This is a genomic window from Bdellovibrio reynosensis, from assembly GCF_022814725.1.
Lineage (GTDB): Bacteria > Bdellovibrionota > Bdellovibrionia > Bdellovibrionales > Bdellovibrionaceae > Bdellovibrio > Bdellovibrio reynosensis.
This window is the reverse complement of the sequence record NZ_CP093442.1, coordinates 2,128,284-2,185,954: the sequence shown is the minus strand read 5'-3', so window position 1 is coordinate 2,185,954 and position 57,671 is coordinate 2,128,284. Positions and strand designations below refer to the sequence as shown.

At 43.3% G+C, this 57,671-nt stretch carries 52 protein-coding genes (2 of these 52 cut by a window edge); 26 read left to right on the top strand and 26 right to left on the bottom strand.

The genetic code is table 11. The features are described from left to right. Nucleotides 1-506, bottom strand: partial view of an agmatinase family protein gene (locus tag MNR06_RS10245; protein ID WP_243535701.1) — the 5' portion only. The gene continues 550 nt to the left of window position 1, outside the view; only the first 506 of its 1,056 coding nucleotides appear in the window; its start codon is at nt 504-506; the stop codon falls past the left edge of the window. 146 nt (nt 507-652) lie between these two features. Between MNR06_RS10245 and MNR06_RS10240 the strand changes: the two genes are divergently transcribed. The 3 genes from MNR06_RS10240 (at nt 653) to MNR06_RS10230 (ending at nt 4,432) form a co-directional block, all read left to right on the top strand. Continuing rightward, complete coding sequence (locus tag MNR06_RS10240; protein WP_243535699.1) at nt 653-2,278, top strand: peptide-binding protein; 1,626 nt, start codon at nt 653-655, stop codon at nt 2,276-2,278. A 94-nt stretch (nt 2,279-2,372) separates the two neighbouring features. Further along, nucleotides 2,373-3,407, top strand: coding sequence for an ABC transporter permease subunit (locus tag MNR06_RS10235; RefSeq protein ID WP_243535697.1), 1,035 nt, complete (start codon nt 2,373-2,375; stop codon nt 3,405-3,407). Continuing rightward, nucleotides 3,404-4,432 (top strand): ABC transporter permease subunit, encoded by a 1,029-nt coding sequence (locus MNR06_RS10230; RefSeq protein WP_243535695.1) that lies wholly within the window; start codon nt 3,404-3,406, stop codon nt 4,430-4,432. The genes MNR06_RS10235 and MNR06_RS10230 overlap by 4 nt, the downstream gene beginning before the upstream one ends. 497 nt (nt 4,433-4,929) lie before the next feature. On the opposite strand, the gene speA is transcribed toward MNR06_RS10230, so the two are convergent. After that, nucleotides 4,930-6,834, bottom strand: coding sequence for a biosynthetic arginine decarboxylase (speA, locus tag MNR06_RS10225; RefSeq protein ID WP_243535693.1), 1,905 nt, complete (start codon nt 6,832-6,834; stop codon nt 4,930-4,932). Between the two features lie 148 nt (nt 6,835-6,982). Then, a complete protein-coding gene (leuS, locus tag MNR06_RS10220) occupies nt 6,983-9,379 on the bottom strand; it encodes a leucine--tRNA ligase (protein ID WP_243535691.1) in 2,397 nt (798 codons plus the stop codon). 203 nt (nt 9,380-9,582) lie between these two features. On the opposite strand from leuS, the gene MNR06_RS10215 reads away from it, so the two are divergent. From MNR06_RS10215 to MNR06_RS10200, 4 genes are all read left to right on the top strand, one after another. Further along, nucleotides 9,583-10,584, top strand: a complete 1,002-nt coding sequence (locus MNR06_RS10215) for a GGDEF domain-containing response regulator (RefSeq protein ID WP_243535689.1) — start codon at nt 9,583-9,585, stop codon at nt 10,582-10,584. A gap of 45 nt (nt 10,585-10,629) precedes the next feature. Continuing rightward, nucleotides 10,630-11,670 (top strand): cation diffusion facilitator family transporter, encoded by a 1,041-nt coding sequence (locus tag MNR06_RS10210; RefSeq protein WP_243535687.1) that lies wholly within the window; start codon nt 10,630-10,632, stop codon nt 11,668-11,670. Further along, nucleotides 11,639-12,337, top strand: a complete 699-nt coding sequence (trmB, locus tag MNR06_RS10205) for a tRNA (guanosine(46)-N7)-methyltransferase TrmB (RefSeq protein ID WP_243535685.1) — start codon at nt 11,639-11,641, stop codon at nt 12,335-12,337. The genes MNR06_RS10210 and trmB overlap by 32 nt, the downstream gene beginning before the upstream one ends. 75 nt (nt 12,338-12,412) lie before the next feature. Then, nucleotides 12,413-12,712 carry a hypothetical protein gene (locus tag MNR06_RS10200; protein WP_243535683.1) on the top strand — a complete coding sequence of 100 codons (300 nt, stop codon included), beginning with the start codon at nt 12,413-12,415 and terminating at the stop codon, nt 12,710-12,712. Here MNR06_RS10200 and MNR06_RS10195 read toward each other — a convergent pair whose 3' ends face one another. Next, entirely contained in the window at nt 12,713-13,000 is a 288-nt protein-coding gene (locus MNR06_RS10195) for a 2Fe-2S iron-sulfur cluster-binding protein (protein WP_407933219.1), read from the bottom strand. Nucleotides 13,001-13,096: 96 nt separating this feature from the next. Between MNR06_RS10195 and trxB the strand changes: the two genes are divergently transcribed. The 4 genes from trxB (at nt 13,097) to MNR06_RS10175 (ending at nt 17,084) form a co-directional block, all read left to right on the top strand. After that, nucleotides 13,097-14,041: a thioredoxin-disulfide reductase gene (gene trxB / locus MNR06_RS10190; protein ID WP_243535679.1), complete on the top strand. Its 945-nt coding sequence runs from the start codon at nt 13,097-13,099 to the stop codon at nt 14,039-14,041. Between the two features lie 7 nt (nt 14,042-14,048). Continuing rightward, complete coding sequence (locus MNR06_RS10185; RefSeq protein WP_243535677.1) at nt 14,049-14,546, top strand: response regulator; 498 nt, start codon at nt 14,049-14,051, stop codon at nt 14,544-14,546. 134 nt (nt 14,547-14,680) lie between these two features. Further along, the gene (locus tag MNR06_RS10180; RefSeq protein WP_243535675.1) at nt 14,681-15,391 is read left to right on the top strand and encodes a hypothetical protein; all 711 of its coding nucleotides are present in this window, start codon (nt 14,681-14,683) and stop codon (nt 15,389-15,391) included. Further along, complete coding sequence (locus MNR06_RS10175) at nt 15,378-17,084, top strand: S8 family peptidase (protein ID WP_243535673.1); 1,707 nt, start codon at nt 15,378-15,380, stop codon at nt 17,082-17,084. The genes MNR06_RS10180 and MNR06_RS10175 overlap by 14 nt, the downstream gene beginning before the upstream one ends. Here the strand turns inward: MNR06_RS10175 and MNR06_RS10170 are convergent, their stop codons facing one another. The 7 genes from MNR06_RS10170 to MNR06_RS10140 form a co-directional block, all read right to left on the bottom strand. After that, a complete protein-coding gene (locus MNR06_RS10170; RefSeq protein WP_243535671.1) occupies nt 17,085-17,552 on the bottom strand; it encodes a GNAT family N-acetyltransferase in 468 nt (155 codons plus the stop codon). 96 nt (nt 17,553-17,648) lie between these two features. Further along, complete coding sequence (locus MNR06_RS10165) at nt 17,649-18,797, bottom strand: lactonase family protein (protein WP_243535669.1); 1,149 nt, start codon at nt 18,795-18,797, stop codon at nt 17,649-17,651. Between the two features lie 191 nt (nt 18,798-18,988). Further along, complete coding sequence (locus MNR06_RS10160) at nt 18,989-19,810, bottom strand: PilZ domain-containing protein (protein WP_243535667.1); 822 nt, start codon at nt 19,808-19,810, stop codon at nt 18,989-18,991. 84 nt (nt 19,811-19,894) lie between these two features. Then, nucleotides 19,895-20,863 carry an ABC transporter ATP-binding protein gene (locus MNR06_RS10155; RefSeq protein ID WP_243535665.1) on the bottom strand — a complete coding sequence of 323 codons (969 nt, stop codon included), beginning with the start codon at nt 20,861-20,863 and terminating at the stop codon, nt 19,895-19,897. After that, nucleotides 20,863-21,855: an ABC transporter ATP-binding protein gene (locus MNR06_RS10150; RefSeq protein ID WP_243535663.1), complete on the bottom strand. Its 993-nt coding sequence runs from the start codon at nt 21,853-21,855 to the stop codon at nt 20,863-20,865. The genes MNR06_RS10155 and MNR06_RS10150 overlap by 1 nt, the downstream gene beginning before the upstream one ends. 198 nt (nt 21,856-22,053) lie before the next feature. Further along, nucleotides 22,054-22,713, bottom strand: a complete 660-nt coding sequence (locus MNR06_RS10145; RefSeq protein WP_243535661.1) for an HAD family hydrolase — start codon at nt 22,711-22,713, stop codon at nt 22,054-22,056. A 25-nt stretch (nt 22,714-22,738) separates the two neighbouring features. Further along, nucleotides 22,739-23,251, bottom strand: coding sequence for an OmpA family protein (locus tag MNR06_RS10140; protein WP_243535660.1), 513 nt, complete (start codon nt 23,249-23,251; stop codon nt 22,739-22,741). Between the two features lie 108 nt (nt 23,252-23,359). On the opposite strand from MNR06_RS10140, the gene MNR06_RS10135 reads away from it, so the two are divergent. Continuing rightward, nucleotides 23,360-24,019: an O-methyltransferase gene (locus MNR06_RS10135; protein ID WP_243535658.1), complete on the top strand. Its 660-nt coding sequence runs from the start codon at nt 23,360-23,362 to the stop codon at nt 24,017-24,019. A gap of 44 nt (nt 24,020-24,063) precedes the next feature. Here MNR06_RS10135 and MNR06_RS10130 read toward each other — a convergent pair whose 3' ends face one another. Both MNR06_RS10130 and MNR06_RS10125 read right to left on the bottom strand, forming a co-directional pair. Then, complete coding sequence (locus MNR06_RS10130; protein WP_243535656.1) at nt 24,064-24,444, bottom strand: hypothetical protein; 381 nt, start codon at nt 24,442-24,444, stop codon at nt 24,064-24,066. A 104-nt stretch (nt 24,445-24,548) separates the two neighbouring features. Then, a complete protein-coding gene (locus MNR06_RS10125; RefSeq protein WP_243535654.1) occupies nt 24,549-25,343 on the bottom strand; it encodes a hypothetical protein in 795 nt (264 codons plus the stop codon). 199 nt (nt 25,344-25,542) lie between these two features. Between MNR06_RS10125 and MNR06_RS10120 the strand changes: the two genes are divergently transcribed. Beyond that, nucleotides 25,543-26,886 (top strand): ATP-binding cassette domain-containing protein, encoded by a 1,344-nt coding sequence (locus tag MNR06_RS10120; RefSeq protein WP_243535652.1) that lies wholly within the window; start codon nt 25,543-25,545, stop codon nt 26,884-26,886. Between the two features lies 1 nt (nt 26,887). On the opposite strand, the gene MNR06_RS10115 is transcribed toward MNR06_RS10120, so the two are convergent. The 4 genes from MNR06_RS10115 to MNR06_RS10100 all read right to left on the bottom strand — a co-directional run bounded on the left by MNR06_RS10115 (nt 26,888) and on the right by MNR06_RS10100 (nt 33,296). Further along, entirely contained in the window at nt 26,888-30,100 is a 3,213-nt protein-coding gene (locus tag MNR06_RS10115) for a DNA polymerase III subunit alpha (RefSeq protein ID WP_243535650.1), read from the bottom strand. Nucleotides 30,101-30,244: 144 nt separating this feature from the next. Continuing rightward, on the bottom strand, nt 30,245-31,567 hold the full coding sequence (locus MNR06_RS10110; RefSeq protein WP_243535648.1) for a hypothetical protein: 1,323 nt from the start codon (nt 31,565-31,567) through the stop codon (nt 30,245-30,247). Beyond that, the gene (locus MNR06_RS10105) at nt 31,515-32,174 is read right to left on the bottom strand and encodes a RecA family protein (RefSeq protein WP_243535646.1); all 660 of its coding nucleotides are present in this window, start codon (nt 32,172-32,174) and stop codon (nt 31,515-31,517) included. The genes MNR06_RS10110 and MNR06_RS10105 overlap by 53 nt, the downstream gene beginning before the upstream one ends. A 177-nt stretch (nt 32,175-32,351) precedes the next feature. Beyond that, nucleotides 32,352-33,296: a MerR family transcriptional regulator gene (locus MNR06_RS10100; RefSeq protein WP_243535644.1), complete on the bottom strand. Its 945-nt coding sequence runs from the start codon at nt 33,294-33,296 to the stop codon at nt 32,352-32,354. A 110-nt stretch (nt 33,297-33,406) separates the two neighbouring features. On the opposite strand from MNR06_RS10100, the gene crtY reads away from it, so the two are divergent. From crtY to MNR06_RS10070, 6 genes are all read left to right on the top strand, one after another. Beyond that, complete coding sequence (gene crtY / locus MNR06_RS10095) at nt 33,407-34,558, top strand: lycopene beta-cyclase CrtY (protein WP_243535642.1); 1,152 nt, start codon at nt 33,407-33,409, stop codon at nt 34,556-34,558. Beyond that, on the top strand, nt 34,555-35,556 hold the full coding sequence (locus tag MNR06_RS10090; protein ID WP_243535640.1) for a polyprenyl synthetase family protein: 1,002 nt from the start codon (nt 34,555-34,557) through the stop codon (nt 35,554-35,556). The genes crtY and MNR06_RS10090 overlap by 4 nt, the downstream gene beginning before the upstream one ends. Further along, nucleotides 35,549-37,036 (top strand): phytoene desaturase, encoded by a 1,488-nt coding sequence (locus MNR06_RS10085; RefSeq protein ID WP_243535638.1) that lies wholly within the window; start codon nt 35,549-35,551, stop codon nt 37,034-37,036. Before MNR06_RS10090 ends, MNR06_RS10085 begins: the two co-directional genes overlap by 8 nt. Then, the gene (locus MNR06_RS10080; RefSeq protein ID WP_243535636.1) at nt 37,023-37,853 is read left to right on the top strand and encodes a phytoene/squalene synthase family protein; all 831 of its coding nucleotides are present in this window, start codon (nt 37,023-37,025) and stop codon (nt 37,851-37,853) included. The genes MNR06_RS10085 and MNR06_RS10080 overlap by 14 nt, the downstream gene beginning before the upstream one ends. Then, nucleotides 37,850-38,443, top strand: a complete 594-nt coding sequence (locus MNR06_RS10075) for a hypothetical protein (protein ID WP_243535634.1) — start codon at nt 37,850-37,852, stop codon at nt 38,441-38,443. Before MNR06_RS10080 ends, MNR06_RS10075 begins: the two co-directional genes overlap by 4 nt. A gap of 104 nt (nt 38,444-38,547) precedes the next feature. After that, nucleotides 38,548-39,498: a glycosyltransferase gene (locus MNR06_RS10070; RefSeq protein WP_243535632.1), complete on the top strand. Its 951-nt coding sequence runs from the start codon at nt 38,548-38,550 to the stop codon at nt 39,496-39,498. 2 nt (nt 39,499-39,500) lie between these two features. On the opposite strand, the gene MNR06_RS16725 is transcribed toward MNR06_RS10070, so the two are convergent. The 6 genes from MNR06_RS16725 to MNR06_RS10040 all read right to left on the bottom strand — a co-directional run bounded on the left by MNR06_RS16725 (nt 39,501) and on the right by MNR06_RS10040 (nt 45,884). Then, nucleotides 39,501-39,998, bottom strand: a complete 498-nt coding sequence (locus tag MNR06_RS16725; protein WP_330220888.1) for a methylated-DNA--[protein]-cysteine S-methyltransferase — start codon at nt 39,996-39,998, stop codon at nt 39,501-39,503. Nucleotides 39,999-40,044: 46 nt separating this feature from the next. Then, nucleotides 40,045-40,464: a hypothetical protein gene (locus MNR06_RS10060; RefSeq protein WP_243535630.1), complete on the bottom strand. Its 420-nt coding sequence runs from the start codon at nt 40,462-40,464 to the stop codon at nt 40,045-40,047. Between the two features lie 64 nt (nt 40,465-40,528). Then, nucleotides 40,529-41,521 carry a hypothetical protein gene (locus MNR06_RS10055; protein ID WP_243535628.1) on the bottom strand — a complete coding sequence of 331 codons (993 nt, stop codon included), beginning with the start codon at nt 41,519-41,521 and terminating at the stop codon, nt 40,529-40,531. Between the two features lie 93 nt (nt 41,522-41,614). After that, nucleotides 41,615-42,271, bottom strand: coding sequence for a class I SAM-dependent methyltransferase (locus MNR06_RS10050; protein WP_243535626.1), 657 nt, complete (start codon nt 42,269-42,271; stop codon nt 41,615-41,617). Next, nucleotides 42,268-43,035 (bottom strand): hypothetical protein, encoded by a 768-nt coding sequence (locus tag MNR06_RS10045; protein WP_243535624.1) that lies wholly within the window; start codon nt 43,033-43,035, stop codon nt 42,268-42,270. The genes MNR06_RS10050 and MNR06_RS10045 overlap by 4 nt, the downstream gene beginning before the upstream one ends. A 35-nt stretch (nt 43,036-43,070) precedes the next feature. Next, nucleotides 43,071-45,884 (bottom strand): pyruvate dehydrogenase, encoded by a 2,814-nt coding sequence (locus tag MNR06_RS10040; protein ID WP_243535622.1) that lies wholly within the window; start codon nt 45,882-45,884, stop codon nt 43,071-43,073. Nucleotides 45,885-46,149: 265 nt separating this feature from the next. Here MNR06_RS10040 and MNR06_RS10035 point away from each other — a divergent pair, with 265 nt between their 5' ends. Next, nucleotides 46,150-48,786: an adenylate/guanylate cyclase domain-containing protein gene (locus MNR06_RS10035; RefSeq protein WP_243535619.1), complete on the top strand. Its 2,637-nt coding sequence runs from the start codon at nt 46,150-46,152 to the stop codon at nt 48,784-48,786. Between the two features lie 46 nt (nt 48,787-48,832). Here MNR06_RS10035 and MNR06_RS10030 read toward each other — a convergent pair whose 3' ends face one another. After that, nucleotides 48,833-49,783 (bottom strand): energy transducer TonB family protein, encoded by a 951-nt coding sequence (locus MNR06_RS10030; RefSeq protein WP_243535617.1) that lies wholly within the window; start codon nt 49,781-49,783, stop codon nt 48,833-48,835. Between the two features lie 135 nt (nt 49,784-49,918). Here MNR06_RS10030 and MNR06_RS10025 point away from each other — a divergent pair, with 135 nt between their 5' ends. The 3 genes from MNR06_RS10025 (at nt 49,919) to MNR06_RS10015 (ending at nt 52,356) form a co-directional block, all read left to right on the top strand. Beyond that, nucleotides 49,919-50,644, top strand: a complete 726-nt coding sequence (locus tag MNR06_RS10025) for a Stp1/IreP family PP2C-type Ser/Thr phosphatase (protein WP_243535615.1) — start codon at nt 49,919-49,921, stop codon at nt 50,642-50,644. 30 nt (nt 50,645-50,674) lie between these two features. Further along, complete coding sequence (locus MNR06_RS10020) at nt 50,675-51,679, top strand: M23 family metallopeptidase (RefSeq protein ID WP_243535613.1); 1,005 nt, start codon at nt 50,675-50,677, stop codon at nt 51,677-51,679. Between the two features lie 77 nt (nt 51,680-51,756). Continuing rightward, nucleotides 51,757-52,356, top strand: a complete 600-nt coding sequence (locus tag MNR06_RS10015) for a hypothetical protein (protein WP_243535611.1) — start codon at nt 51,757-51,759, stop codon at nt 52,354-52,356. Between the two features lie 56 nt (nt 52,357-52,412). Here the strand turns inward: MNR06_RS10015 and MNR06_RS10010 are convergent, their stop codons facing one another. Further along, nucleotides 52,413-54,596, bottom strand: coding sequence for a hypothetical protein (locus MNR06_RS10010; protein ID WP_243535609.1), 2,184 nt, complete (start codon nt 54,594-54,596; stop codon nt 52,413-52,415). Between the two features lie 340 nt (nt 54,597-54,936). Here MNR06_RS10010 and MNR06_RS10005 point away from each other — a divergent pair, with 340 nt between their 5' ends. From MNR06_RS10005 to MNR06_RS09995, 3 genes are all read left to right on the top strand, one after another. Further along, a complete protein-coding gene (locus MNR06_RS10005; RefSeq protein WP_243535607.1) occupies nt 54,937-55,482 on the top strand; it encodes a hypothetical protein in 546 nt (181 codons plus the stop codon). Nucleotides 55,483-55,562: 80 nt separating this feature from the next. Beyond that, nucleotides 55,563-56,744, top strand: a complete 1,182-nt coding sequence (locus tag MNR06_RS10000) for an acetyl-CoA C-acetyltransferase (protein WP_243535605.1) — start codon at nt 55,563-55,565, stop codon at nt 56,742-56,744. Between the two features lie 18 nt (nt 56,745-56,762). Next, a complete protein-coding gene (locus MNR06_RS09995) occupies nt 56,763-57,521 on the top strand; it encodes an SDR family oxidoreductase (protein ID WP_243535603.1) in 759 nt (252 codons plus the stop codon). On the opposite strand, the gene MNR06_RS09990 is transcribed toward MNR06_RS09995, so the two are convergent. Beyond that, a protein-coding gene (locus MNR06_RS09990; protein ID WP_243535601.1) for an HD domain-containing protein crosses the window boundary here: on the bottom strand, nt 57,513-57,671 show its final stretch. Its footprint extends 1,161 nt past the window's final position; only the last 159 of its 1,320 coding nucleotides appear in the window; the start codon falls outside the window, past its right edge — the gene reads right to left on this strand; the stop codon is at nt 57,513-57,515. The two genes, MNR06_RS09995 and MNR06_RS09990, sit on opposite strands and share 9 nt — an antisense overlap.

Sequence of the window (57,671 nt, the reverse complement as noted above, 5' to 3'; positions counted from 1 at the left end):
TTGTACTTTTCACTTACTGCGCGGATGGCGCCAAGCGGGGTCGAGTGGTCGCCACCAACCAGGCCTAAAAGTTTGCCTTTTTTAAGTACATCAGAACATTGGTCATAAACCCATTGAGTCATTTCTTCACAAGCTTCGTTCACTTGAGCAGACAAGGTTTTCATCTTGGCTTCGTCTTCGCTCAAATTAGTTTTCATTTCGATAATTTCTTGCGCAACTGCTTTGTATTTATCGTTCATGCGCTTAAGGTCTTCTGGGAAGTCGCGCATATGGTAGCCGACTTCGTAGGCCTTACCAACTTCGATATCAAAAAGGTCAATCTGTTCACTGGCTTGGCGGATGATCTGAGGACCATTCGAAGCGCCCTCGCCGTAAGAAGTTGTAACCTCCCAAGGAACAGGCACAAGAACCACTTTTGATTCTTCTTCAGACATGGGAATGCCGAAGATCCCGTACTCGGCAGAAATGGTTGTTGTGGGATCGAATTTCACCGTCTTTTCAGACATAGTTTTCTCCTTGAAAAGCCTAGGGTATATATCATTTAAGCGTGGCGTCAATCGAGCAATAACTTGATTATTTTTCAACCATAACCGATTTTAACCCCACTTTGGGAACTACTTAAATTCCCAGCGAAATTCTTTGGAGGATAACAATGAATATGAAGGGAATCCTGGCTCTACTCTTGAGCTCAGCTTTGACCGCTCCCGCTTTTGCAACTGCACCAAATGCGTCTGCACCTAAAGGCGGAAATTTCGTAATCAACTTAGGTGGCGAGCCACCGACAGTTCATCCGATCACAAGCACAGATGCTTACAGCCGTGACGTACAAAACTACGTGTGCGAAGGCTTAGTAACTCGTGACTCTGAGACCTACGATTGGAAGCCACGTTTGGCTGAAAAATGGGAAATCTCCAAAGACAACAAAACTTTCACATTCTTCCTTCGTAAAAATGCTGTTTTCCATGACGGCAAACCTGTAACTGCTGAAGACGTTAAATTCTCTTTTGACGCTATCTTTGAACCAAAATACGAAGCTGCTCACCTTCGTCCATATTACGAAGGTTTGGCTAAAGCGGAAGTTATCGACGCTCACACTATCAAATTCACAGCTAAAGATTTGTATTTCAAAAACTTCGAATCTGCTGCGACTTTGACTGTAATTCCAAAACACGTTTACAGCGATGTTGAAAAATCTAAAAAAATGAACAGACAGCTTATCTGTTCTGGTCCTTACGTTTTGCAAAAATTCGATCGTGGTCAATTAATCACATTGAAGAAAAACGACAAATGGTGGGGTAACAACGACGCCGTTTACAAAGGGACTTACAACTTTGATTCAATCACTATGCGTTTCTATAAAGATGAAAACGTTCAGCTTGAGCGCGCTAAAAAAGGTGAATTGGATTACATCGATCTACGTATCGAAGCTTTCATGAAGAAAACTGAAGGCGCTCCTTGGGGCAAAACAGTTCTTAAACACAAAGTTCAAAACAGCGCTCCGAAGTCTTACGGTTTCATCGGCTGGAACTTCCGTAAAGAACTTTTCCAGGACAAAAACGTACGTGTTGCTTTGGCGCACTTACTAAACCGCGAAGAGATGAACAAAAAGTTCCGTTACGGCATGTCTGATCTTGCTAACGGTGCTGTTTACATCCGTTCTGAATTCAATCCTGGTAATAAGGCTTTAGAATTCAATCCGAAAAAAGCTCAAGAGCTTTTGGGTAAAGCTGGTTGGACTGACACTGATAAAAATGGTGTTCTAGAAAAAACTGCTGGCGGCAAAAAACAAGAATTCAAGTTCACATTGATCTACCCAAATAAAGACGTAGAGAAATATTGGACTATGTACCGCGAAGACTTGAAAAAAGCCGGTATCGACATGGAACTTAAGTATCTAGAGTGGAATTCATTCTTGAAACTTGTTGATGAAGGTAACTTCGACGCTGTGACTATGGCGTGGGGTGGCGGTTCTGTTGAACCAGATCCAAAACAAATCTGGCACTCTTCTGGTGCGGTAGCTGGTGGATCTAACTTCATCGCTTACAAAAACCCAGAAGTAGACAAACTTATCGACGACGCTCGCGTTGAGCCGAACAAAGCTAAACGTATCGCGAAACTGAAAGAAGTTTACAAAAAGATCGCTGAAGACGCTCCATATGCATTCCTATTCAACGACAGGTATGTATTCTATGCAAATTCTTCACGCATCGGAACTCCTGGCGAGACATTTAAGTACGAAATTGGTACAGACTACTGGTGGATGAAACCAGCTCAATAGTGAGTGCCTCTTTTACTGTTCAAAACAGCCGGGCACCCGGCTGTTTTGCGTTTCAGGATAGTGTCTCAGTTTTTTGTTATTGGGAGATAAGGCTTTGATCGTTTATTTGATTCGCCGACTGCTATTAATGATCCCCACTTTCTTCGGGATCACCCTTGTTACCTTTGTGCTTATTAACCTAGCTCCAGGAAGCCCTATCGAGCAAAAGCTGCAAGCCATCCGATTTGGTTCTGCAGGCGGTGGCGGCGGTGGGGGAGCGGCCGGTGTGAACAGCCGTGGTGATACCTCTGTAAATGAAGAAGTTATCGAAGCTTTAAAAAAGCAATATGGCTTTGATAAACCACTTCATGAGCGTTACTTCATCTGGTTAAAAAACCTAAGCCGTTTGGATTTTGGTGAATCTTTCACTTACCAAGAACCGGTTATTGACGTAATCAAAAGTAAATTCCCAGTCTCTTTGCAATTCGGTATTGCTTCGTTACTTTTGACTTACCTGGTTTGTATCCCGCTTGGGGTGCAAAAAGCGATCAAGGCGGGTGGCGCTTATGATCGTATTACTACATTAATTCTGAACTTCACTTATTCAATCCCGCCATTGATTTTAGGTATCTTCCTAATCGTTGTGCTTGCGGGTAAATTGAATCTTTTCCCACTGGGTGGTTTGCAATCTGATGATTATGAATCCTTCACAACCTGGGGAAAAATCACAGACCGTTTGCATCACTTCGTACTGCCTTTGATCTGTTATATGATCGGTGGTTTCACAGAGCTTTCTGTTCTTATGAGAAACTCTATGTTGGACGTGATTAAGTCTGACTTCGTTCGCACTGCACGCGCGAAGGGTTTATCTGAAAGAATCGTTATCTTTAAACATGCTCTTCGTAATGCTTTGATTCCGATCGCTACTGGTTTGGGCGGCTTCTTCGGTGCCTTCCTAGCGGGTTCTTTGATTATCGAGCAAATGTTTAACTTGGATGGTATCGGCTTACTTGGTTACCAATCAGTTCTTTCCCGCGATTATAACGTGATCATGGGTCTGACATTTATTTCTTCAATGCTTTTGATGTTCGGCCGTATTTTCAGCGACATCATTTACGTTCTTATTGATCCAAGGATTGATTTCAAATGATGGATCCAATTCAAAAATACCTTATTAAAAATGAACTTACCCTTAAGCGTTACCGCCGCTTCAAAAGAGACCGCGCAGCAGTTATCTCTGTATGGGTATTATTGGTTATGTTCTTCTTTAGCTTCACCGCTGAATTATGGGCGAACAACCATCCGCACGTATTAAAATACAAAGGGGAGTTGTACTTCCCTCTAGTTAAAGATTATCACCCGACTGATTTCGGTCGCGATGATATCTACGTGATGGATTATCGTGAGCTTGAGTTGGGCGAAGATGACTGGGCTATCTGGCCAGTGATTCAATGGGACGCTTACGAAAGCAATAAAACCGTTGAAACTTATCCGTCTCCGCCAACGAAGCAAAACTGGATCGGTACAGATGAAAGTGGTCGTGACGTTATGACCCGTCTTCTTTACGGATTCCGTTACACAATGCTTTTTGCATTGGGTGCGTGGTTACTAGCTTACGCTATCGGTATCATGCTTGGTTCTTTGATGGGTTACTTGGGTGGTAAAACGGACCTTGTTGGGCAACGTATCGTAGAGATCGTTGAAAGTACGCCAATCATGTTCGTATTGATCACTATGATTTCGATCTTTACTCCGTCATTACCAATGCTAGTTGCATTCTATGCGTGTTTTGCTTGGACAGGGATTTCTGCTTACATGCGTGCGCAGTTCCTTTCTTTGCGTAAACGTGAATACGTGGAAGCGGCGAAAGCCATCGGTGCTGATCACAAACGTATTATCGCTAAGCATATCTTGCCGAATGGTTTAACTCCGATCATCACGTTCTCTCCGTTCGTAATCTCTGGAAACGTGTACACGCTTTCTATGCTTGATTACTTGGGTCTTGGTTTAACACCTCCGACTCCGTCATGGGGTGAATTGATGTCCCAAGCTCAGAAATGGTTCACCATCGCTGAGTGGTTGGTGTGGGGTCCGATGACAGCGCTATTTGTGACTTTAATTTTATTAATCAACATCGGTATCGCAGTTCGAGACGCTTTCGACGCGAAAATGTAGTCGTAAAGACTTACAAAGCAAAAGGGACCATCAAGGTCCCTTTTTTTTATCTAAAATTTCTGTCCTAATTTGATAAGTCTCTGGTCTCTTCACAATTGATTTACAATTGCCTCGTAAGATTTTTCTTAAGGAAAGGTTCTGGAGGTTGATTGTGGTTAGGTCTTTTGTGAGTTGCTTGAAGCTAGGAATGTTTTTGTCATTCTTATATACATTCTCAAGCTGCACCTCACACGCTTCGGCGGCGAATGAAAAAGGCCCATCTGACTGCGTTGTGCGGTCCTTCGCTTCTCTCCGACGTGGCGCTGCCACGCCTCCGCTTCGCGAAGGATCCTCCGCCTTGCATATGGACCTTTTTGATTCGCCTAAGTTGTTGGTTGGGGAGGTTTTATAAGAAGGTGATGTTTTTCTTTAGCTCTTACTCTTACATGCTCTATATGGATAAAAAAAAGAGGATGGTTTTGGCCATCCTCTTTTTTTTATTTTGAATCTTTCTATTATTACTCAGCTTCTTCCAGGTATGTGTAACCAGATAAGCCTTCTTCGTAGTGCTTAATCAGAAGTTTTGCTTCTTGTTTTGTGATTGAGCCCTTTTGGATGCTGTCTTCAGTTGCTTGGCGAACGTTATCAACCATTTCAGAGCGGCCGTACTGAACATAAGATAGAACTTCCGTTACTGTATCGCCCGGTACGTAGTGATCAATAGTGTAGCCCACGTTGCTTAAAGAAATATGAACGGCGTCTGTATCTCCGAACAAGTTATGAAGGTCACCTAGGATCTCTTGGTAAGCGCCTGTTAAGAACACGCCTAAGTAGTACTGCTCGCCATCAACAAACGAATGCAAACGAACTGTCTCTTTTGGTTCGCCTGTCTCTGTATCGATGAACTTTTCAATCACACCGTCAGAGTCACAAGTTAAGTCAGCTAGTGTACCTTCACGCACAGGCTCTTCGCCCAAGCGATGAATCGGAGTCACTGGGAATAGTTGTCCTACCGCCCAAGAATCTGGAAGCGACTGGAATAAAGAGAAGTTTGAATAGAAGGTATCGCAAAGCTCTTTAGAAAGGGCCGCGATGATATCTTCAGTATCAGGAACCGTCTTAGCAAGTTTCACCATCTTAGTTGCGACAGTGAAGTACATGCTTTCACACCACGCGCGTTGTTCTAGTGAAAGAACGCCGTAAGTGAATAACTGCAGGGTTTCTTGCTTAGCTTGTTCTAAGTCATTGAAACACTCGTTGATGTTATCTTTATTTACTTTTTCAAAGATGTACTGAAGATCTTGCATGATCGCTGGATCGCTTTTCGTCGCAGGACGAGGCGGCTCATGACGATGAAGATCGTTAATACCAAGTACGTTAAACACAAGGACTGAGTGATGGGCTACTAGGAAGCGGCCAGACTCAGTCACGATGTTTGGATGTGGAATGCCTTTTTCATCACAAAGAGTTTGCAACACAGACACGATGTCGTTTGCGTATTCTTGTGCTGAATAGTTCACAGAGCTGTCAGAGTGACCAGAACCGTCGTAGTCGATACCTAAACCGCCACCCACGTCGATGTATTTAAGGCCCGCGCCCATTTTGTAAAGCTCAGTATAAAAGCGTGCGCCTTCTTTTAAAGAAGACTTAATGCTTTGGATAGCTGGAACCTGTGAACCGATGTGATAGTGCATCAGCTCAAGGCAATCTAACATGCCTTCAGCTTTAAGATATTCAACACCCTCAACGATCTCTGGAGCCGTCAAACCGAACTTAGAACGGGCACCTGAAGAATCAACCCATTTACCAGCACCTTGCGTATTAAGTTTTGCGCGGAAACCGATTTTTGGACGAGTGTTAAACTTCTTCGCCGCATCGACGATCATTTTAAGCTCTTCGCGACGGTCGACAACGATGATCGTGTTACGGCCTAGCTTTTGAGAAAGAATCGCAGTCTCAATGTATTCAGTATCTTTAAAGCCGTTACAGATGATCAAAGAGTTTGGCGAAGTCATCAAAGCCAGAACCACTAGAAGTTCAGGTTTAGAACCGCACTCAAGACCCATGTTGTAGTCTTTACCGTATTTTACAAGCTCTTGAACAAGGTGGCGTTGTTGGTTCACCTTAATTGGGTAAACGCCGTTGTAGTTCCCTTTGTAACCGTGGTCAGCGAATGCTTTTTTAAAGCAGCCGTTTAAAAGCTCCACGCGGGATTTAATAATGTCAGGAAAGCGGATCATGATAGGAACGCGGATGCCGCGGTCTAAAAGATCTTGTGTCAATTCGTGAAGGTCAACAGCAGGGCCTTCAGCTCCCATCGGAGTTACTGAAACATTTCCAGCGCTATTGATTCTGAAGTAGCCGTTACCCCAGTTGTTAATGCCGTACAACTCTGCGCTTTTTTCAGGAGACCAATTTGACATCTCTTCACTCCGCCGGCCGCTGAAAAAGGCCCATCTGACTGCGTTGTGCGGTCTTTCGCTTCTCTCCGACGTGCTACCAGCACGCCTGCGTTTCGCGAAAGATCCTCCGCCTTGCATCTGAACCTTTTTGATCGGCCTCGATAATTGTTTACTTAACGATCAAATTCAAAATTCTTCCGGCCTTATAAATCACCTTGTCGGGATTTTTTCCAGCCAAAACTGAGGAAATTGTCGAAACGGCCAAGGCCGCTGCCACGGCTTCTTGTTCAGAAGCAGTAAGCGCAATTTCAATAGTGCCGCGCATTTTTCCGTTAACTTGCACGCCCATTGTCACAGTGTCATCAGCGACGAGGTTACTATCATATTTTGGCCATGGAGCCAAAGAGCAAAGTCCCTCGCCACCCATTTTTTCCCAAAGCTCTTCGGCCAAATGAGGCGCGAAAGGAGCCAGGATTTGCACAAGCGGTTTCAGAGCCAACTCAGAACGGCATTCCGTTTTGTAAAGCTCGTTCACCAAGATCATCATGGCGCTGATGGCGGTGTTAAAGCCCATAGACTCGATATCGTCTGTGACTTTTTTAATCGTTTTGTGAACTAATTTCTGAATGTCTTCTGTTAAGGCGTCTTTCGTTGCCACATACTGACCTTCATCGTTCACCACCAAACGAGAAACGCGATCCAAGAAGCGCTTCACGCCGTCAATGCCAGTTGGTGCCCAAGGTTTGTCTTTATCAACGGGCCCCATGAAGCTGATAAATGTTCTCATCGCATCCGCGCCGTGGGTTTTTGCAATGTCTTCCGGAGAAATTACATTGCCGCGGGATTTCGACATTTTTTCGCCATCAGGACCGAGGATCATTCCTTGGTGAGCCAGTTTTTTAAATGGCTCATCATGGGTCACTAAACCGCAGTCAAAAAGAACCTTCATCCAAAATCTTGAATATAGCAAGTGGCCGACCGTATGTTCTGGTCCCCCAACATAAAGATCCACTGGCATCCAGTATTTTTCAGCTTCAGGGCTGAATGGAGCTTCCGAGTTGTGTGGATCAATGTATCTTAGGAAATACCAAGAAGATCCGGCAGCGCCTGGCATAGTGTCAGTTTCGCGGCGACCTTCTTTTCCGTCAGCAGATATATAACGAACCCAGTCTGTGTTTCTTGCTAGGGGAGCTTCACCTGTATCCGCTGGTTCGTAATCAGCCACTTCTGGCAAAATCACCGGAAGTTCATTTACAGGAACGCCACGGCTGCCATCAGCAAACTGCACGATCGGGAACGGCTCGCCCCAGTAACGTTGACGGCTGAATAACCAGTCGCGAAGTTTGTACTGAACTTCACGTACACCCAGTTTTTTAGCTTCTAAGTGGGACAACATTTGTTTGATGGCGTCTTTTTGTGAAAGGCCATTAAGGAAATCTGAATTGATCAAAGTGCCTTCGCCTTCAAATGGCAAAGTATCGCCACCTTCAAGAACGCGTTTGATTTGAATTTGGAATTTCGTCGCAAATTCAAAGTCACGAGCGTCATGACCCGGAACAGCCATGATAGCGCCTGTGCCGTAATCCATTAATACGTAGTCAGCAATCCAGATTTGAATTTTTTCGCCCGTGATTGGGTGAACAGCGTGGGCACCAGTGAAGACACCCGTTTTTTCTGTAGTTGCTTTACGATCCACTTCAGATTTTTTAGAAGTTGCAAAGATGTATTCTTCAACAGCTTTTGCTTGCGCTGATGAAGCAATCTTTTTCACTAGTGGATGTTCTGGCGCCATCACCATGAAAGTGACGCCAAATAAAGTGTCAGGGCGGGTAGTGAAGACTTCAAATGAATCCCCATGTCCATCTACTTTGAACGTTACTCTAGCGCCTTCACTTTTTCCGATCCAGTTGCGTTGACCCTCTTTAGTGCGTTCTGGCCAATCAAGTTTATCTAGGTCGTTTAATAATCTTTCAGCGTAATCAGTGATTTTAAGCATCCACTGTTTCATTGGAACGCGGATAACCGGGTGACCGCCGCGCTCTGACTTACCATCAATAACTTCGTCATTGGCTAAAACAGTTTTTAAAGCCGGGCACCAGTTCACTGGAACTTCTTTTTGGTATGCAAGTCCACGCTCATAAAGTTTTAAGAAAATAAATTGAGTCCATTTGTAGTATTCAGGCTCACATGTGGAAATCTCGCGGCTCCAGTCAAAACTAAAACCGAAAGACTGCAAAGTTTTGCGGAAGCTTTCAATCGCCTTGCGAGTTGTAAGAGCTGGATGAATGCCAGTTTGAATCGCGTACTGTTCAGCAGGTAAACCGAAAGCATCATAGCCCATTGGGTGAAGAACGTTGAATCCGTTCACGCGCTTATAGCGTGAAATAATATCGCCAGGAGTGTAAGAGGCCATGTGACCAATGTGCAGGCCTGAACCCGATGGGTAGGGGAACATATCGAGGGCATAATATTTAGGTTTTTGACTATTATCTTCAGCTTTGAAAGCCTTACTTTCGTCCCATTTCTTCTGCCACTTTGCTTCGATTTCAGTGAAGTTCAAACTCATTGTTACATCCCTTATTTAGAACAAAAAATTCACTGCTATTTAGATAACTAAAAAGGCTTTTTAATACAACGAATATACTAGCGCAGTATGGGGCGCGCCTTAGGTCCGGGAAATTATGTCTCCACGGCCTTTGATTAGATTTTAGACTCAATAAATCCCAGCGTTAACCGATGAGATAAGCTCAAGTTACACTGGTATGTAGTATGAGTTTTGATAGCAACAGCTTTAAACAACCTAAAAGTCGTCGTGTCCTAGTGATCGATGACGACAAGGATAGCTTAGAGATCCTTTTGGAGCCTTTGCGCTGGGAAGGATATGACGCCCGTGGTGTCACTTCCGAAGCCGAGGCCCATAAGCTTGTGGAATCGTGGATTCCGCACGTTGTTATTTTGGATTGGATGGCGCCTTCAATGGCGGGACTTCGCGTACTAAAGGCGATGCGATCTCGACTTTCCCATATTTCCTGCGTTTTCGTATCTGAGAATTCCAGTACTGAAGCGATTATTGAGGCTCTTGATTCCGGAGCGGATGATTACATCGTAAAACCTTTCGTTCCCTTAGAACTACTGGCCCGTATCCGCACACAATTGCGTTTGCGTGATTTGACTGAGCAACTTGTTTACGCCAATGAAAAACTAAAAGAGTTGGTTGATACTGACGACCTTACGGGTTTGTACAACATGCGCTCGTTATATCATCGCCTGGATTTCGAGATGGAGCGTGGACGTCGCTTTAGTCGTGACGTGTGCGTGGTGATGATGGACATGGATTATTTTAAAACTGTGAATGACGGTCATGATCATTTATTTGGAAGTTACGTGCTTTCTGAAGTGGGCAAAATTATTCGTGCGAATACCCGAAACATTGATATTCCTGCCCGATATGGTGGTGACGAATTCTTGATGGTTTTAACGGAAACGAATGCTCAAGGTGCACAGCATTTCTGTGAGCGCCTTCGTGAAAATATCGAAAAAACCTTATTTAAAAACGGTGATGATTCAATCAAGCTGACGGCATCATTGGGTTTTGCCATTACTATTCCCGGTGAAAATATCAGCGCCCGCGAATTAGTTCGCAGAGCTGACCATGCTTTGTATGAAGCAAAACGTGGTGGCCGTAATAAAGTTTGTTCCTACAAACCCGAAGCTGCGCCTGTGGTTGAGCTTAAAAACGCGCCACAAAAACGCCGTAAAGCTGCAGGTTAATTCTTAAATATTGACGAAGACTGAGGGATCAGAAACCCTTAGTACATGGTTGATACCTCTACTAGTGATGCCGAAAAAATTAGAACAAGTGCCGCGTGGGTTTCTGTTATTGTCAGTCTCCTCGTGTTTCTTTTTAAGGTTGGTGCTTATCGCATTACAGGCTCCACTGCGGTTTTGTCAGATGCCTTAGAAAGTATCGTGAATGTAATCGCTTCAGCGGTGGCTCTTTTTGTCATTCGTTTTGCGGCAATTCCCGCAGATCACAATCATCCCTATGGACACGGCAAGGCTGAATCTTTTTCTTCTGCGTTTGAAGGTGGTTTGATCTTTTTTGCCGCGATCATGATTATCGGTGAAAGTGCGAAAGCGCTTTTCTACCAAGAACCACCACGTCAGTTGGAAACAGGTTTATGGATCGTCGGTGCTGCAGCGTTAGTGAATTTATTCTTAGGACTTTATCTTAAGCGTGTCGGTAAATCCCATAAGTCAGAAGCTTTAAAAGCCAGTGGAGCCCATGTCATGTCTGACGTACTGACGACAGTGGGTGTGATGGTAGGCTTAGTGTTGGTTTTAGTGACTGGCAAAACTTGGATCGATCCATTGATTGCGATTTTAGTGGGTGCGCACTTAGCTTATTCTGGCTACAAAATCAGTCGCGAATCTTTGGGTGTGCTAATGGACGAACAAGATGAAAATGTGCTTGAAGATCTTGCTACTTCCATTCGAAAAAATCGCAAACCCGGTGTTATTGAAATTCATAATCTGCGCATCATTCGTTCTGGACGATTTCATCACGTCGATGCCCACTTGGTTGTACCGGAATATTGGGATGTAGCAGAGGTTCATAGTTTCACTCATAACTATGAAAGTGAAGTCGTGCGGGATTATGAATTTGACGGGGAGTTGGCGTTTCACTTGGACCCCTGTAAAAAATCCTACTGCCAGATTTGCGACATGCCAAATTGCCCAATAAGGCAGCTGCCGTTTCAGGAGTTGCGCCTTCCGACGGTGAAAAGCTTGACCGGAGGCCCTCGTCCGACTAATCAAGGGCCCTATGACAAGCCCGATTCCTCGCAGAAGAATTAATGTAACTAAAGACCTTCCAAACCAAAATGCCTACACGCTGGCATTAAACGGTGAATTTTCCCACGTCGCTTTTGACGAAGTCAGAGCGCCTCTGAACAAAGGCAAATGGCGTTCAGAGATTTTCAAAGTTGAAGAAAACCTGCCGATGGATTTGGAAGTAGGAACAGGCAACGGGACTTACTTTGCTCATCACGCAAAAACCAACCCAAATCGCATGTTGGTTGGATTAGAGTTAAAATATAAGCCGCTAGTTCAATCTATCCGTCGCGCCTTAAATGATGGTTGTAAGAACGCGGCGATCGCGCGCTTTCATGCTTTCAATATCGAAGAACTTTTCAATGAAGGTGAGTTAGACAATGTCTACATTCACTTTCCGGATCCATGGACTTCGCCAAAGAAACCTAAAAACCGCTTCGTGTGCAAACAGAACTTAGAAATCTTGCACCGCCTGCAAAAGCCTGGTTCATTCATCAATTTTAAAACTGATTCTTTGGTTTATTTCTTGTGGGCGATGGATGAAATCCGTCAGTCTCCGTATAAAATCATTTTTGAAACTCAAGATCTTCATAACTCTGAAATGAAGAGCGAAAATTTTGAAACTGCATTTGAAAAAATCTTTTTGCGCGAAGGAATCAAGATCAACTTGGTTCGCTTGCAAAAGGTTTAGTCCAGTCTAGCGTTCTTTAGCACAAATCATCGCGACAATGGCAATCTCGTTTAGAATAGATAAGTGGAGGTTGCCATGAAATCTCTGAAAAATCCCCTGCTGATTTTCGTTTTTGCAGCAACCAGTTTTGCGGTTGCAGCTCCTCCGATGGAAAGTTCTGAATATATAGCGCCTGCGGAACCTTATTCTGTTCTTAGAGGTTCCATGGTGCCTTGCTATGGCAACAGAGAAAAAGGTGCAGGCCGAAACATCTATTTACGCCATCTTGAGGGCGAGGAATGTCCTAAGCGCGTGGCGACTCCGGTGCGCAAAGATAAACCTGAGGATGAGTCCGTCTCTCCTGGAATTCCGTTTCAACAAAAAACCAATTTATAACTACCAGTAAGTTGTATCCACTTTGATGGGGCCAAGAATTTGAACTTGGCAGCTGATGCGCGTTGTATTCGGTAATGAGTTTTTCTCTTGTAAAAACGCTTCAGTTTCATTTGGAGGGGAAAGGTTCTCGTTTCCTTCGATAATCATGACCTTGCATTTTGCGCAAACGCCATCACCGTTACAACTAGAGGCGACCGGAAGACCCGCTTTTAAGAGGGCTTCCATAAGGTTTTCCCCGGTGGAAACGTCAAGGGGGGCTCGGTTTTTTGCAAAGCTGATTTGGGGCATGCTGCCATTGTAGCTGACGCAGTCCAAAACGTGCAAAGAACTAATGAAAAGCCCCATGTTTGTTGGTAGCCTAGGCCCGCTTAAAACGAGGATTCTATGACTGAAGATCAAAAAATTGAAAACGTAATCATTATCGGTTCAGGCCCTGCAGGTCTAACTTCTGCTATTTATACCTCTCGCGCTAATTTAGAGCCATTGATGATTGAAGGGGAAGAGGCCGGCGGTCAGCTTATGACCACGACTGAAGTTGAAAACTTCCCTGGCTTTGATCACGGAATCACAGGTCCTGATTTGATTTCCGTCATGCGAAAACAAGCAGAGCGCTTTGGCACTCGTTTTATCACTCGCAATGTTACGAAAGTTGATTTCTCTCAACGTCCATTCAAGGTTTGGGTTGGCGAGAAATTATACTTAGCAAAATCGATCATTATTTCGACTGGTGCTAGTGCGAAGTACTTGGGTCTTCCATCTGAAAAACAATACGCTAACCGAGGTGTATCGGCTTGTGCGACTTGTGACGGAGCTTTCTTCCGTAATCAAGAAATCGCGGTTGTTGGCGGTGGTGATACGGCAATGGAAGAAGCCCAGTTCCTGACTCGTTTTGCTAGCAAAGTTTATTTAATTCACCGTCGCGATCATTTCCGTGCTTCAAAAATCATGGCTGAAAGAGCAATGAAAAATCCAAAAGTGGAAGTCATCTGGAACACGGAAGTTACTGAAGTTTTGGGCGATGGTAAAAGCATGACAGGTGCTAAAATCAGAAACATTGTTGAAGGTGGTGAAAAGACCCTTCCTGTGACCGGTTTATTCCTAGCTATCGGCCATAAGCCAAATACAGACCTTTTTAAAGGTATGTTGGACATGAATGAGACGGGCTATTTGGTAACTCAACCAAATACCACTTATACTAATGTACCAGGGGTGTTTGCGGCTGGGGACGTTCAGGACCATGTATATCGTCAAGCTATCACTGCTGCAGGTACTGGTTGCATGGCGGCCATTGATGCGGAAAGATGGTTAGAGGCACAAGCTTCACACTAAGGATGCTATGAAGGATAAAAGAATTAACACCAAGGATTTAGTAGATAAGATCGAAAAGATGACCAAGGCCCGCATCGCTGGGCAAGATGTCGTTCCTTTAGATCAATTTCGTGAAGCGAAAAAGAAACTAGATCCTAAGATTATTCTTGTTATCGAAGATGACGAAACAATGCGTTTAGCAATGAAGCGCATTCTTGAAACTGAAGGCTACGTTACCAAGCTTGCTGCTGATGCGACGGAGCTTTCAACGGTTCTAGATGATCACTCTGTTGATTTGATTTTGATGGACGTGGGTCTTCCGTGGGTGAATGGTTTTGAATTAGCCCAACTTCTTAAAGAACATAAAGATCTTAAAAAAATTCCGTTGGTTTTCGTTTCTGGAAAAGCTTCTGAAGAAGACATGAAAAAAGCTTTCGAGATCGGAGCCGATGACTATATTAAAAAGCCGTTTGATGTTGATAAGCTTAAAAAAACGGTGCACACCCTTTTAAAATTAAACGAGTAGCTTGCGGTACGAAGCTACTTCCGCGACAAAAGTCTGTCTCGAAATGGGACGCCGTCGTTATTCCATACTTTTCAAACATTTCTAGAAGAAAATAGTGAGCTGTAGACCCATTTATTGGTTAAACTTAAAGGCTCATGGCACGTCGATTTGCGGTGGTTTTCTTTCTAATTTTATTGGGAGTTGTCGTTTTGTATTTATCACGTACAAACGATAAGTCTGCGTCTTTAAAATCTTCAAATGGCGATACTAAATCTGTGACATCTGTAGCTGCAGAAAATCCTGAACCCATTCAGATCACAGAATCTGCATCAACCAGTTCTAATGAACCAGTAGTATCTAACCGTACGATTGATAAAGCTTTAACACATAGAAAAGTATCTTCGCTTTCAGTAGGAAAAGCAGAGTTGGAAAAAATACCTCTTTTGGCAGATACGCCGTGGAAACTGTGGAAAGGTGTTACCGCAAAACCCAAAGCAGCAACGTCACCAAATGAAGTAATTGTCAGTGAGATCAGCGGTTTTGTATTGGTTCAATCAGAAGCTAATGTGGATTTAACAAATTTCACTACATCAGCTCCTGTAGTGGTTGCGAATCCTCGATTGAATATTGGTGGAGTCCTGACAGGCACAATCACGGTGGTGCTTAGAGAAGGCCAGTCGGCTGATTTTTTAAGTGCAGAAAGCGGCATTAAAATCATTGGGTCTTTTCCCAAAATTCGCACCTATTTCGTCACTGCTTTGCAGGAACCTTTTGATCTTCCAGAGCTGTATCAAGAACTAAAACATCATCAAGGCGTTGAGCAAGTAAGCCTGGAAATATTGAGTCGACAATATGATAAATTTTAGTCGTAAAACTAAAGCCATATTGTCATTGTCTCTGATGGGTATTGTTACCGCAGTGGGCTTTACAAATTGTGCTGAAAACGGATTTAAAGGTAAGAATCAGCGTCAGGTTGGCGATGATCCGTTTATTTCTCTGGCGTGGCACCTAAGTAATAGCGCGCAAAGTGTATTTGCAGCAGAAGCTGGTACTGCAGGTGTCGATCTGAATTTATTAAACACTTGGAGTGAGGGGTATTCTGGAAAGAACATCACTGTTTTAGTTTCAGATGATGGCCTTGAAGATTCCCACGAAGATCTTTCTGATAACTTTCTTCGGACAGGCGTTTCTAAGGATTATACAACGGGTTTTCCGTATCTTTCAGCCACAGCCGCGCCAAAAGCTAGCGATGACAGTCATGGCACAGCCGTGGCGGGTTTAATTGCAGCCGTTGGGCAAAACAGTTTGGGCACGAAGGGTGTGGGTTATAAAGCTTCCTTAGTCTCTGCGAATTTTCTTTCTTCACAAGTGACTCAGACTGAAAGCAAGTTAATCGACCAAGCTGATGGTGATTACGACATTTTCAATATGAGCTGGGGTTCGACCCAGAATAATCTAATTTCACCTGTGGCTTCATTCTTTACACAGTTAAAATCAGGTGTGACGACGGGTCGTTCGGGCAAAGGTTCGATTTATGTGAAGGCGGCGGGCAATGATTTCATCGTCTACTGTCATGGTTCTACGACTGAAAACTGCGTGGGTAATTCTAACTTCGATGCTGATAATTCAAGTCCTTACACAATTTTGACAACGGCATTAAATGCTTCGGGCGAAGCCGCATCTTATGCTTCGGTCGGATCGAATGTTTGGATCTCCTCTTTCGGTGGCGAATTCGGTAAGGATTCGCCGGCCATGATCACAACCGATCGCACCGGATGTTCTGTCGGTTTTTCCCAGTCCACCGTGCAAAACGTAGCCTTTGATAAGGGACAAGAGGGTAATACGGGATGTAATTACACTGCGACCTTTAATGGAACTTCTTCAGCAGCTCCGGTATTAAGCGGCGCCATTACTTTATTATTAGAAGCGAATCCTTCGTTAAGCTGGCGCGACGTGAAATACATTTTGGCTAAGACTGCAACACCCGTGAATTTTTCGACCACGGGGTCTATTAAACATCCAAAAACAGGGGAAACAGTTCCAAGTGGTGCGCAGTGGGAGCAAGCTTGGATAATTAATGGCGCTGGTTTTAAATTTCATAATTGGTATGGATTCGGTCGAGTGAATGTGGATGCAGCTGTGGCCTTAGCTAAAAGCTTCGCCTCACCATTTGGGGCTTACAATGAAACCAACTGGGCCGACGATGCTAGTGGTTTAAACGTTGCTATTCCTGATTTTAGCTCTACTGGCGGATCTAATTCGATGACTGTAAATACAAACCTAAAGATCGAATCTGTGCAGTTAAAGATCTGGGTGACTCATACTAATATTGCGGATCTGGCTTTGGAGCTTACGTCTCCGTCCGGAACAAAAAGCATTGTGATTAATATGAACAATTCATTAAAAAATATCGCCGATTATGAAGGCGAAGTGTTTTTGACTAACGCTTTTTTCCAGGAAACTTCGCAAGGCAGTTGGACATTAAAGGTTATTGACGGCAAGTCGTCGCACACCGGAACTTTGACTCGTTGGAGCCTGAATTTCACTGGGACACCGTAATCACAATTTTAATTTATAAAGAAAAGCAGACGGGTACTTCGGGTGTTGGCCTTCGTTAGTCCAAGAATGTTTTAAATAATATTTTTGGGCGGAACTATTGTGTTTAGAGACGTTTAAAAGCACTGCTTCGAAGCCCTTTTTCTTAAGCAATAACAGGCCCGCCGACATAAGTTCTTTCGAAACCTCAGTGCCTCGGAATACCTTTTTAACATAGATAAAATCAAGTGTCGCGGTAAGATTATCTTTCTTACTCCATAAGGCGAATCCGGCGGGACTGTTATCGACTATTACCGCGAATAAAAACGCGTCATCACTAGTAAGTGCACGGTTCTTGGTTTCGAAAAACTTAGGGAAGTTAAATCCATTTAAAACATCTTCCTCTTGGTTTTTCAAAAAAGTTTCAGCGATGCAGGTTTGAAATAATTCTTCGCCAGATTCTTTATTAGAACCTAACTGAGAAATATCCATGAGTCGAAAGCAGGTAAAAGCCATATCTTAGTATTTATAAAAAAACAAACCCCCGCAAGCTGAATGCGGGGGTTGTTTTAGGCTTTTTGACTTCGCCTATTCTGAAACGACACTCATTGCAGAGATACATTTTGTATCCACACCATAGTTATAGAAAGGTACCGAGCCAGAGCGAGTAAGAACTTCGGCATTCACACTTCCAATTTTAGAAGCGTTATACGCGAACTTTTCAATCGCATAGTTTACAACTGTCGTCGCATTTGAAATCGCAGTTGCTACATATAATGTGTTGGTATCTTCATCTAACGTCATTGCAGAGATACCAAACAATAAATAAGAGTAAGTGGCAGGGAAGGATGCTGCATCATAGATCACTTGATCATTTGTGATGTTACCAGTGGCTTCATCGAAATCATAAGCATGGATACTGTTCACATTTGCCGCCGTTGTAGGACCCGCGTAGGCAACGATAAGTTTGCTATTCACTTTATCAAATACCATAGCCGTCGCATAAGTGGTCGCAGCGGGTGCTGCAATACCCGCCGAACAGCTTCCTGTAGCACCTGCGGCAGGAACGCTGATCACTCGGTTATTTGGTGAAGCAGCTGCATTGGCAGTGATAATTCTTCCCGTTGATGACACAGCAATATTAGTTAACAAGGCATTCGCAGTTCCGCACGTAGCCCCTAAGTTGCTATTCACATGGGGGGTCGTTAAACGAATACCTGATGATGTGACTTTCTCAATGAAGCCTGTGCGAATCATCAATACGCCGCCATCAGAACTTTTTGCCATGTTAGCTGGGTTTGATGAAATGATCGTGCTCATCGCAGGCGTGGTTCCAAATGTATTTCGAACTCCGCCAACTTTAGGCATTGTTTCTAATCGTCCCGTAGCACCGTTACGTACGAATACTAATAGGTTGTCATCATCCCAATCCATAATAGAAATTGGAGTGTCGCCGGCAGCCGCCGGAGCCGCCCAGAAATCCGCCATGGTGGCTTCTTTTACGCCTGTATCTGCATTTAACTTAAGAATTAAGTTGCTCGCAGTTGCTGCTGTGAAGGTAGTGATGCCATTTCCGGAATAACAAAGTCCCGTTGTTACATAAAGATGTTTGGTCGCAACGGTTTCATTATCAGCCGGTGTTTCTTCCGAAGCAGGCGTTTCTTCTACAGTGGGTTGGCAAGATGCGATCAGCGCCAGAAGACTTCCGCAAAGCAAAACGTTCTTTAATCTTCCCATGAATTCTCCCGAACAAGTTTTCTTGATAAAACTATCGGTGATATATTTAGGTCTCTTAATCGAAATGTGAGGAATCTAGTCCTTTTAAGCATTACGATTTATAAAGATGGGAGCGCATTACGCACACTCATCATAAGAAAGAACTTTTCTACAGAACACTTGTAAAGGGATTTATTTTAGAACTGTAAGGACTAACTTGCGCCTTTGCGAACTTGATCTTGATAAGCAACGTAAGCTTTCAACAAAGCATCAAGTCTTAAAGTCATCGCAACGTCTTGTTCAACGAACATCAAGCGGCGAGGATCTTGAAGATCTCCAACGATCTTAGCTCGGAAGAGCAATCTTGATTTCGATGGATCTGGTTCAAATGGATTTACGATAATTAAATCAAAAGGCTTATTTAAGAAATCGCGAGGGATTTCATCTTCAAGCATCGTTCCACTTAAAGAAATATTGCGTGAATATGTTCTGAATGAACGGATCTTGGAAACTAGTACCACTTCAATTTTAAAATTGTGACGAGGATCGCGGCGACGGTCAGCTCCGTCTTCTTCAACAGGTGCCACTGGTTCTGCGACTTTCTTTTTGCCCATGGCATCGGGCTTAAGCTTTTTAATTTTTGCTAAATCCAGTTCATCACCATTGAAATCTTTAGAGTGATAACCACCGATTTCAGTTTTCTTTATTGGCAAGTCGCCAACAACGACTTGAGTATATCTACTGTCATTATTGGATGTCGCAGGAGCATTCTGAGTTGCAGTTACTGTTTCATCAGCACCCGGTAAATCCATTGGCTTTGGTGGCTGAATGATCACGAAATATTTTTGGTCGGATTCAAGAAATTCGCGAATGCAAACCCATTCTTCCCAACCCGGAGTCCACAAGAAGAACTTGCCGTGATCTTTATTAGCTAAAGAAAGAAGCGCCACCTGTGCCTGTACTACAGACATAGGCTTAGACTGCGTCTTTGTTTCAGCGTCATAAATGATCCAGACTTTACCTTGGGTTTTCATAAACTCCTTAGATTCCTCCGCCGTCGCTAAAGCTATGGCGTGACAAGCAATCTAAGGAGTTATCGGAGAGTTAAAGAGACTTCTTTATACTCGGATGCAGGCAGCGATATGATTCGGAACTTTTTCTTCCAATGGCGGGACGATGGTCTTGCAATCTTCGATAGCCATTGGGCAACGAGGATGGAAATGACAGCCTGTCGGAGGATTGATTGGCGATGGAACGTCACCCGTTAAGATGATGCGATCATCTTTACGGCGAGGATCTGGAACTGGGATCGCTGACATCAAGGCTTTGGTATAGGGATGTTTAGGATTGCGGTAAAGCTCTTCAGCTTCAGCCATCTCAACGATTTTACCCAAGTACATCACAGCCACTTTTGTTGAAACGTGTTCAACGACTTTCAAGTCATGGGCGATGAAGATGTAGGTAAGGCCCAGCTTTTGTTGAAGCTCCATCAAAAGATTGATCACTTGTGCTTGGATAGAAACGTCAAGAGCAGATACCGGCTCGTCACACACGATAAGTTCAGGGTTCACCGCTAAAGAACGAGCGATACCCACACGTTGACGTTGACCGCCTGAAAACTCATGCGGGTAACGGTTTAAGTGTTCGCGACGAAGACCCACCAGATCAATCAACTCATGGATGCGATCTTGGCGGTCTTTTGCTGAACCATAAAGGTCGTGGATAATCAAAGGCTCTTCAAGGATAGAACCGATCGTCATGCGTGGATTTAAAGATGCAAACGGATCTTGGAAGATGATCTGCATTTTTTTGCGCATTTCACGAAGCTCTTCACCCTTGATATGTGTGATGTCTTTACCGTTGTAGCTGATTTTTCCAGAAGTCGTGTCGTGTAGACGGATCAAGCAACGACCCAAAGTTGACTTACCGCAACCAGATTCACCCACAAGACCTAGGGTTTCACCCTTATTAAGTTCAAAAGAAATACCTTGAACGGCTTTTACAGAAGCAACTTCACGGCTGAAAAGTCCACCGTAAATAGGAAAGCTTTTTGTTAGGTTTTCAACCTTCAAAAGAGGAGTGCTCATTAGGGTTTTACCTCTTCAGACAATGGGTGGTAACACGCGACTTTATGAATGCCGCGAAGATTTTCAAGCGATGGGTAAGAAGCACGGCAATCGTCTTGAGCCGCTGGACAGCGATCAGCAAAACGGCAGCCTTTAGGAAGATTGTAAAGGCTTGGTACCATCCCTTTGATTGTTCTTAGTGATTCAAGTCTGTGACCTGTTTCAAAGTGCGGAATAGAATCTAAAAGACCCTTGGTGTAGTGATGTTTTGGGCGATAGAAGATGTCTTCTACAGTTCCGTATTCAACCACGCGACCCGCATACATAACGGCAACTTCTTGGCACATCTCTGCAACCACGCCTAAATCGTGCGTGATAAGAATCATACCTGCGTTGAAGTCTTTTTGAAGTTTGCGCATAAGATCCAAGATTTGCGCTTGGATAGTAACGTCTAGAGCTGTTGTTGGCTCATCGGCAATAAGAAGTTCTGGGTTACAGCTGATCGCCATTGCGATCATCACACGTTGTCTCATACCGCCAGAAAGTTGGTGCGGATATTCAAAGAAACGTTTTTCAGGAGCTGGGATACCCACGATACGAAGCATGTCGATAGCGCGTTCGCGAGCTTGGTCTTTAGTTAAATTCTTTTGGTGAAGCAAAACAGCTTCTTCGATTTGATCACCGATTGTGTAAACCGGATTCAAAGAAGTCATTGGTTCTTGGAAAATCATCGCGATTTCGTTACCACGAATGTCGCGCATTTTATCGTCAGAAAGGCCCAATAGGTCTTTACCTTTAAACAGGATTTTACCTGCTTCGATGTTTCCAGGCTTTTGAATCAAGCGCATGATCGAAAGAGAAGTTACAGATTTACCGCAACCTGATTCACCAACGATTCCAAGAGTTTGACCTTTTTTAACATTGAAGCTGACATCGTCAACGGCATAGAAAGAACCGTCGTCAGTCTTAAAGCGTGTCTTAAGATTTTGGACCTCTAAAAGAATATCACTCACCGGAGATGACCCCCATTTAAGACCTCATCTTATATAGGCCTGGGGGCTCCGACGCAAGCCCGCAAAAGCCATCTGGTCCTTTTTTCTGGCGATATTGCGTCAACAGCTTTTTACGAAGGTTTCCGGGAATTTGGAAAGGCCCATCTGAGGTTTTTTCAGAGTAGATTTTGAGGAATTTTCTAAGCGGAAAGCCCCGTCTTAGCCCTTGGATATTGTTTCGATTAAACTTCCCAGTTCATCATAATGACTCAGAATTCCTTTGGGTTGATGCTTTTGCAGCAGGTGGGTTGCCGTATATCCAAAGCCTATAGCTATTGAAGGTACTCCGGCGTTTAATGCCGAAAGAACGTCAGGGATGCCGTCGCCGATCATGAAAGTATTTTGTGGTGTGTGACCGGCAAGTTTCATCATGGTTCTTAGTGGCAGGGGACTTGGTTTTCTTTCTTCCAATGTGTCGGCACCATAAACCTGCACCCACGGGTATTGGTCCAATCCCAAGTGATTCAAAATTCTTTTAGCGGGGCGTTCGTTTTTATTGGTGATGATGCCCCTAGGGCCACCGTAGTTTTTTAGAAAGTTTTCAACCCCGGGGAAGATCTGGGTACGGTTAAGCATCTCTTCTTCGTACAGACGTAGGAATTCCATTTCTAGTTCAATGATGGCGTCTGGATCTAGATCGTCTTCTAAAAACAAATCGGCGATAAGCTTTTTAAGGCCCTCGCCGATATGGGATATTATTACTTCGTCTTTTAAAGTGCGTTTGCCGTGGTTTTGCAAAGTGCGGTTTACGGCAACGATAATATCAGGAGCTGAATCAATCAAAGTACCATCAAGGTCAAAAACAAGAAGAGGCTTCATGGTCCTCATCTTGCCTACTTTCGTTTTATTCGACAATCTCAAAATCCACGCGGCGATCACGTGCATGTTCGGAGTCCGAAGCCATTCTATCTGATTCAACCGCGCCTAAACCACGGGTTTCAAATTTATTTTTAGCGATGCCTTTAGAAACTAGGTAGTTTCTGACGGCTTCCGCTCTTTGTTCGGAAAGAATTTGGTTGCGCTCTGGAATGCCAGTTGGATCTGCTAATCCAGAGATACGAATTTTACCGAATGCTTCGTCTGATTTTTTAAGTTCACTAGCCAGTTCATCTAAAGCACGACGAGTAGAAGAATTCAATTTTGCACTTCCCGAATCAAAACGAATGTTTTGGGACAGAGCTGAGAACTTAGAACTTTTTGCCAAGTCACTTTTGGCTTTATCACTCATCGCTGAATGGGTGGCCTGTTCAAGTTGCTCCTTATTTTCAGAAACTTCGACGGGTTTATCCTTGGTAGCGCAAGCTGTGACTGCCAAACATAAAAGGGCTGCGGAAATAAGACGTAAAGAAACCTGCATGGATCCTCCAGATGATCTGTTGTTTTAAAGTATTATTGTTAACAGTGGCAGGACTCAGCAAATTAACTTCCTGTTAACATCAATTAGGTGTTATGAGATGATCCACTTATGCGTGATTCAGTGCTGACCAACAAAGAAAATTATATGGGGAGTCTTCTTTCTGAAGAATCCGATTTAAAAAAGCAATCCCGCCATTTTGCTGATGAGTTGGGATTGGGAAGAATCAGTATTTCTGCAGCCGAAGCCCAGCTTATTAAAACCCTGGTACGCATGCATGGCTGTAAGAAGTTTGTAGAGATTGGAACTTTAACTGGGTTATCTGCTCAGTACATCTTTGAAGCTTTACCTGAAGGCGGGGAGCTTTGGACGCTAGAAAAAGATGAAAAGCATGGAGCCATGGCAAGCCAGGTGTTTTCTAAAATGGATCAAGCTAATAAAAAGATCCATTTGGTTATGGGTGATGCCCGCGAGGAGCTTGAGAAGCTATCAGTACTTGGGCCCTTTGATGGTGTGTTCATTGATGGCAATAAGGCTGCATACTTTGATTATCTAACTTGGTCAGAAAAGAATCTGCGCCCTGGTGGACTTATTTTAGCTGATAATATCTTTTTAAGCGGATCAGTTTGGGGAGAAGCGACCCAACAGAAGTTTTCTGAAAAACAGACGAAGATCATGAACGAATTTAATCGTCGTTTGGCTGATCCAAATCTTTTTGAATCAGCAATAGTGCCAAGTTATGAAGGTCTTTATATCGGAATTAAAAAATAGATTCTAAAAATAAAAAACCGAGGACTAGAGCCTCAGTTTTTTATTTATTCACAAACGATGTTTGAAACTCTTGATCTGTATTCCCAGCCAGAGTCGTCTTCGACGTAGTTAAGAGAACCTTGATATTTTCCGTTAATTTTTGCAGTAAGTACTAGGTCAAAGAAGTACTCAGCACGAGAGCCATAACTTCCCATAATTTGAACGTTAGGACCTTTGTTTCTTTGCGCTACTTGGTCAGCAATCCATTCGTTTTCATGATCTTGATCTACGTAAGTAATAACTTTTTGATCAGATTGAAAATTTGCGAAGATGGCAAAAGTAACGTCTTGGCCTGATTCATTAATTCCACGGCAAACCAAGTTCTTTGCCTGACTAACTGAAGCTGTTAATAAAATTACGGCGATCGCAGAAGCAAGAAACTTCATGGGTACTCCTAAGTTTTTAGGAGTTATAAGCGAGGTTCGTGAAAAACCCCATAATGAAGTGGGCTCAATGTACTTTTTCCGGCACTGTCATAACTTTAGACAGCTTAACCCTCATAAGCTTCGATTTTCATCTCGATGGAATAGTCCTTAGATGCTTCTTTTAAGGGGGCAAGCATCCACATCCACTCTTTAAGCTTTTTATAACCTGCGAAGTCCACTGGATAATGGCCTTTATAGATTTCTTCGCCCTTTGGATCGCGGTAGATCACTTCACGGTCGGCATATATAAGCTTTCGCCCCTGGCACTGGCTTAGGTTCTTAAGGTGGTTTTCAGCAAAGGCCGTACAAACCAGGTCTTTTTCTTCTAAGGTCAAAGGGCGTTTTATCTTCTTTTCTAAAGCATCAATCGGAAGTAGGGCTAGTTGGGAAAGTATATTCGCAGAAACGATTAGGTCAGCTTCAAAATGAAAGAGCTTTTCTTTAGTTAGCGCTGATAGAAGCTCTTGAAGATCAGCAAACGAAGTTAGCGCATCAAGCTTATCAAGGCTATTTGATAAGTCCATAGTGATAAGTTTTAAGCGAGAATTTCTTTTTGCTAACCAGTGGTGTTTTAGCGGATGAATCACATCTACCAAAGTGATGCTTTCAAAGTTCTGTACTAAAAGATGCATTGGGATTTCGTGAAGATGCGCACTGCCTAAAATAATCACTGATTTTTTTTGCGGAAGTTTATTGACTGCCTCTAAAAAAAGATCTTGGCAGTTTTTAAGATGAGGAATCCAGATTTTCTTGCAGCGCTCATAACGATGTTGCAAAGCCACTGAGCTATAAAGAAAACCGTATTTCTTGGCGAGGGGGGTTGCCGGATTTAAAAGATAAATAAGCGCTTCACGAATCATGACCCAACGCTAGCATAGGCTGGTTTCTGCTAGGAAGGTAATTTTTCTAGGCTCGTTTGGTTATGAAAATTCCAAAAATCGAGATGTTTTCTCTGGGGTTTTAGACAAAAACTTTGCGCCAAAGAATGTATTGTATTTGACGGCCAATTGCCGTGGCCCATGGCTTGCTTTTTCGGACAGTACTAATCCTGGGGGAGCCATGTTTCGTTTTTTCTATCTGCTAGTAAATAAGAAGTTCGCATTATATTTATTTGTACTTGTAACCGTCCAGCAGGCGCTAGCGGCATTAAGCACGGCGGCTTTAGGTTTAGCGGGTAAAGAAGTCGGCAATGGTACTACTTTTTTAAGTTATGTTATCGCCTTCTTTGTATTTTCAACCTTGCCCCACGTTTTAAATGTGCCGATTCGTAAGATCGAATTTGCTGGTTATCTTGATATTTATTTCGAATATCTTAAAAAGCAACTTTTGCAACATTCCGGTGCTTCAGTTAAATGGCAAAATCACAACAAAAAAGAAAAGTTCCAAACGGCGATCGGCCCCGATGCTGAAGGTTATATTGCGACCGCATCTTTATGTTTTGCTGACATGTACCTATTCGGAGCCCAAATTGTGTTCACCATTGTTTCCCTTTCTATAGTGGTCGATCATACTTTCGCTTGGGCTTATCTGGCTGTGGGGGTTTTAAGTTTTATTCTATTTCAATTTTGCGCAAAAACGTTAGAAAAGTACATCCAGGCTGAACAAACTAATAAGCTTGAATTTTTCAGCTACCTTTTAAAATCTTGGGACAATATTTTTCTAAACAATCCTTCGATCAACCAGGCGTACACGAATAAACTTACTGATAAATTTAGGTTGGCACGAGCGGGTGTGAGTAATTCGGGCTTTGTTTCAGAATCCATTGTCTTACTATTAACCTTGGTTGCGTCGTTGCCAATTTATGCGCTTGTAATTTGGTTGGCTCTTCAGAATTTAAAGAATGCAGCTTATTTGGCGGCGTTGCTTGTAACGGTCCCTAGACAAATTATGGTTATTGGGTATTTCCGCGCTTTCTTCCAGCAAGTTGCTCACTTTAAAGCTGCAATGTTGCGGTTAAATAGCTTAGTTGAGGCTTCAACATTAACCGACACCGAAATCGTTTCAAGAATTTCGATCGCGAAGGTTTCCCTTAATGCTCAACCAGTTGATAGCGTTCAATCAGTTGAAAAAATGGTCAAAGAAAAATCAACCGGTCGTCACGTTATCACTGGTGAAAACGGAGCGGGGAAGTCGACTCTTCTTTTGCATTTAAATTCTGTTTTGCCAGCGTCATTTTATTTGCCATCAGCACCGCAACTTGAAATTGGTCAAGACATGGGGGGCGAATCAACCGGGCAAAGAATGCTGAAGCATTTGGAATTCGTAGGTTCGTTAGATGTGCCCGTATTGTTGTTAGACGAGTGGGATGCAAATCTTGATAAAGACAACCGCGCTTTAGTGTCAGAGGTCTTAGAACAAATTGCCAAAAAGTCCGTCGTCGTCGAGGTCAGACACTCAGGCTAATCTATTGCAACGGCAGCACACGCACAGCGCGAATGTTGATGATGCTGCCGACTTTTTCGACTTGCCCTTGGACTTCTAATAGGGATTTTCCGTAAATAGTCAGACGATCCTTCTGATAGATGTCAGGATGGATAACAATATTCATAAAACCAAATTCATCTTCTAAAGTAATAAAACACATGCCCTTGGCTGTCGGTGGTCTTTGGGTTACCGACACCAAGCCTGCTAGGCGCACCATGGTTTTGTTTTTTAGGCGCACTAAATCATCAGAGCAAAAATAAGGAACAAAGCGTTTGGCGATAAGCTCGTTGTTTTTAGATTTTAAATACGAACGTAAGACCGACATCGGGTGGGAATCCACTGAATACCCCTTGCTATCGTATTCACGGCGCAGGCGATCCCAGTTGGATTCAAAGGGTAAATGTTCATTTTCGTCAGTATCTTCGTCTTCCTGCTCGAATTGTTCTTTGGGGTGCCCCCACAAGAAGCTTTCTTGATCTAGGCTAAGGCTTTCTAAGTGCCACATCAATTCCCGCACGTTGGGATTAAAACAATCAAAGGCTCCAGAGGCGGCAAGTTTAATCAAAGCTGCGCGGGGCAGTTCCGTGCGACGAATGAATTCAGGTAAATCTAAAAACTTGCCATCCGCTTTTCTGCAATCTTCAATTTTGCGCATCAGTTTTTCAGGTAAACCATATAAGGATCTTAAACCCACACGCAAAGCATGGCCTTCAAGGTGAGGTTCTAAAGTATAATCATAGTCAGAGTTCTGCACACACAGCGGGTGCACTTGCACGCCATGGCGTTGGGCCTCAGCGATTAAAGTTCGCGGGGAATAAAAACCCATGGGCTGGCTGTTTAAAAGCGAACACACAAAAACATCAGGATGATGATGTTTTAGGTAGCAGCTAGCATAGGTTAATAAAGCAAAACTCGCCGCATGGCTTTCAGGAAAGCCGTAGTTCGCAAAACCTTCGATGGTTTTATAAATCTGCTCACCATATTCAGCGCTGATATTGTTTTTAGCAAGACCATCCATGATGCGTTTTTTTACGCCATTCATGGTGGCCTTCTTACGCCACGCTGACGACATAATTCGACGAAGCTCATCAGCTTCACCTGGGGTAAAGTCAGCCGCGACAATGACGATCTTCATCACTTGCTCTTGGAAAATCGGAATGCCGTGGGTTTTATGTAAGATCGGAATTAAATCTTTATGGGCATAAGTGACTTTTTCTAAGCCTTGTCTGCGTCGTAAATACGGATGGACCATTCCGCCTTGCAAAGGGCCGGGACGAACAAGGGCGACTTCAATAACCAAGTCATAAAAAGTTCTAGGCAACATGCGCGGCAAAGTATTCATCTGCGCGCGGGATTCGATTTGAAAGACTCCCACAGTATCAGCCTTACAGATCATATCGTAAGTGGGGGCGTCTTCCTGGGGAAGAGTCGCTAAATTATAATCTAAACCCTTATGATCTTTTAAAAGATCAAAACACTTTCTTAAAGCGGTCAGCATCCCTAAACTTAGAACGTCGATCTTCATAAGCTTTAAAGTCGCGACGTCATCTTTATTCCATTGAATAACGTAACGGCCATCCATGGTGGCTTTTTCAACGGGCACCATTTCAGTGATGGGATCTTGAGTGATTAAAAATCCACCGGTATGAATCCCTAAGTGACGGGGAAAGCCGCGCAGTTGTTGCGCTAAATTTAAAAACATCTGCCATTCGTGGGGTTCTAAACCAAAGCGGCCTGCCACGGTGGGATCTAAAAGTCGATCCATCCCATCTCGGCCCATAAACTTAATCATGGCGTTGATTTTTTCTAAAGGAATGCCAAAAACTTTCGCAGCCTCACGAATCGCCATGCGCGAACGATAACGGATCACGGTGCACACCATGGCAGCATGACGCTCGTTGTATTTTTCATAGATGTGCTGAATCACTTCTTCGCGGCGGCTGTGTTCAAAGTCGATATCAATGTCCGGAGGCTCGCGCCGTTCGCGGGAAATAAAGCGTTCAAACAAAAGGTCAATCTTTGTGGGATCCACCGATGTCAGCCCAATACAAAAACACACCACCGAGTTCGCCGCAGATCCACGCCCTTGATGCAAAATATTTCGGCTAGCAGCAAAGTCACAAATTTCTTTTAATGTCAGAAAATAATCTTCGTACTCAAGCTCTTTAATAAGATTCAATTCATACTCAATCATCTTATTAATTTTGTCGGGCACACCTTGCGGATATCTTTTTTTTGCGCCTTCAAAAGCAAGATTTCTTAAATGTTCTGACTGAGTTAATCCTTGCGGAAGTTGTGAATGCGGATAGCGATAACGAATCTCATCCAGGCTGAAACCCACACGTGCAGCGATTTCCACAGTTTTTTCCACAAGGTCGATTCGATCCTGCCACAGGTAAGAAATCTCATCGATGCTCTTTAAACAGCGTTCTGCATTTTGAATTAATTTGTTTTTCGCATCCTTCAAAGTGGTGTGATGAAGAATACATGTTAGGACATCAAACAAAGGTTTGCGCTCGGTTGAATGCATGAATGGCCGTTGTGTAACGAAAAGCCGGGCTTGATATTTTTCTTCTAAAGCAAAAGCCTGTTTGCAGAATTCTTGGGATTCCCAAGTAAGATCGCGCCAAATAGGAATATACAAGCGATCATCAAAAATTTTTTCTAAACGCTCGTAACGTTCATCACTGACAGGCGGTAAAGCAAAACACATTAATCCCTGACTGTATTTTTCAATTTGTTCTAAAGTTAATTTAGAAAAACCTTTAGCCGCCTGACGTTTACCTAAAGTTAAAATCTCACAAAGATGAGAGTAACCTTGTTTGTTCAGCGGAACTAAAGTGACAGAGGTTTCATCAGTCAAAGTGACTTCAGTGCCAATAAGATAGTGAAAACCTTCCTTGGCCTTCACTGAAGCCGTAAATAACGAAGGTGATTGCGCCGTCTGAAATCCGCGCACAACACCATAAAGACCATTTAAATCACAAATCGCTAATCCATCATAACCATAATGAATAGCTTCTTGAACCATCTCTTCAGGATGTGAAGCCCCTTGCAGAAAAGAAAAATTGCTGCGCCCTAAAAGCTCAACAAATCCCTTCGCACGAACACGTTTCACCGGAAGATTGCTCTTAACCCCCGGTTGCGCCGGCAAGTTTCGCAATGTCCCTGATCGCATAATATGATGACTCATAAGCAACCGCTCTGCGCATAACCGAAATGGTCAAAAACGCCCAGATGCAAGGCGGAGGTGGTTACCGCAGTGGAGGCGTGGCAGCGCCACGTCGGAGCGAGGACATCCGCCGACAACGCAGTCAGCTGGGTGTTTTTCACCATTTCAGTCAAAGTATCCATGTAAGTACACCTGGGAGTTTATGCGATCCTTAAATACCCACAGAAGTTGACCTTGATGAGAGAGCGCAAAGTAGTAATCTCGATTTTTTAAATCCTGCACACTTATCTGCCACCATGAAGATTCGATTCTTTCACTTGGCAAGGCTGAAACAAAACGCAGTCGTCCGGCTTCGGCTGGAGTCAGTGGTTGAGGTTTATCTAATAATAATGAAGGCCTTGGGCTTCCCGAAAGACCTTTGGCGTAAACGGTTTTAATTTGTAAAGCATCGTCTTGGCGTTCGACCAAGTCGCTAGCTTTAAAATCTTCCGGCCAATCCGTAACTAAGCTAAAGCTTTGTTCAGGAAAGTGACTGGCTTCCATTTGCAAAAAACCCATGTCACATTGGGCTTGTTTGGCAAAACTGATCAAACGGCGCCAACGATCTTCGGTGTTATCGCGTGGTTCAAAGAAATCCAGTTGTTGAACTTTTTCTGGCACGTCGAAAATAGAAATCTCAAACTCACGAATGGGATTTTCTAAAGTCATTAATGACATTTTCTTTTCAAGCAAATCCGTAAAAAGTTCCTGATCACGGGTGGGGCTGACGGGTTCAATACATAAGGAATGCTTTTTATCGGAATACTCACAGTGCAGAATCAATTCCATTCTTTGCGCGTATCGGGAAAGTCCGTTTAAACGCGCAAATAAAATATCCAAATGGGGTTTGATCCGATTCATTAATAACGGGACAACGCCTAAGGGATCATCCAAGTAGCCATAGCCCACAAGAGGGTCGCGAGGAATAAGAGGTGAAATGACTTGAACGTCTTGAGAATGCAAACGATTCCAAAGTAAAACACCGAAATCCCCCCATCTTTCACGCAGCGAATTCAAACGAAAGTTTAAAACATCCTCAAGGCCATAAACCCCTAAGGTGTGAAAAAACGAAATCATGTGCTCCACCGGGCGTTTCTGTGCCCATGGGTGAAGTCCTTCTAGGTCTTTTAATGCATCTAAACCTAAGCCTTTAAAACTTTCCTGCTCTTTACCGCGAGTAGCGATATAAGACGGGCGCCATTTCGCCAGCATCTGCGCTGCCGCTGCTGAATCAGCAATGGCAACAGAGGGATCTGCCGAAAAGTTTCGCGCAATTTCCAAAGCTTTTATTAACAAAGGTTTTTCGCCACCCAGTAAGTGCGCCGTGGATTCGATGTCCACAAAAATAAATTGCGGAAAGCGAAACTGCACGCGCGGACTAAGCAATAAAAACGCTTCAGCCGAGGAGCTTTCTTGTGGCGTCTTTAAATTGATGCATAAAGTTCGCATGGATCATGCTCCCGGCAATGTTAAAAGGGGTTGGACGATGAAGGGCCCTTTGAATGGTGATAAAGTCCCTTTGAAAATGAATGATCAAACTAAAAAGTGGATTTACGAATTTTGAAACTTTCTGATTTACGAAAATCAAAGCGACCTTATGCAAACGGCACAGACGTTTTAATTTTTGCAGTTGATGGTTTTTTAAAAACAGATCTTTTAGATTGCAGCCGATCACTTCAAATAAAGAACTTGTGATCAATTCCTGCAGTAACCAAAAAAGCTGATCTTTTTCTGTGGGCTCTTTCACCACTAAAAGTTTTTTAAGATTTATTTTTTGGCTGTTTAAGTGAGCCGGAAAGATTTGCGAGTCGCCGTTAATCCATGCAGCCCATTTGTTTTGCGCGTGAACTTGTTGAACCAGGCGCACCCATAAAGACGTCGCTCCGGTTCCAGGCAGTCCTTGAAGCAAACTAAGATCGCCTTGGGGGATTCCACGCCATAAAAGAAAATCATCCACCACCCGCACACCGGTGGGTAGACCTGGGGGAGGCTGGAGTTGTTCAGCCGTCACAAAAGGGATGTTTGCAAATTCGGGAAGGGCAAGGGGACTGCTCATACGCTCTCCATTTACATATAAATTACTATGTAAATTATATGTAAGTCAAAGAACGGGTTTGAGTTTTTAAATTTCTTAATGGGTTTTTAAAAAGTCCATAAATTTCAATAAGAAAGCTTTGCTTCGATTCTAGACCCAGTCACCTGCAGCAAGCTGAAAACCCCTCATTTTAGCAAATTACCCATCCACTTTGTCCTGCCAAAGGCGCAAAGCCTGATCGAAGAACTTTAAGTTCTGAATCAGACGAACTCGTGATGTTTGCTCAAACTCCACTTCAAAAGCTCGCATGCCCCCGTACCAGAGCATTGTTGAATCAGGAAGATTGGTGAGGGTCGTATTTAGAAAAGAATGAATCTCTGAAATTTTAAGTACAGAACGCGGAGCCGAAAGACCCACCACCACCAAAGGTGAAGCCGTCACTTGCGCCGCACGCACCACTGATTCAGCTGGAAGATTTGGGCCCAAGTAAAAAACTTGGAATCCATTTAGAACTGCTAAGACTGCACAAATTAGAATTCCAAACTCGTGAAGATCACCTTCAGGGCTGCAGAAAATTATCGGAGTTTGATTTTGCAGATTATTAAACTGCTCAGAAGCATACAGCAAGGCCGATAGCGAATTACGTACAATCGCAGATGCTGTGTGCTCGTGAAAAACATCAAGCTCCCCATTGATGACCTTATCCCCAAGTATTTTTAAAAGGGGAGATACGATCTCAATTAAATAAGTGCGAGTATCAAACTCAAGCTGAGTCCTTTTAAGTAAACTAGTAAATTTAGATAAGTTCAGTTCAACCAATTCTTGTACAAGAAGATTTACATAAACGGCGGGTGTTTTTTCAGAAACGAAGAAATGTTGGCGACCATTTGATTGTTCAGCAGAGTCATGAAAAAGGCGGCCCAGCTTAGAAATGCTTAGCGGAGCAATATCTTTAATCGCATGACCACGCAGCCGTAATTGATTTAACAAACGCAGTTTTTCAACTTCCTCTAAATTGTACAGACGACGACCTGAGGTATTTCTTTTCGGAGCGATGGCGCTGTAGCGCTTTTCCCAAGAACGAAGTGTGAATTCCGATATTCCGGTGATTTCTGCTACAGCCTTGATCGTTAACTTTTCCATGGGCGCAAATATTCTACGCTCTCCGGCATTTGTCTAGGTTTTGTCTAATTGTATTTCGACAAAGTCGTGGGGCCATCTTGACTGAAATTAAACAGATGTTAGTCAGGGGTATGGGTATAAAAAATACCGTTCTGAAAAGTGCGGACGTCATTATCGTGGGAGCTGGCTTAAGTGGTTGCCTTATGGCGTGGTTCCTAAAGCAACGCCAGCCCGAACTTTTCATACAGATCTTTGAACAATCAAATGATCTGCCTTTGAAGCGTACCTGGTCCTTTCACCAAAGCGATGTTAGCGACAACTATTTAAATATCAAGTCCCTGATTTCTAAAGAGTGGCAAGAACATACGGTTCACTTTGCCTCCTACTATAGAAACTTGACCGGCAGATATGCGTCCATCCGACCTGAAGACCTTAGTAATAAAATAAAGAATGAATTTGCCGGTCAAATTTTCTTTAACACTGAAATAGTCAGCGTCGATGAGGCAGCAATTACAACTGCTGATGGTTCCGTTCACAAAGCCAATTGTATCATCGATGCAAGAGGGCCAGAGACCCTCACCACCAAGTGTGGTTATCAGAAATTTTTAGGACTTCACCTGCAGACGAAAACTGCCCACGGTTTGCAGAATCCGATCATCATGGATGCTACAGTAAAACAGACTGACGGTTACCGCTTCATGTATGTATTGCCATGGTCAGAAACTGAGCTTTTGATTGAAGACACTTATTATAGCGAAAGTTCGCTGATGGATAACGAGTTTCTGCGAAAAGAAATTCTGAATTACGTTTCAAGTAAAGGTTGGCAGGTACAAAAGATCCTAGATGAAGAAACTGGAGTTCTGCCGATTCCTTTCTTTCAGTCTCAATCAAATGAAAAGAAGTTAGCTGTGATCGGTGCCCGAGGCGGATTCTTTCATCCTGTCACGGGATATTCTCTTCCCGAAGCTGTTAAGATCGCTGACCGAATCAGCCAGTTAAAAAATCCAAGTACTGCGGCGGCTCGGACGGTCCTAAACAGATATCGAAATGAACAGTATTGGCAAAAGAGATATTTTTATCTTTTAAATCGTTTACTGTTTCAGGCAGCTCAACCAAATGAACGTTTTAAAATCTTTGAGCGATTCTATTCTTTGCCGGAGTCGCTGATTGCAAACTTTTATCGAGCTTCATTATCTAACGCCGAAAAAATTAGAATTCTAAGTGGGAAACCTCCAGTGCCGGTAACTGAAGCGCTGAAGTGTTTAATTAATTCAGGAGTATGATGGAACAATCATTAAATCTTAAAGATATCTTCCGTCTAAATTCTGACTATGAGATAGACGATCTGATCGATAAGACTTTGCTGGACCCAGTCCAAGAATTCTTTTCGCGACCTAAAAAGGATTTGCGTGGGCAATTAGTGCAGTTGGGTTTTAGTATTGCGAAACGAAATTCATCTGTTTCAGACGAAAAAATAGATGAGCTGAGTCAGCATGCAAGTCACATTATTGAAATGATTCACGCAGGATCGTTGGTCGTGGATGACATTCAAGACGGTAGCCTTTATCGTCGCGGTAAAAAGACGCTACATCACCTGCACGGGCTGCCAGTGGCTTTAAACGCTGGGAATTGGCTCTATTTTATCCCTTTTACCTATATCGGTAAGTTAGACATCAGTGAAGAGAATCGCAGTCGTTTGATGCAAGAGTGTCTGCAAACTTTGGTGCAAGGGCATTATGGTCAGGCACTTGATGTGGGTACTTCGGTTCATACTTTGACCCAAGATCGTATTGAATCCGTTTCAAGAGCAGCCATGGAGCTAAAATCAGGCGCCCTTGTTAGTTTAGCCCTAAAAATGGGAACGCTTCTTCTGGGGGGCACCGAAGACTATTTAGAAAAACTAGATTATTGGGGAAGAAAGATTGGTCTTTCACTGCAAATGTTTGACGACCTTGGAAATATTCATTCACGCAAAAATCCAGTGAAGCGCTGTGAGGATTTAAAGCTGCATCGGATTGGTCATATCTTCAGTGTTTGTTCTAAAGCTATGACACCCGAAGAATTTTCTCTGTTCCTAAATCTGACTTCGCAGTTGCCAAAAACCAACGACAAGGTCGAAGACATGCTGAAAACCTTTGATATCGAGAAAAAGGCATTTGTCGCCGCCGTTCAGTTCTTAAATGAAACAACCAGCAAGCTCAGTCGCGAACTGCAATTGCAGGTGGATGAATTTAACCAACTATTGCTTATTACAAATAAATTGTTAGGTGCTTATGATTAGAAAAAATATCGCAGTTATTGGAAGTGGATTCGGTGGTTTGGCTGTTGCAATTCGCCTGCAAGCCCAGGGCCATCAAGTTACTATTTTTGAAAAACAAGATCAGCCGGGTGGGCGCGCTGCTGTATTTAAAGAAAACGGTTTTACCTTTGATGCAGGTCCCACGGTGATTACAGCGCCAGAGACCTTGGAAGAACTTTTCTCAATAGCTGGCAAATCCATGAAGGATTACGTCGAGCTTTTACCGGTGACTCCATTTTACAAATTATTTTGGGAAGATGGTTCTGTCTTTGATTATTGTGGGGATTTAGAAAAAACGAAGTCACAAATTCGTAAATTTTCACCGATGGACGAAGCTGGGTACTTGGAGTTCCTAAAGTACAGCAAAGAAGTTTATCACGAAGGTTACGAAAAACTTGCGGCAGAACCTTTCCTAAATTGGTGGAGTATGGTGAAGGTAGCGCCTCAGCTTGCAAAATTAAGAGCTGATAAATCGGTTTACCAAATAGTCAGCCAATACATCAAAGACGATCGCCTGCGCCAGGCGTTTAGCTTTCACAGCTTGCTTGTTGGGGGCAATCCCTTTTCTACTTCTTCCATCTACACTTTGATTCACTATTTAGAACGGGCGGGCGGGGTCTTTTTCCCTAAGGGCGGAACTGGTGCATTAGTGCAAGGTTTAGTACGTTTGTTCCAAGATTTAGGCGGCGTTATTAGCTTAGGTAATCCCGTTGAACGCATCACAACTAACTTTGGCAAAGTAACGGGCGTTGTTTCTAAACTGCATGGCCCGCAAACTTTTGATTTGGTTATAAGTAATGGCGACGTGGTTCATACTTATAAACAGCTTTTGCAACATGAATCATTGGCTCAGCCTACAGCAGAGAAGTTAGAAAAAATGCGCCATAGTATGTCTTTGTTCCTGATCTATTTTGGTACAAAGAAAACTTATCCAGAACTTGCCCATCATAATGTGATGTTTGGTCCGCGCTATCAGGCACTTTTGAATGATATTTTCTTTAAAGGTCAATTGCCGAATGATTTCTCATTGTATCTGCATGCACCGACAAGATCCGATGCCAGTCTTGCGCCAGAAGGTCATGAAGCATTTTACGTGCTTTCACCAGTATCTCATTTAGGCAACATGGATATTGACTGGGATGTTGAAGGACCTAAATATGCGGAAAAGATCCTGAACTATCTTGAAGCTCGCTATTTGCCGGATCTAAAACAAAATCTGGTCGTGCAAAAAATCTTTACCCCAAAAGATTTTAGTAAAAATTTAAACGCCCACGTTGGCTCGGCGTTTTCACTTGAACCGATTCTTACGCAAAGTGCTTTCTTCCGTACTCATAATAAAGACGATAAACTTAAAGGCTTATATTTTGTGGGGGCGGGAACCCATCCTGGCGCGGGCGTACCAGGGGTTATTTCATCTGCAAAAGCGACTGCTAAAGTGGTGATGAGTGATGCAGGATTCTAAGACGGTCATCGCTACCGGATCAAAGAGCTTTTATTTTGCTAGTTTGTTTTTCACAAAGAAAAATAAACTGGATTGCTGGATTCTTTATCGGTGGTGTCGCTACTGTGATGACCAAATTGATCAGGCAGTGAATCAGGAAGCAGCAAAAGACGTTTTGCAGTTGTTAACCACCAACACTGAACAGGCTTATATTGTTCCTGGCAAAGATGACCAAAGTCTTTTCACGGAAGTCGCGGCTGTTTTCAGACAGCATCAGATTCCATTTGAATACCCCCAAAGTCTGCTGGCAGGTTTTGCTATGGATGTTGAAAATAGACGTTATCAATCTTTACAGGATTTAGAGCTTTATGCTTATCGGGTGGCGGGTGTTGTTGGATTAATGATGACAAGAATCCTGGGAGTAAAATCAACTGCAGCAAATCATCATGCTATAGCCATGGGAAATGCCATGCAGCTTACAAATATTGCCCGTGATGTCGCAGAAGATTTCAATCGCGGACGTATTTATCTTCCAGAACAATGGATCTATGAAACACGTATTATGCCTGAATGGATTTTAAGTGACCAAAACAAAGAAGATACTTACAAGATTGTATTACGTCTTCTTGATCGCGCTGATGAGCTTTATTCTGAAGGACGAAAGGGCTTAAAATATTTACCGTTGCGGGCTCGTCTTGCAGTTTCAATCGCTTCACACATCTATCAGCATATCGGAACTAAGATTAGAAAGAAGGGCCCGGGGGCTTTAAGCTCTCGCACTGTGGTCACGGCGACAGAAAAAATTTGCTTAGCGGTTAGAGGAGTCTTTGCCCTATGAATTCAGCACAAAACACCTTCTGGCAAGATACAGTGATTTACGTTTCAAGAATTAAAGAATTCAGTCGCATAGACTGGATCGTCTATGTGGCTTGGATTGGAATGATGGTGGGGCTCTTAGCCTGCATCACGTTGTTTTTATATGCCGGGCATAGTGGCGGTGTTCAATATCCTGTATATGTCTGGAATATTCCCATCGGCACCTTCATTTTTGTTTCAGCCATTGCTTTAGATACGATCGGCCATCGCACTGTTTATAAAGAAGCCCTTCAAGGCGGAGAAGCCTTAGTTCATCACATTACAATTTTCTTTGGTGTCACAAGCGTGGTGGGTCTTTGCCTTGCTTATAATCACGGTGAAGTACTGCACACACCAATCCTTGTACTGATCGCTTTAAGTGTAGTTTACAGTTTGGTTGATGAAGTGATGCACTGGCGACGATATCTTCTTTCAAAATCAGATCGAGTTGAAATGTGGAGCCATGTCTTCATTTTAACGGGCCATATGATTATGATCTTTTCTTGGTGGCATTGGTTTACTCAAGGGTATCCGGGCGTAACTGAAACTTTAAAAGTGCTACAGCAACTATGAATTTAGAAACAATACTTTCCCTTTTGGGACTTAGTATTTTGTTTTATCGTAGTAAGCCTTTAAGGCGGCATTGTCGACACGGCCTTGCCCAAAATCTGCCGCTAGTGTCGATAATAATTCCGTGCCGAAATGAAGAAAAAAATATCGGCACGTTGTTAACAAGTTTAAGTAAATCTACTTATCCGCAGCTTGAAATCATCGTTGTTGATGATTCTTCTTCTGATAATACGGCAGTGGTCGCTAAGTCCTTTTCACAGGTTAAAGTTTTAAGTGCAGAGTCTAAACCGGCGGGATGGGTGGGTAAGAATTGGGCCTGTTGGACAGGAGCTTTAAAAGCGCAAGGGGAGCTTCTTTTATTCACAGACGCCGATACCATTCACAATGATGGTTTAGCTAACGCTGTTAGCTTTTTTACTTTAAAAAAGGCCGATTTAATTTCGGCCCCGCCTTTCCATCAATGCAAACTATGGTGGGAAAAATTTCTTGGCTTTTTCCATATACTTCCTCTTCTAGTCACGGCCTACGGGGACCAGCCTAAGCCAGGAAGAGTGTTCGCCATTGGCCAATACATGCTTTGTACTAAGCAAAGCTATTTTAAAACAGGTGGCCATAAAGCAATAGCGCAAAGCCTTGTCGATGATATTGATCTAGCCACACTTTGGATGAAAGAAGGCTACGTTTATCATGTGATGCCTGATTTTAATTTATACCAAGTGCAAATGTACTCCTCCTTTAAAGAATTCTTATTAGGATGGAAAAGACTATTGCGACTTGGATTGCAGCGAAGCTCGGTGCTAGCAACTTTAGAGCTTCTGCTTATATTTAATCTGTTTTTAGCTGCAAGAGACGTAAAGACCTTAGGCGCTGCGGCTGCGGGAATATTGCTAGTCGCCTTAGTGCAAAGAAAGAACGGAAGATTTTATTTAATAGGAGCTTTGCTCGTTCCACTGAATATTATTCTTTTTACTTTCATCACAGCGACTTCATTATTAGACGTCTTGCGAGCAAAGAAAATTCAGTGGAAAGAGCGCGAGTACAGTAATTCTGAAACCTGAAGCTAAGCGATTGCTCCTTCAGAGATCAAAAGCTGCTTTTTTGTTTCCGGACCATAGTGATATTTTAATTTGCTAGTGCCTTTACCGACGACGCGATGGCATGGAATCCATACGCAGATTGGATTTTTAGCGATCGCAGAAGCCACAGCGCGAACTGCTGATGGTTTACGAATCTTTTTAGCAACTTCAGAGTAAGTCAAAGTTTTGCCAGATGGAATTTTAGTCAGTTCAAGCCATACTTTTACTTGGAATTCAGTGCCCATCAATTTGATCTTATGATTGGTATTCCAGAAATCCCCTTTAGTCCATTTTGCTGGAGTAAAAGAGCCAACATGAAAGCCATAAACGTCATGGAAGATTTTAGCTAAGTCGCTTTCAACAAACTTTTTCCCAAGGGCGTAGCTGCCTAAGAAGATAAGTTCGTCTTGATCAAAAGCTGCAAGCCATTCACCGAAACCTTTAGAAGTTACTTTATAAACCTTAAACTCAAGATCGCCCATCTTATACCTCGTATTGATGGGCTATCCTGTATCCTAGTTTGTCGGTCTACACAACCTCTTCAATGTAAAGAGGAGTAAAATACCTGATGTCATAGGCACCATTTCGTTTAAATACGTCAATGACTTCGTTTTTATCTTTATCATTGCCCGTAGGAACGCAAATAAGGATATGACCGTTTCTAAGCTCCTGGTCCGCTTCAGACAGGAATCTCCATTCCGCAGAGTCTGAGAACTTAATAAATTGGCGCATAAATCTTTCAAGCATAGTGTGGTGGGAACCATCTAAATCGATTGCATCCACTCCACGGTCGCCTTCAAAGATATTAAAATCTTCATCCTCAAAGCCTTCCAGTTCCAGATCATCAATGGCTTTTTCAGCGGCCTCGCGGGTCGCAAAGAAGGCGGCAGTATAGTGATTTGGATAAGGCAAATATTCAGGATGTGGAAGCTGTTCCAAGCTGACCATGGATTCCCCCTTATAATTTATTTATTTTAAAGGCACCGAATGAAAGTTAAAAGCTAGGTTGTTATTACTCAAACATTCCGTCCATCGTAATGTACTTACGGTTGTCATCCGTCATACGTAACGACTGGTAAAAGCTCGCCTGACACTGCCCCCGAAGGATCGCATCCACGCCGCCAATCATCGCGGTGTAAACCATCTCTACTAAAAGAACATCCATGGAGGTAATAAGACCACTGTTAGGCGCAATCTCTTGAAGCTTTTTAAGAAAATGATCGCGGGAAGCACAAGACATTAAACCAATAATGGGAGCTTGTTTCCCATTTGATAAAGCGGCCACCATCTTTTTAAATCCGGGACGTTTCGGTTTATAGTAGTTTGTATAGTCGACTTTGTTAGAGCTGCCGATAAAGATCGGCGGACTGAAGTCAGGACCGCCACCATTTCGGGAATGACCGAAATAGAAAATGGCATCTGCATTCTGCAGTCCGCGCGCAAAGAAATCTTCCATGAAAGCAGTTCTTTGATTTTGCTCTGTTCTTAAAGAGAAACGATTTTCGTCAAGATACTCAGATTGAGAAGCAAATTGCATATCAATGCGCGCGATATAGGATTTCCCATGAACTTTGACTTCACGACTAAGGCGATTTGTGTTTGAAGGATCGACTTTAAAACCGCAGAAGCGAGAATTTCCTTCGCAAGGTTCTGTCAAAATAGCTTTTAAAGCTGCATAGGCGCCTAAATCAAGCGAGGGACTTAAGCCGTAGTTCTGAAATTTAGCCTTTACGGGACGGCCGGTGGTCCAATCAAAGTACCCCAAGGCAATGCGAATATCTATAATGCCGTCATCTAGAATGCCGCTATAGCGTTCCATGCACTTTGCCTGTTTATCGGCGGGAAGTTTCGCTAGAACATCAGTCGGTTTTTCTTCAAGTAAATCGATATAAGATTCAGCCTGATTATAAAAAGTTTTTTGATAAAGATATCCGCCTCTGCCTGCGAAGGCGTTGCTTGCTAGCAGCAGTGAAGAAAGAACCAGTGATGATGCCTTGAAACCCATTGAAAAACCCCCATGTAGCTAAACACGATATTAGCGAAGCACATAAGGAACCAGTTACAGGGCTCTAATTTGGATATGCATTCCTACATAAAATTAGGAACTATAAATAGAAAAGTGCGCAAAGTGTTGGGGGCTATTCACTTCAGAAAGCCATGGATGTTCTTTATGGATTAGAAAACGAGTTAAACGTCCTCTGCCAACAACGACGATGGGTTTTTGCAAGGCAATGAGCTTAAGATCATTCAAAGTCTTTTTAACCGCGGCTTCGCTGCCGTAATCGAAAATAAAATAAACGTCAGCAGCCGGGGGAGTGAAATCAGGCAAGCTTAAGTCGGCAGCAATGATTTGCGCTTCACTTTCTTTGTATTTCTGGTGAAGGACTCTGTTCGTCTCTTGAACTCGTAAGGGTTCAAGTTCATAACCTGTGAAATTTAATTGCGGGTAGTGTTCAGCGATCACAAAAGCCATCCGTCCGTAGGCGCAACCCAGATCAACGACATGGCTTGGTGAAGAGGCCTTAAGAATTTCTAGAATATTTCTTAACTCAACATAAGGCGTTTGAAAGGCTTGAACAGATAGGTGGCTCCAGTTCTGTTGACCTTCATGGGATTTGGAAATTTCTTTTTCAACTTCTTCTAATTTAAACCCCAACCAGTGATCTACGAGGGCCGCATGCTCCTGGGCCTCTTGATAGGAATATTGATCAAGATCTAATAATGGAAATGGATCGTGGGGATTAAAGGGGATCACAGAGTTGTCGCCACACTAGTTAGAAACTTTTCTAACCCTGGTACGTATTCCGATTTGAAATCACGAAGACCCGTTAAGTGGCCCGCTTCAGGTAATGAAAGCTTAGTCCAATTCAGATGCTTTTGCGGTTCAAAAACTGCGTCGATGTGGTCAGGTGGAATTAACAGATCTTTCCAGCCGCGAATCGAAAGGATTCTAAATCCTGCAGGAAATTTCTTTAAATCTGTCTGAAGATCTTTATGGAGATAAAAGCTCCAACCCAGGCTTAATATAGGTGCTAGCACCAATCTTAACGGCATCGGATTTAATTTATATTCATGGGTATATAGATTGTAAGCAGAAGGAATAAACTTACCACTGGGGCCGCTATCACAAATTAATGCAACCGTATCAGACACCTGTCTTCGCGCCATGGCTTCAATCGCTGAACCCGTCGGATTTGAAAACGTATACATGATTTTCTTACCTGGAATCATGTTCAGCAGAATTTCAATTTGATCAGCATAAGTGTGCTTAACACCAAACTCCCCGCGGGAACTGATTGGTGGATGCATAGAAATTAAGTTTTTATGGTTTCCAATTAGTTGAAAAGCAAAGGCATCGAAGCCTAAAGAATTAACCAGCTTGATATGACGAAGAAGTTGTTTGGGACTGCCTTCGTAAAAGTGCACGAAGAAAATCAGCTCTTCGTATTTTTTGTTTCTAGATAAAAAGAACTCCCCTTGGAAGGGGAGTTCTTGCTTGGATAATTCTTTGTAATCCACGCTGGCCTGTCTACACTACGGCTTCGCCGAAGTAGTTAGTGCTTGTGAACTGGCGTTTTAGCCGGCCACAAGTCAGTCCAATGAGCTGTGCGACCTTCTGCTTGGTGAGTTTCCCCAAGTGCATTTTCAGAAACGATCACTTTTTCAAGAGCTGTTTCAGCTAATACTTTACCGCAGGCTTCAACAACCGCTTCACCATCAATGTGGTGGTAAGCGTAGATCTCTGAAGGGCGACCGCACTTAGAGTGCTTACGAACCGCAAGAGCTTCTTGGCGAACACCAATGATCGAACCGATATTGTCTAATAGACCTGCTTCACCGTCGGCAACACTGACCACTGGGATGCGTTTACCAGCAACAGTGATTAGATCGCCTGTTGAAACTTCGTCAGTTTTACGAAGGTAAAGGTTTGAATTCACGCCCAAACCGTTTTTCAAATATTCATAATCATTTTCATGACCTTGTATACCGACTAAAAGATCAGAAGAAGTAACTACGATCACGTTTGCGTAAATGCCACGAGCAAGAAGGGCTTCAGAAGCTTTGATCGCCTCAGTCACCATCGCGCCCATTGCGAAGACGTTGACTACGTTATCTCCTGGTTCATAACCAGCATAACCGCGGTAGTCGATAAGGTAGTAAGCGCCCATCAAAACTTCTTCACGGATTGTCGCCATGATTTGCGCTTCTTCGATAGTTGCTAACTCTTCTTCGTTCGCTGCACCAGCTACTGGGAATTCCGCGCGAGCCAATTGACCTTCAAGACCCGTTTTAAAGCGAGCTTGCTTTTTCAAGTAGGTCATCATGTCTTTTTGCTCTACACCGCGAGTAACCAAACGAAGCATAACGCCAGTTCTGCCAGCGTTATCGTTCATTACGTGACGTTTGATGGAATCGCAAAGGATCCAGTCAAGCTCTTGGCAGAAGAACGGTTCCCAAGTGATTTGGTTCGGGATTTGGATATCAGATTTCCATCCGTGTTGCGCACCTTCAGGAGACAAAGTCACACCTGATGGAGTACCAACGCAGATGAAAGAGCTCTTCCAGTAAAGATTGTAGAAGTATTGATCTAGCGCACGTTTCAAGAAGAAATCGTAAACCGTCATCAATGGGATGATAGGTACGCCAACAGTGTCGCGCATTTTTCCGAATGCACCCACGCAAGACATAACGTTTCCTTCAGCGATTTCAAAACGCAAGAAGCGGTCAGAAACATCTTCACCAGGAACTAGATCTGGAAGTTTGTTATCTTTTACTCCCAATTCAGTTTCAAGATCGGCAACAACCGGAGCACCGAAGATCTTACCATCCATCGCTGGATTTAAGTTCGTCGACGTACCCACGTCCGGAGCCATTGAAATGAACAACTCGCCAGGAAGTTTGAATGGTTTTTCAGTTGGGATAAGCGCTTTTTGCTTTTCACCCAATTTAGATTCATCAAGCGGAGTGTTCGCGATACGAGTCAACTTCGCTGTCAACTGACCAAGCATCCATTGTGTATGAGGGTAGCTTGTCATTTTCGTGTTGATGTCTAAAGACTGTGGAATCTCGCCAAACTCTGTTAATTTTTTAAGGAAGAACTCTTGGTTTTTCGCTTTCAAAGCATGTTGTGCTTTGATTTCGCTATAAAGTTTTTCAGAGCGAGCTGCTAAGAATTTACCTTCAACAGAACCAGCCGCGAAACGCTCATAAAGTTTTTCACCTTTGATGCCTTGTTTTGCTTTTAGTTCGTTTACTTCTTCTTCAGTTGGTAAAGAAGAGTGGTTGCCCGGTTGAGCAGCGGCTTTTAAGCCCCAGCCTTTAAGAGTATGGGCGATGATGATTGTCGGTTTACGTTTTGATTCTTTAGACTTAAGCATCGCTTCAGCCAAAGCGATCATATCGTGTCCACCGAAGTCACGGATAGCATCGTAAAGTTCTTGGTCAGAAACGCTTTCCAAGAATTTTTTCATGTTTGGATGTTCTTTTGCGATGCCTTTTTTCAAAGCCTTCATGTCTTGAACAAGAAGAAGTGCTTGAAGTTCGTAATCCTCTAATTCTTTTTCAAGGAAGTTTTTGAAAGTGTCGCCATCTTTCTTTTTGAATAGAGCTTGGCGTTTAGCACCGTGACGAACTTGAATAACTTCCCAACCGTTGGCAGCCATAGTGCGCTCTACACGGTCAGCGTCTGTTCCGTTCATGATATCTTGGTTCGTGATACGGTGACCATCCAAAGATTGGCGGTTGTAATCAAGAATCCAAGTCACTGATCCTAATTCACGCTCTGCAAAGTCAGGTACAGCTTCATACATTGAACCTTCACGGAATTCAGAGTCACCGCAAACAGCCCAGAAGTGTGCATCTGGAACTTCATAACCGTGCTCACGTGCGTAACGGTAAGCCAAGGCCATGTAGCCCGCTTCAACAGGTGGAATACCAACTGTACCAGACGGGAAGAAGTTGTGGTGATCAGGATCGTAAGCTGAATGGTAAGATTGAAATACGTAATCGCTGCCATCAGTGAACTTACGAAGACCGTGCATAGCTTGGTCCGCTTGTTCTTGAGAAAGTTTTGAAAGATCGCCCTTAAGCAAAAGATCCAAAAGATAGTTGTAAGAGTGATCTGTTGGCGAAGCGTGTGGTTTGTTGGCAATGTGGTCAAAGCTTGTTTTCACAAGTAAGTGAAGTGCGCCCATGATGTGAAGCGAACTTGCTGAACCAGCTGGATGGCCCCCGATTTTAGGATCGCCCTTTTCTTTGTCCGGGCGGTGGTTGGCTTGCCAAATCATTTGCGTAGCCAAGTAATGTGCACGTCTTGCGATAGAATCCAGAACCTCTGGTTTTGCGTTTTTAAGGATTGAGTTATCCAATTGGTTCTCCTTACGAATTTTGACTTTTCTAGCGTCAGGGAAACTAGCACTAGCAAGGTACAGAGTCCACGTTATTAAGCTCTGCGGCAAGAGTTCTCACTCTAGGGAAAGCCCATAGGCTAGACCAGGGGAAAAGTGCCCAAAATGTTGCATCAACCTTTTTGCTGTTGATGGCGTTTAAAATTCCTTCGCAGGACTCAGGACTGAGGGCGGTCAGACCTTCGTAAACTTGTGTTTTAGCAGGGAAAAATCGATCCTAGAGCGAATGAAAACTGAAAAAATATCTTACCTGATCGGCTCCGGGGTCACGTTACTTTTCGTGTTCTTGGCTTTCCAATTTTACAATTACCAAAACCTGCGCCATGAGGAGCAAGATCCAAAAAGTTTCGTAGGGGTCCTAGAGAACTTGGATCTTAAGATGCTGGATTTCAAAATGCAGCTGCGCGGCTCGAAGCCTTCTGAAGCAAAAGTAGGCTTGATCGCGATCGATGATAAATCCATTGAAGAGGTCGGGCGTTGGCCATGGGATCGTAAGGTCATCGCAAAATTAGTGGATAATGTTTTCGCCGACGGGGCTTCAAGCCTTGGATTCGATGTGATCTTTTCTGAACCACAATTTGGTGATCCTAGTTCTGATATGGCGTTAGCCGAAAGCTTAACTAAACATCGCGATAAAGTGGTGACCGGAAGTTTCAATGAACCAGCCGGGGACGCTTGGGCACCATACCAAGATTACTGTGTTAACGAAGCCTTTGCCCGTGCTAACGGAGCCGATGTTGTTAAGTTAAACGCATCTTTCGTAGTTGAAGATAAAGCCGATCCTTATGAGTCGATTGATTTCGGCCAGTTGCTAAATCAGTTGTTCACAGCCCTAGAAGCTGAAAACGTTCCGTTATTATTAAAAAACGAATTTAAAGTGGCTTCAGAAGCAGAGCTTTCTGATGCGCAAAAGCGTTTCATGAAAATCGAAGTGACGAAAAGAAACTTCGAATATTGCCAAACTTGGCTGACTTCAAATGATCCGTTTGTGCCAACTAAAGAAAATCCAGAACTGGTTAAAGCCTATGCAGAGATTTTCGCGGTTCCAGAAAAGGACCTAGAATCAGCAGTTAAAAAGTTTAAGAAAACCGTTCTTCGCCATCCCCTTCCGGCTTCATGGAGCTGGTCAGCGAATTTACCAATGATGCAAGCCGGAGTTGATTACAACGCCAGCTTCAATGCCTTCCAAGATAACGACGGAAGTGTGCGCCGTATGCCGCTTTTCTATCGTACGGGAAATCGCATGGGTACATCATTTGTTCCAACTTTATCATTGCAGACTTATCTAACAGGAATGGGATATCGTGCGCAAGTGACGGTTGATAAAACTTCAAATAGCAAAAACAAAGTCGTTACGGCGTTTGACGTTTATGATCCAAAACAAGAGCCAGAGAAAAAAATGTTCTCTATCTCGGCAGATAAATTCAGTTTCATGAGAGTGAATTATTACGGTGGAACTTATTCGATTCCCCATATTCCTGCCCGTGAAATTCTAAGAAACAGTCCAACTATTAAAATCATTCACACTTTCTGGCATCCGGAATCACAAAAATTCCAACCGAAGGTTGTTGAAGTGGATCGAAAAGAATTTTTCAAAGATCGCATGCTGATTATGGGGGCCACGGCCACTGGGGTGTACGATCTGCGAGTAACACCTTTTGAAAAGAACTTCCCGGGACCTGAAATTCACGTTCAAGCCTTGGCGCAATTAGCTGATCATAAATTCCTTTCGCCTTGGTCTAAAGAAGCGAAACTAATGCCTTGGATTATCCTGGCACTAGGTATTTTCCTAAGTGTGGTTTTAACTCAAGTGGGTGCGGTGCCAGGTCTAATTATCTCTGCTACAACATTAGCAGTGATCGTTGCAACGGACTTATTCCTCTTCTTAAAATTCAACATCATGATTTCAATCATGCTGCCTTTGTTGGTGTTAGTGATCGTGAATTTTGCGATTCAAACTTACAAATATCTGACTGAAGAAAAGAAGAAGAAAGAACTTAAAACTACGTTTGCTAAATACGTTTCACCAGCCATCGTTGATGAGGTTTTAAAATCTCCAGAGAATTTAGAACTGGGTGGTAAAAAGCAACGAATGACGGTGTTTTTCTCTGACGTACGCGGCTTTACGACGTTGTCAGAAAGTTTAGATCCACAAAAGCTTTCAGAAATTCTAAGTCGATATCTAACGCCGATGACAGATATCGTGTTTAAAAATCGCGGAACATTAGATAAGTACATGGGTGATGCCTTGATGGCGTTCTTCGGTGCGCCGATTGCTTACGATGGTCATGCGAAAGAAGCCTGCCGTACAGCTTTACAAAGTTTGGTAAAACTAAAAGAGCTGCAGGAAGAATTCAAAAAAGAAGGAATTCCAACAATTGATATCGGTATTGGTATTAATACCGGTGAAATGAGTGTTGGTAACATGGGGTCGACTATCGTACGAAACTATACGGTGATGGGCGATGCGGTGAACTTGGGTTCGCGTTTAGAAGGTATCAATAAAGAATACGGAACTAGAATCATCATCAGTGAATTTACTTATGGCGATGTGAAAGATGCTTTCGTATGCCGTGAAGTTGATATGGTGAAAGTAAAAGGTAAGAACTTACCGGTTAAGATCTTTGAACTTGTCGCGGAAGGGCAGGTTGATAAAGATCATCAAGAAAGATTAAGTACCTTTGAAAAAGCGTACCGCGATTACCAAGAGATGAATTTCAAAAACGCCCTAGAGGCGTTTGAAACGCTAGACAAAAATCATGGTGACCCGGTAGCAGCGATCTATGTAGAGCGATGTCAGGAATTCTTAGAAAATCCGCCACCGCAAGATTGGGATCGAGTCTTCGTAATGACGAAGAAATAAAAAAAGGCGGCTTTGGGCCGCCTTTTTCTTTGTTAAGCTTTAATTTCTAAACTTCAAGTACGAAATCCCATCTGATTTTCACTGTGCCGTCACCTTCAACAATCCCTTTTGGTGGGTTCGGGAATGGAGCGGCGGCCCTGAAGGCTTCAATCGCGGCGTCATCTAAATCTCTGACGCCAGAATCACTAAGCACTTGGACTCTGACTAAGGTGCCTTTGTCATTAAGGACGATCATCAACTTGGTGATGCGATCTTTATTAGTAGCAGCAGGGGCGCGACCCTCTTTGAAAAGCTTCGAAAGCTTATCTCTTACGCGGCCTTCCCAGTGTTGCGCCAATTGCTTACGAATTCTTGTATAGTAAGAATAATATTTAAACTCGCGGGTGTTCAGCATGGTCTCTAATCCGACATCCACGTTTTTAAGGTAATCCGAAGTTTGGCTGGCTTCTTTACCTGTTCCAGTATTGTGCTCGCCACTGCCACGACCTTCGCCTAGACCTTTTTCTGTCTCGGTTAATTTTTGGCGTTCAAGCGATTCTTGCGGATCAAATGTTTTAAATAAATCTTTTTGCAGCTGCTTTTTTGCGACGTCCGAAGTTTCGGCATTCTTCAATTTGCCATCACCCTTCGGGCCTGACTTCGCCATAGTAGATTTTTTCAAATTTTGAAACTGTCCACGGTTCGCAGCCATGGTTTCTTTTTTAACTTTTTGATTTTTAGCGCTTAAATAACGTGCGTCGGCCGCAGCTTCTTCATTTGAAGAAACTTGATCTTGTTCAACAATCTGGTTTTTGATCGACTCTGCTCTTTTCTTAGCAGCAGCTTCGACCTTCGCCATTTTTTCTATGTCTTCCGGGTTCAGAAAGTTAATGCTGACAGCTTCTTGCTGAGGTACCTTCGGAGTGAGCTTCTCTATTAAAAATAGTGAGCCCACAACCAAAACGTGGAAAATCATCGAAAGTAGCACATACATTCTGAAAGACGGTGACTTCTTCATACGGACCTCACCTCTTCCTATCGGTATTATGACACCTGAAATGTAGCCGATGGTGAACCGGACCCAGAGAATGCGACCGAGGTCCAGGGCCAGACTTTGACTCCTCTGTCAGTGTTGGGTGAAAATGAAACATCTATGAAATTTGACTCGTGGTATCTGACAGATAAAGGGCTTCGTCGTGATTCAAACCAAGATTCATTCTTGGTGAATAAAGAGCTAGGACTTTTTATTGTTGCCGACGGAATGGGTGGTCATATGGGTGGCGAAGTTGCTTCCAGTATGGCTGTTGAAACCGTTGAAGAGATGATGTTGCAGCCTGATGCAGTAAAAAAATCTCCGCGTGAAATGATTCTGCAAAGTTACGAAGAGGCATCAAAACGCATCTTTGATAAGGCGGCCAATGAACGCCCGGAGCTTGCTGGCATGGGTACGACGATGGTGATGGCCTACATTCGTAATCGTCATCTTTACGTTGGTAACGTTGGTGATTCACGTTGTTATCTTTTTAAGCGTCCCAATCTTTGGCAAATCACCGAAGATCATTCTTTAATCAATGAACAGTTGCGCGCCGGTGTGATGAGTGAAGAACAAGTTCGCCAGTTTGTGGGACGAAATGTCATCACTCGCAGCGTTGGTTATGAGCGCGATTGTTATCCAGATATTATTGAGCGAGAGATCTATCCTGGGGAAATGTTCTTAATGTGTTCCGATGGACTTTCAGGTTTAGTCGACGACAATCGTATTTCTGAAATTTTGAATCAAAATACACCTGACAAAATAGTAAAAGCTTGTGTAGAACAAGCCCTGGCAAATGGCGGAGATGATAACGTCACCGTGATGCTATTACATTTTCACGAATAGTGATTAGAAAGCGCGTAAGGAGTTCCGCCTTTGGATAAAAAGAAAGTCACGCTGTTTATGGTTAGCAATCAAACGGGGAAAACCCGTAAGATTGTGCTATCGGCTGCATGGCTAAAGGCAATTTCTTTTATCGGTGCGATCGTTATTATCATTTTTGCTGCTGGTCTTGTAGATTATTTCGGCCTTTTACTTCAGGCCATGGAAAATAAAAGACTTAAAGCTGAAAACGCTCAGTTGATTAAGCAGTTCCAAGTTGTTGAAAGTAAAGTAAACGCCCTTGAAAACAGTTTAGAGCGTGTTAAGACATTCACGACTAAATTGAAATTGATCACCAACGTCGATGCGGATGACCGTATTACCAAGTTGACCATGGGCCCAAAGCCAGCGGCGAATCAACCGGTTGAAGAATATGAACCAATGGAAGCCCGCCAAGAGGGTGAAGAGATTGCTGCCCAGGATCAGGTGTTTTCAAATCAAAAACCTCTTAATGAACAAGTCGGTGAGTTAGCAAACGAAGAGGCAGATAAAGATTATGCTTCTTTAGTAGTACGAATTGATAAGGCCGTAAAAGAAACTCAGCTTAAAGAGCAAAGTGTTATCGATCTTTGGGAAAGTCTTTCGGAACGTCAAAGTTTGTTGAACTCAACGCCGAACATGAAGCCAGCAAAAGGTTGGATCACTTCTCGCTTCGGTTATCGTATTTCACCATTCACGGGTAAAGCGGCATTGCATGCGGGTCTTGATATCGCAGCAGCACCAGGTTCACCGGTTTATGCGCCAGCGGATGGTGTCGTGGTGTTTGCTAGTTACGATGAATCCTACGGTAAGTTAATCACGATCGATTATGGTTTTGGGGTAACCACTCGTTTTGGCCACTTGTCACAAATCTATGTTCAGGTGGGTCAGCGTGTGAATAAATGGGACGTTGTGGGTGCCGTAGGTAATACGGGTCGTTCAACGGGACCGCATTTGCACTATGAAGTTCGCATTAACGGAACTGCCGTAGACCCGATCAACTACATTCTTGATGAGTAAAATCAAAGTCGCGGCTAATTAGCTGGACACTCTCTTTTTGCCTCGTGAAAATAAAGCTAAAGACAACGAGGTGATTTATGAAATTCTTTATCCTTTTGTTTCTGTCTTATGTGCTAAATGCCACAGCCTTAGCGGCTCTTCCGCCACAGTATTCTGAATGTCTTCGTGAAAACAGCGGAACTAATATGTCAGTGGCTGATTTAAAAGATATCGCGCGGATTTCAAAAGTAACCTACTGCCAAAATCAAGTGGGTTTGGTCGGAAAGCCAGAAACTTTAGAGCTTTTGCGAAGTCCTAATATTCAAGTGGGTATTTCACTAGGCAAAACAACATATTCTGTCACTGACTTCGTAGATTTAGCGCGGGCAGGATCATTTGTTTTGTATGTGGATAGTCCGCGGCTAACCCGTGAAAATTTAATTTCTATTGCTAGAGCTGGTGCCGAGCTCGTAGTGATGTCTGCCTCTGCAGGATTAACCAGAGCTGATTATATGGCCTTGGCTGCAGCAAAACCTTTTGTTTTAAACGTGAACTCAACCTTACTAAGAACGGACCTTAGGGATTTTGCAGCCGCAGGAATTCAGGTCGTGATTCGTTCTGCTCAATCTGGATTAAGCCGAGCCGATATTCTTGAAGTGGCTATGGGGAATTCTGAAAGAGTCACAATCATGCCTTAAATAAAAAAAGGCTCCCAAGCAGGAGCCTTTTTTTATTTCATTATCTAAGCTAGGAATTATTGATTCATAACTGAAACCGCAGGCATTGGACATTGCAATGCTTTTAGTTTCTGGCTGATCAAGTTTGCATCAGCTTGGAAGCCTTTTCTTACCAAAGTATCTTTAGCATTTTGAACAGTCGACTTAACTAAAGTTGATCCATTCAACTGAGTATTGCCACGGCAAGCATTCATCACTGAAGAATCCATTTTTACGTCAAGAACAGGATCAATCATATCACAGAAGAATTGGATCGCGCCGATATGATCAATAGCTGCGGACCAATCCAACCATGCTGATTCAAGTTGCTGACATACGATCTCTTGTTCACGTGAACCTAGAGGTAAGTTGGTCAAATTGATGTTTGAAAGCGTTTGCATGATTTGGTTTGCTTCCACTTGAACCTTTGGATCTGTGTAAGGCATGCCACTGATAGTGTATTTCACATGTTTGCCGCGACCTGCATCAGTTAAGCTGTAAGAACCGTTACGAACAGCTCGAACACCTGTTGAAAAGGCAGCAACCGCTTGGTCATGCATAGTTTTAGTGTGATTGATCCAAGCAAGCACTGGTGGGTTACCAAAGCCCCAAGCGCTACGTGAACCGAATAGACCCGATTTTAATAAAACCATTCTTTGCGCTAGCTCTGAGCGGTCGACGATTGAATTGTCTTTAGCAAGCTCCTGCATCGCTTTTTCAACACGTTTGATCGTTAACTTTTCTGTTTCGATCAAGTTGTATTGAAGTTTCCACTGACGGTATTCAGCGTTGCCAGAAAGTTCTGCTTCAAGATCAGTTCTGTTTTTAGCTAATAGTGAACCGGTTGCGCTGATTGCTTGACGAACACCAGTGATCCAAGTGCGGGTCGATTGCGCACAAGCTCTTAGGTTTGATTCATCTTCGTAAGCTTTAGGCGCTAATTCAGCAATACGTCTGATCGAAGTCGCATGAAGCGTTTTCATAGTCGTTGCTTGAAGTCTTTGTGAACGATCGCCCTGGCTGGTAACGGCATCAAGATTTAAGAAAGCAGACGCAGGGAAGCTTTTTCCATCTGCAGCCCAATTCACAAGCTCATTACCTAAAGTACAAACCATGATGTCATCGTTGTTTGATGAAACTTGTTCTTCAACCGCAGCTAGGTCAGATCTGTCGCTTGCGATGCGTTTTTGAATTTCTTCATTCGTTTTAGATTTTAGTTCGCGATAGCGTAACAAACCAGAAAGTTCACGACTTGGATTTCCGAAGCGAGAGTTATAAAGCTCTACGTTTCTTTCAAGTTCTTGCGTGATCTTGTCAATCTTGCCACTTTGCGCAAGTTGCATGAAACGAACTTTCTTAGCCACTTTCGTGAATTGACAAGTGTTTTGTAAAACTGCTTTGCGATGTTCTGGGTTTGTCATATCCAAAGTGTTTTGATCGATCATTTTGCTGATCGCAGAAATACCGCTAGTCGCGATCGCACCACCGATAACAAATGGTAAAGCGGGTGCAAGGGCGGCACTCATAGATACTGCGAATAAAGCGTATGGAGCCATGCCATTGATAACATCATTTAAAGCCAAAAGAACTTTACCAGTCGACATGGTTTGACGACCGCATTTTGAATTTAAGAAGTTGTTGTTATTAACGATGTCACCTAAGTTTCCAACAGCCGCTAAAGCCGCAGACATAGATTGATCGATTTGCGTGACATTCACCTCAGAAGCATCTTGAGATTGCATTAGCTTTTGCAAAGTCGCGATACTTTCTTTAATTTGATTTCCGTTATCTTCTAAAGTTTTAGCAGACGGAACACCCGCACACTCTGGAGAGGCTTTAACTTCTTTGCTTAATGAATCAATCGCCGCTAACAATTCTGTGTGAGGGCGATTGTCGAATAAAGGACAGCTATAAGCATCTGGTACCTTAGCAACTCCCATTCGTGTTCCGTTCGAGGAAGCGTTGGCAGAAGTCGTTTTCTTTCCGCTGTTATTATTGTTGTTTCCACGACCACCGGACCCGTTTGTTGGAGTGGTAGGGAATAGTCCCGTGTCACTCGTATCATTAGTCGAAGTGCTGGTTTCTTTATCCTCTGGGAATAAGTCTAGAGGAAAAGAAGTTTCCGCACCCATTGCCCAAACCATATTAGGAGCTGCCGGCATAATAAAGCTGGCTGAAAGGGCAAATACCATCGCACTTCGTTTCACGTTCTTGAAGTTCATAGGGTCTCCAATGTGTTTAACTTTTTAACAAGTTAACCTTTTTTGCGTACCAAAATGAGTCACTGACGTAGGTGCTATGGTTCTAAGTAGTTAGAATCACAGACTTGCTGTTCAGATCTTCAAATTTAATCGCGGGTCGGAAAAACCTTATGCAATCCCAGTGCTCATGTGATTCGTTTTGGTACAAACGTAGGACTGTATTGCAGATTTTCGTCAAGTGAAGTGCCAATAGTCGGCGCCTGACGCTTTCAAAAAGAATCTTTTGTTAATTGCTTATTATCTTTATTTTAAAGGGACTTGGCCCCATTTTGGTGGAACGCTAATTGTAAGGAAGTGAAGTATGAAGTTTTTCGTGCCTTTTCTTCTTCTACTAGTGTGCGCTACAGGTTGGGGAGCCCAAGTGGACCTCAGAACAACCAAGCGTATTATTATTCCAGAAGATAAATTCACTCCAAAAATCACCACAGCTGATGTCGCTAAGGTCGTTCCTACGGATTTAAAAGCGGGCGCCAGTCAGGAAACGGTGATTTCTAGAATTGCCGACCGTGGAATCAGTTTATGGTTTAATTCGGCAGCTATGCGCGCAACGACTTTAGGAAGAATTGCAGAAACCACACAAGAAAAACTTAAAACAGATGTCGAACTGCCTGCTGCTTCGGAAGAAGGCGTTAGTCATAAATTTTCATTTAAAATCGAAGCATTTCAAGCGATGGCTAAATTGGAATACACAGGATGGTTAAAAGCAGCCATCAACTATGACGCAAAGATTGCTGAAACTGACATTTCAATTAAAGAGAAAATCTTTGCTAATAAAGATTTAACTCTTTCTCACAAAGGTAATTCTAAGCAGGCGCTGTCTATGATTGGCGTTGCTTGGACATTCTAACAATCCTTTTAAAATTTTAAGGTCTGGTTAGTCTAGTGTCTTTATTTGACGGTAAGGCAAACTGGGCCTAACCTTTCGATATGGAAAATATCGTATTTATCTCTGGAAAAAGAACTCCGTTCGGAGCATTTGGTGGTTCCTTAAAAGATGTTTCGGCAACTGATCTTGGAGTTGTTGCGGCAAAAGGAACTTTGGAACAAGCAGGTGTTTCAGCTGACAAAATTGATCACGTGATTTTTGGTAACGTTGTTCAGTCAGGGGCTGATGCGGCTTACTTACCTCGACACATCGGTCTTAAGACAGGTGTTCCGGTTGGTGTAGGTGCTTTGGGTGTGAATCGTCTTTGCGGAAGCGGCTTCCAGTCTTGGGTGAACGCTATGCAGATGATTCAAACGGGTGAAGCCACTGCGGTTCTTGCTGGCGGTGTTGAACAAATGTCATTGATTCCTTATGTCGCTCGAAAAGTTCGCTTTGATGGAATGCGCATGGGAAATTTCGAACTTGAAGATCTGATGACTTCAGCTTTGACCGATGCCCACGCAAAAATGCCTATGGCGATCACTGCAGAAAACCTGGGTGAAAAATACGGCATCACACGCGAACAATGCGATAAGTATGCAATCCAAACTCAACAGCGTTATAAAGCAGCCCTTGATAAAGGTTATTTCGCCGAAGAAATCACACCGGTGACGGTGGAAGGCCGTAAAGGGTCTGTGGTAGTTGATAAAGACGAGCATCCAAAACCAGATTCTACTTTAGAAAAATTGGCGACTTTAAAGTCTCTATTTAAAAAAGACGGCTTAGTAACTGCAGCGACGGCTTCAGGAATCGTTGATGGGGCAGCCTGTTCACTATTAATGAGTGAATCAAAAGCGAAAGCTTTAGGTCTTAAACCCATGGCTCGTATCGTAAGTTATGCATCCGTAGGTTGTGATCCTACTATTATGGGTATCGGTCCTGCCGGTGCAGCTCGCAAAGCTTTAGAAAAAGCAGGATTGAAACTTGAGCAAATGGATTTGGTTGAAGTGAATGAAGCTTTTGCTGCTCAGTATTTAGCAGTGGAAAAAGAGCTTGGGCTTGATCCAGCAAAATCCAACGTGAATGGCGGAGCAATCGCAGTGGGACATCCATTGGGTGCTTCTGGAACTCGCATCATGAACCACTTGGTTTATGAACTTCATCGCCGCAACGGCAAATATGCTTTGGGTTCAGCTTGCATCGGTGGCGGCCAAGGTATTGCTATCATTATTGAAAAACTTTAGGACGTTTAAGGGGTCATCATGGAAACGAATTTTAATCTGCGCGAACGTACAGCATTGATTGTTGGCCCCTTTACCTCGACGGTGCAAAGCCTGATGATGGGCTTGACCCAAATGGGTGCAGATTGTGTGTTGCTTGATTTCGACAATGCCCCTAGCCAGCGTTTCTGCAATCAGATCAACGATGCCCGCGAAATCAATCCAAAGTTTGGTCGTGCTATCAGCATTAAGTCACCGATGAAAACCGCTGAAGATATCAAAGATGCCATTGGTACCGCGGCTCACTCATTTGGTAGTGTAGATTTATTTATTGATGCGCAAGTTTACAATAAGCCCAATCGCTATAAAATCGGTGATCCAATCAGCTACCTAGAGGATGAAGTTCAGCACAACTTTAAAAGTTCCGTGATGCTAAGCCATGGAGTTTTAAATTTCCTTAAAACCCGTAAGCGCGGACGCATTTTGTTTTTACTAAACGAAAACTATCCCGATCCAATCATTGCTGGCGCAAGGGGAGCTCTGGTCCCTTTTGCTCAGTCCTTGGCAAAACAAGTAGCTGAACACAATATCACCGTGAATGTTTTAAAACTGGGTTTAACTGAAGAATATATCTTAGCTCTTTATCCAGAAGCTAAATCTATTAAGGAAGCGGTTGAAAAGCTTAAAGAAAAAGAGCCGCACCTAAGAATTACTGAGCCAGATAAAATCACCAATACCGTTACTTACTTAGTCAGTCAGTACGGTGCTGCTGTGAATGGCCAAGTGATTTCTTTAAGCTAGATTTAAGCCTTTTAAAATCTTATCAGCCTTTTCGATATTCTCTGGGGCCACGTAAATACGATCAATGATGCGGGCCCCTTCATAGCGTTGGAAAATTTCAGTAGTTTGATTAATCGGTGCCGGTTGCGCCCATCGGTCGTATTGATCAAC

What these genes read in the sequence shown, in the direction of transcription:
- crtY (WP_243535642.1), top strand. Translation starts at nt 33,407, where the DNA reads ATGGGTATAAAAAATACCGTTCTGAAAAGTGCGGACGTCATTATCGTG.
- MNR06_RS10010 (WP_243535609.1), bottom strand. Translation starts at nt 54,596, where the DNA reads ATGAACTTCAAGAACGTGAAACGAAGTGCGATGGTATTTGCCCTTTCA.
- MNR06_RS09995 (WP_243535603.1), top strand. Translation starts at nt 56,763, where the DNA reads ATGGAAACGAATTTTAATCTGCGCGAACGTACAGCATTGATTGTTGGC.
- MNR06_RS10185 (WP_243535677.1), top strand. Translation starts at nt 14,049, where the DNA reads ATGAAGGATAAAAGAATTAACACCAAGGATTTAGTAGATAAGATCGAA.
- MNR06_RS10090 (WP_243535640.1), top strand. Translation starts at nt 34,555, where the DNA reads ATGATGGAACAATCATTAAATCTTAAAGATATCTTCCGTCTAAATTCT.
- MNR06_RS10125 (WP_243535654.1), bottom strand. Translation starts at nt 25,343, where the DNA reads ATGATTCGTGAAGCGCTTATTTATCTTTTAAATCCGGCAACCCCCCTC.
- MNR06_RS10210 (WP_243535687.1), top strand. Translation starts at nt 10,630, where the DNA reads ATGGTTGATACCTCTACTAGTGATGCCGAAAAAATTAGAACAAGTGCC.
- MNR06_RS10080 (WP_243535636.1), top strand. Translation starts at nt 37,023, where the DNA reads ATGCAGGATTCTAAGACGGTCATCGCTACCGGATCAAAGAGCTTTTAT.
- MNR06_RS10030 (WP_243535617.1), bottom strand. Translation starts at nt 49,783, where the DNA reads ATGAAGAAGTCACCGTCTTTCAGAATGTATGTGCTACTTTCGATGATT.
- MNR06_RS10165 (WP_243535669.1), bottom strand. Translation starts at nt 18,797, where the DNA reads ATGGGAAGATTAAAGAACGTTTTGCTTTGCGGAAGTCTTCTGGCGCTG.
- MNR06_RS10015 (WP_243535611.1), top strand. Translation starts at nt 51,757, where the DNA reads ATGAAATTCTTTATCCTTTTGTTTCTGTCTTATGTGCTAAATGCCACA.
- MNR06_RS10100 (WP_243535644.1), bottom strand. Translation starts at nt 33,296, where the DNA reads ATGGAAAAGTTAACGATCAAGGCTGTAGCAGAAATCACCGGAATATCG.
- MNR06_RS10055 (WP_243535628.1), bottom strand. Translation starts at nt 41,521, where the DNA reads ATGGGTTTCAAGGCATCATCACTGGTTCTTTCTTCACTGCTGCTAGCA.
- MNR06_RS10140 (WP_243535660.1), bottom strand. Translation starts at nt 23,251, where the DNA reads ATGCAGGTTTCTTTACGTCTTATTTCCGCAGCCCTTTTATGTTTGGCA.
- MNR06_RS10000 (WP_243535605.1), top strand. Translation starts at nt 55,563, where the DNA reads ATGGAAAATATCGTATTTATCTCTGGAAAAAGAACTCCGTTCGGAGCA.
- MNR06_RS10120 (WP_243535652.1), top strand. Translation starts at nt 25,543, where the DNA reads ATGTTTCGTTTTTTCTATCTGCTAGTAAATAAGAAGTTCGCATTATAT.
- MNR06_RS10180 (WP_243535675.1), top strand. Translation starts at nt 14,681, where the DNA reads ATGGCACGTCGATTTGCGGTGGTTTTCTTTCTAATTTTATTGGGAGTT.
- MNR06_RS10075 (WP_243535634.1), top strand. Translation starts at nt 37,850, where the DNA reads ATGAATTCAGCACAAAACACCTTCTGGCAAGATACAGTGATTTACGTT.
- MNR06_RS10240 (WP_243535699.1), top strand. Translation starts at nt 653, where the DNA reads ATGAATATGAAGGGAATCCTGGCTCTACTCTTGAGCTCAGCTTTGACC.
- MNR06_RS10085 (WP_243535638.1), top strand. Translation starts at nt 35,549, where the DNA reads ATGATTAGAAAAAATATCGCAGTTATTGGAAGTGGATTCGGTGGTTTG.
- speA (WP_243535693.1), bottom strand. Translation starts at nt 6,834, where the DNA reads ATGTCAAATTGGTCTCCTGAAAAAAGCGCAGAGTTGTACGGCATTAAC.
- MNR06_RS10215 (WP_243535689.1), top strand. Translation starts at nt 9,583, where the DNA reads ATGAGTTTTGATAGCAACAGCTTTAAACAACCTAAAAGTCGTCGTGTC.
- MNR06_RS10160 (WP_243535667.1), bottom strand. Translation starts at nt 19,810, where the DNA reads ATGAAAACCCAAGGTAAAGTCTGGATCATTTATGACGCTGAAACAAAG.
- MNR06_RS10170 (WP_243535671.1), bottom strand. Translation starts at nt 17,552, where the DNA reads ATGGATATTTCTCAGTTAGGTTCTAATAAAGAATCTGGCGAAGAATTA.
- MNR06_RS10035 (WP_243535619.1), top strand. Translation starts at nt 46,150, where the DNA reads ATGAAAACTGAAAAAATATCTTACCTGATCGGCTCCGGGGTCACGTTA.
- MNR06_RS10175 (WP_243535673.1), top strand. Translation starts at nt 15,378, where the DNA reads ATGATAAATTTTAGTCGTAAAACTAAAGCCATATTGTCATTGTCTCTG.
- MNR06_RS10115 (WP_243535650.1), bottom strand. Translation starts at nt 30,100, where the DNA reads ATGAGTCATCATATTATGCGATCAGGGACATTGCGAAACTTGCCGGCG.
- MNR06_RS10105 (WP_243535646.1), bottom strand. Translation starts at nt 32,174, where the DNA reads ATGAGCAGTCCCCTTGCCCTTCCCGAATTTGCAAACATCCCTTTTGTG.
- MNR06_RS10110 (WP_243535648.1), bottom strand. Translation starts at nt 31,567, where the DNA reads ATGCGAACTTTATGCATCAATTTAAAGACGCCACAAGAAAGCTCCTCG.
- MNR06_RS10025 (WP_243535615.1), top strand. Translation starts at nt 49,919, where the DNA reads ATGAAATTTGACTCGTGGTATCTGACAGATAAAGGGCTTCGTCGTGAT.
- MNR06_RS10060 (WP_243535630.1), bottom strand. Translation starts at nt 40,464, where the DNA reads ATGGTCAGCTTGGAACAGCTTCCACATCCTGAATATTTGCCTTATCCA.
- MNR06_RS16725 (WP_330220888.1), bottom strand. Translation starts at nt 39,998, where the DNA reads ATGGGCGATCTTGAGTTTAAGGTTTATAAAGTAACTTCTAAAGGTTTC.
- MNR06_RS10005 (WP_243535607.1), top strand. Translation starts at nt 54,937, where the DNA reads ATGAAGTTTTTCGTGCCTTTTCTTCTTCTACTAGTGTGCGCTACAGGT.
- MNR06_RS10135 (WP_243535658.1), top strand. Translation starts at nt 23,360, where the DNA reads ATGCGTGATTCAGTGCTGACCAACAAAGAAAATTATATGGGGAGTCTT.
- MNR06_RS10130 (WP_243535656.1), bottom strand. Translation starts at nt 24,444, where the DNA reads ATGAAGTTTCTTGCTTCTGCGATCGCCGTAATTTTATTAACAGCTTCA.
- MNR06_RS10200 (WP_243535683.1), top strand. Translation starts at nt 12,413, where the DNA reads ATGAAATCTCTGAAAAATCCCCTGCTGATTTTCGTTTTTGCAGCAACC.
- MNR06_RS10155 (WP_243535665.1), bottom strand. Translation starts at nt 20,863, where the DNA reads ATGAGCACTCCTCTTTTGAAGGTTGAAAACCTAACAAAAAGCTTTCCT.
- leuS (WP_243535691.1), bottom strand. Translation starts at nt 9,379, where the DNA reads ATGAGTTTGAACTTCACTGAAATCGAAGCAAAGTGGCAGAAGAAATGG.
- MNR06_RS10195 (WP_407933219.1), bottom strand. Translation starts at nt 13,000, where the DNA reads ATGCCCCAAATCAGCTTTGCAAAAAACCGAGCCCCCCTTGACGTTTCC.
- trxB (WP_243535679.1), top strand. Translation starts at nt 13,097, where the DNA reads ATGACTGAAGATCAAAAAATTGAAAACGTAATCATTATCGGTTCAGGC.
- trmB (WP_243535685.1), top strand. Translation starts at nt 11,639, where the DNA reads ATGACAAGCCCGATTCCTCGCAGAAGAATTAATGTAACTAAAGACCTT.
- MNR06_RS10230 (WP_243535695.1), top strand. Translation starts at nt 3,404, where the DNA reads ATGATGGATCCAATTCAAAAATACCTTATTAAAAATGAACTTACCCTT.
- MNR06_RS10145 (WP_243535661.1), bottom strand. Translation starts at nt 22,713, where the DNA reads ATGAAGCCTCTTCTTGTTTTTGACCTTGATGGTACTTTGATTGATTCA.